Below are 55,303 nucleotides of genomic sequence, written 5' to 3' on the forward strand. Positions count from 1 at the left end.
GCGCGCCGACGATCTACCAGTCCCTGCTCAACGCGCCCGGTCGCACCGACCGTGACCTGTCCTCGCTCCGGCTCGCCGTCACCGGCGCCGCGGTCATCCCCGTGGTCCTCGTCGAGCGGATGCGGCAGCCGGCGCCCGAGGGGCTCGGCATCGACCAGGTCGTCACCGCGTTCGGGATGACCGAGGCCGTCGTGGTGACGATGTGCCGCGAGGGGGACCCTGCCGACCTGGTGGCCAGCACCTGCGGACGCGCGATCCCCGGCATGGAGACGCGCATCGACGCCCCGCACGGCGAGGCGGGCGAGCTGCTGGTCCGCGGTGAGTACGTCATGCTCGGCTACCTCGACGACGAGGCGGCGACCGCCGAGGCGATCGACGCCGACGGCTGGCTGCACACCGGCGACGTCGGCACGCTCGACGAGGCCGGGAACCTGCGCATCACCGACCGGCTCAAGGACATGTACATCTGCGGCGGCTTCAACGTCTACCCCGCGGAGGTGGAGCAGACCCTGAGCCGGCTCGACGGCGTGGCCGACGTCGCGGTCGTCGGCGTCCGCGACGAGCGGATGGGCGAGGTCGGAGCGGCGTACGTCGTGCGCGCGGCCGGCCCCGCGGGTGAGGCGCTCACTGCCGACGACGTCACGGCGTACTGCAAGGAGCGGCTCGCCAACTTCAAGGTCCCGCGGCGCGTGGAGTTCCTCGACGCGCTGCCGCGGAACCTGTCCGGCAAGGTGCTCAAGACCCAGCTCAGGAGCGAGTGAGAGATGGACCTGTCCCTGTCCGAGTCGGAGCTGGCCTTCCAGGCCGAGGCCCGCGCCTGGCTGGCGGCGAACGTGCCGTCCGAGCCGCTCCCGTCCATGGACACCGCCGAGGGCTGGGAGGCCCACCGGGCGTGGGAGGCGAGGCTGGCCGAGGCGCGCTGGTCGGTCGTCTCCTGGCCCCGGGACTACCACGGCCGCGAGGCCTCGCTGGTGGAGTGGGTGGTCTTCGAGGAGGAGTACTACCGCGCCGGCGCTCCCGGCCGCGTCTCGCAGAACGGCATCTTCCTGCTCGCGCCGATCATCTTCGACCACGGCACCCGCGAGCAGCAGGACCGCTTCCTGCCGGGGATGGCGACCGGGGAGCAGGTCTGGGCGCAGTGCTGGTCGGAGCCCGAGGCCGGCTCCGACCTCGCCTCGCTGCGGTCGACCGCCCGCCGAGACGAGGGCCGTGGGGGCTGGGTCCTCAACGGGCAGAAGACGTGGTCCTCGCGGGCGACCTTCGCCCACTGGGGCTTCGGGCTGTTCCGCTCCGACCCCGACGCGCAGCGCCACGCGGGCCTCACCTACTTCCTCTTCCCGCTCGACGCCGAGGGCGTCACGGTCCGGCCCATCGCCCAGCTCGACGGCGAGGCGGGCTTCGCGGAGGTCTTCTTCGAGGACGTCTTCGTCCCCGACTCCGACGTCCTCGGGGCGCCGGGTGACGGATGGCGGGTGGCGATGTCCACCGCCGGGAACGAGCGGGGCCTCTCCCTGCGCTCCCCCGGCCGGTTCTGCGCCGCCGCGGACCGGCTCCTCGACCTGTACGCCGAGCGCCGCGACGGGCTCGTGGAGCCCGTCGAGACGGCGTCGGCCCGAGTGGTCGACGCCTGGCTGCAGGCCCAGTCCTACCGGCTCTACACCTGGGGCACGGTGACCCGGCTCGCCGCCGGCGGCGAGATGGGCGCCGCGGGGTCGGTCAACAAGGTCTTCTGGTCCGAGCTCGACATCGCCCTGCACGAGACGGCGCTCGACCTGCTCGGCGCCGAGGCCGAGCTGCCGTCGCGGTGGCTGGACGGCTACATCTTCTCGCTCTCCGGGCCCATCTACGCGGGCACCAACGAGATCCAGCGCAACATCGTCGCCGAGCGGATCCTCGGCCTGCCCCGCGAACCGAAGGGGAGCCGACAGCAGAGCGAACCGAAGGGGAGCCGACAGCAGAGCGAACCGAAGGGGGCCGCCCGATGAGGTTCGTCCTGACCGAGGACCAGCGCGACTTCGGCGCGTCCCTCGACGCGCTCCTGGCCGCCGGCGACCCGGTGGGCGCTGCCCGCGCGTGGGCCGCCGGCGACACCGGCCCGGGGCTCGGCCTCTGGAAGCGCCTGGCCGACCAGGGCGTCACCGCGCTGCTGGTCCCCGAGGAGCACGGCGGGGTCGGCGCCGGCCCGGTGGAGATGGTCGTCGCCCTCGAGGCCATCGGCCGGCACGGCCTGCCCGGGCCGTGGGTGGAGTCGGTGGCCCACCTCCCGCTGGCGCTCGCCGACGGCGACCACCTCGCCGCGCTCGCGGGCGGGGCGGTCGGGACCGTGGCCGCGCCCCCGGAGGCGCCGTACGCGCTCGACGCGGACACCGCCGACCTGGTCCTGGTCGCGGACGGCTCCGCGATCTCCACCGCGACCGTCGGCGAGGTCCGGCAGTCGGTGGACCGGACGCGGCGGCTGGCCACCGTGCGCGCCGATGCCCCCGCCGCCGCGGCCGACCTGGTCACCGCCCGCGAGTCCGCGGTCCTCGCGACGTCCGCCCAGCTCCTCGGCTGCGGGGAGCGGATCCTCGCCGACGCGGTGACCTACGTGAAGCAGCGGCGCCAGTTCGGCCGGGAGATCGGGTCCTACCAGGCGGTCAAGCACGCCCTCGCCGACGTGCGCATCGCCCTCGACTTCGCCCGCCCGCTGGTCCACGGCGCGGCGCTCGGGGAGGTACCGGCGGCGGCGGCCAAGGTGGCGTGCGCCGACGCGGCGTACCTCGCCTCCCGCACGGGCCTGCAGGTGCACGGCGCGATCGGCTACACCGAGGAGTTCGACCTCAGCATCTGGCTGACCAAGGTGCGTGCGCTGGTCACCGCCTGGGGCACGCCGACGCAGCACCGCGCCGCGCTGCTCGGGACGCTGCTCGAGGGGCGGGCCGGCTGATGGAGGTGGCGCTCAGCGAGGAGCAGCAGCAGCTGTCCGACACGGTCCGGTCGCTGCTGGAGAAGCGGGGCGACGCCCGCGTCGAGCGGTACGACGAGCAGCTGTGGCGCACGCTGTGCGACCAGATCGGCGTCGCGGCGCTCGCGGTCCCCGAGGAGCTGGGCGGCGCCGGCTTCAGCCTGGTCGAGTCGTTCGTCGTCCTCGAGGAGGTGGGGCGGGCGCTCGTGCCCTCGCCGCTGCTGGCCTCGCTGGTGACGGCCGAGGCCCTCCTCGCCGGGGCCGACGAGGAGGGCCGCGAGCGACTGCTGCCCCGCCTGGCCGCCGGGGAGGTCGGAGCGTTCGTCGACGCGACCGGGGCTGGGACGGAGGGCGGTGCCAGCGTGGAGCGGGTGCTCGAGGGCGACCACGCCACCGTGCTCGTCGCCGCCACCGACGACGGCCTGTGGGAGCTCGACCCCGACGCCACGGACCGCCAGTGGACGCCGTCCATGGACCAGACCCTGCGGCTGGCGACCGTCACGGTCGACACCTCGCGCGCCACTCGCCTCGCCGCCGCTGCGACGGCCGCGGTCGACCGTGCCCGGCTCGTCGGCACGGCGGGCACCGCGGCCCTCCAGACCGGGTGCGCGGCGCGCGCGCTCGACATGACGGTCGGCTACAGCAAGGAGCGGGTCCAGTTCGGCCGTCCGATCGGCTCCTTCCAGGCGCTCAAGCACCGGATGGCGGACATGCTCGTGCTCGTGGAGATGTGCCGGTCGGCCTCGTGGGCGGCGGCGCACGCCGTGTCCGCCGGCGGGCCGGGCGCCTGGCGCCCGGTCCACGTCGCGAAGGCCTACTGCTCCGAGGCGCTCCTCGCCGTGGCCGCCGAGACGGTGCAGCTGCACGGCGGCATCGCCATCACCTGGGAGCACGACGCCCACCTGGTGCTCAAGCGCGCCCAGGCGCTGGGCCAGCTCCTCGGCTCCGCCCGCGAGCACCGGGCGTCGATCTCCCTCTGATACCCGGTTTCGGGGTGCGGCCAACCGGTGAGGGATCTCACCTCGCCACAACCCGCTCACCGGTCTCCCCCGGCCTTCCATCCCGCTGCCGCTCGGCTAGGTTCACCCCATGACCAGCGAGAACGACGCCCAGCAGAGCTACGAGCAGACCGAGTCCGCCGTCGGCCAGGACGCCGACTTCCCGGTGGGCATGGTCGCGAACCCCGTCCGCACCCGTATCTGAGGCCGGCGCCGTCCGCGGCGCGGGTCCATGAGGCCACCGATACCTGCACCGGCGGGATTGTCGGTGGCCTCTGGTGTGTTCTACCGACGATGACCCGCACCCATGCCGACCGCCTCCTCGACGTCCGCACGATCTTCCACGAGCGCGACGTGGCGTCGTACGCGCGCGGCGCCGAGATCCTCGCCCGGTTCCCCGACGCCGAGCGCGTGGAGGTCCTCTCGCACCAGGCGATCCCCGGCCTCTACGGCAACGAGGGGAACGTCGAGGACTGGGTGCGCAACAAGCGCGAGGTGCTGGTCCTCGGTGTGAAGAAGTCGCTGTCGGCGCGGCCGAACGGTCGCAGCTCCGACTTCATCGCGCCGTCGACGTCCAACGGGTGCGCGATGGCCTGCTCGTACTGCTACGTCCCGCGCCGCAAGGGCTTCGCCAACCCGATCACCGCCTTCGTCAACATCGAGCGGATCCTCGGCTACCTCGAGCGGCACGCCGGCCGCCAGGGTCCGAAGGCCGTCCCCAACCAGTGCGACCCCGTCGACTGGGTCTACGACCTCGGGGAGAACGGCGACTGCTCGGTCGACGCGCTCTTCAGCGACAACGTGCGGGACCTGGTCGACCTCTACGCCCGGCTCGACGGCGCCAAGGCGAGCTTCGCGACCAAGTTCGTCAACCGCGACCTGCTCGAGTGGGACCCTCGGGGCGGCACCCGCGTGCGGTTCTCGCTGATGCCGGCCGAGATGTCGAAGCGGATCGACCTGCGCACCTCCCGCATCTCCGAGCGGATCGCCGCGATCGACGACTTCGTTGAGGCCGGCTACGAGGTGCACCTCAACTTCAGCCCGGTGGTGGTGCACGAGGGCTGGAAGGCCGAGTGGGCGGAGCTGCTCGAGCAGGTGGCCGACGGCATCGGCGAGAAGGCCAAGGCCCAGCTCGCCTGCGAGATCATCTTCCTCACCCACAACGAACAGCTCCACGAGGTGAACCTGGGCTGGCACCCCCGCGGTGAGGAGCAGCTGTGGCGCCCCGACCTCCAGCAGCGCAAGCGCAGCGAGAGCGGGCAATGGAACGTGCGCTACAAGTCGGCCTGGAAGGGCCGGTGGGTCGCCGAGCTGCGGGAGATGGTGGAGCAGACGCTCCCCACCTGCCGGATCCGCTACGCCTTCTGAGCGCTCGTCACGGGCGCGGGTGCGGGTCGTGGCGGTGGCCGGGGTCCGCGGCGAGGGCGCGCTCGAGGATGTCGTAGACCAGCGCGGCCTTGCGGTTGTTGTAGGCCATCACGTCGGTGAACGACTCCTCGACCGCCAGGCGCTGCTTGAGCGCGCCGTAGGCGGCACGGTCGTCGGGGTGGCGGCGCAGCCAGTCGCGGAAGAGCAGGTGGCGCTGGGGCTCGCGGGCGCCCGGGCCGAAGACGTGCAGGTTCGTCCGCGGCCGCTCGCCGTGGAACATGCGGTGCTGCTCCCACTGCGGCTCGCGGACACGGAGCACGAAGCCCGCCGCCTCGAGGGCGGGCAGGTAGGCGTCCTCGTCGGCCGGGTCGGTGACCACGAGGTCGACGTCGATCACCGGCTTGGCAGCCAGCCCGGGCACCGCCGTCGAACCCACGTGCTCGACGGCGAGCGCCCGCTCGCCCAGGGCGGCGCGCACCCGCTCCTCGACCAGGGCGTACGCCGCGGGCCAGGCCGGGTCGGGAGGCGCGACCACGACGGGGGCGGTCGGGCGGGGACCGACGCGGACCGACGCGACCTCGGCGAGGTCCGCGAGCTCGAAGGGCCGCCAGAGCGGATGGGTCGCGGTCACAGCCGCCGGACGCTACCGGCCGGGGCGGGTGGTGCGGTACTGGCCGCGGTAGAACAGCAGCGGGTCCTCGCCGTCGGAGCCGTCGGTCTCGAGGCTCAGCACGCGGCCGATGACGACCCAGTGGTCCCCGGCCTCGTGCACGGCGTGGACGGCGCAGTCGACGTGGGCGAGGGTGCCCTCGAGCACCGGCGAGCCCGTGCTGTCCGACGGGTGCCAGGCCACACCCGCGAACTTGTCCGCGCCGCGGCTGGCCATCTGGTTCGAGAGCTCGGCCTGGTCGGCCTCGAGGAAGTTGACGCAGAAGCGGCCGGCGCGCTGGATGAGCGGCCACGCCCGGGAGGTCTTCGCCGGGACGAAGAGCACGAGCGGCGGGTCGAGGGAGACGCTGGAGAACGACTGGCACGTCATCCCGACCGGCTCGCCGCCGCTCATCGTCGTCACCACGGTCACCCCGGAGGCGAACCGGCCGAGGACGTCGCGGAAGTGGCGGGCCGCCGACTGGGCCGCCGGGTCGTCCGCCGGCACGGGGGCGCCCTCGGCGGGGCCGAGCGGCTCCACGTCGTACGCCGCGTCGCCGAGCCAGGACTCGATCAGCTCGGGGCTCGGCCAGGTCTCACGGGCGTTGGGGTTCATGCCCTCCGGGACGTCCGGAGCGGCCTCCGAGTGGCGGGACACGGCGTCCACGCTAGCCACTACTGGCCACCGCCGAAGTCGTGGCCCCAGTACGACACCGCCGTGGACTCCCGCGCGACCCACTTCCCGTCGTCGACCTGGAGCCCGTCGGTGCCGAACTCGACGTCGAAGCCGCCGGGCGACTTGACGTAGAAGGAGACCATCTCGTCGTTCATGTGCCGCCCGAGGGTGGCCGACAGCGGCGCCTTGTACTTGCGGACCCGCTCCAGGGCCCGCCCGACGTGGTCGAGCTCGTCCACCTCGAGCATGATGTGGACGCACTTGGCCGGGTTGGGCATCGGCAGGAACGCCAGCGAGTGGTGGCGCGGGTTCACGCCGAGGAAGCGCAGCCAGACCTTGCTGCCCGGCTCCTTGCCCACGAACTCCCCCGGCATGCTCATCGAGTCGCGCAGCCGGAAGCCGAGGACGTCGGTGTAGAACCGCAGCGCCTCCACGTCGTCGAGCACGGGGATGACGATGTGGCCCATCCCCTGGTCGCCCGTGACGAAGTTCGCGGCGTACGGCGTGACCACCGGTCGGGCCTCGTAGGTGATGCCGTGGAAGAGCTCGAAGACGTTGTCCCACGGGTCGCGGAACCGGATCAGCTCCTGCACGCGGCGCTCGTCGAGCTCCTCCCTGGTGCCCTCCTCGACCTCCACCCCCGCTTTCTGCAGGTGCTCGCGCGCGTCCTGCAGCGCCCGGTGGTCGGCCAGCTCCCAGCCGGTCGCCTCGAGCCGGTCGACGTCGGCCGGGACGACGACGAGCCGGGCGGAGACCTGGTCGATCCGCCAGTACTGGTGGTCGGGGTGCGGGCCCCTCCCCTCGGCGAGGCCCAAGACCTTGCCGGCGAAGACCTTCCACTGCTCCAGGTCGGTGCTGGCCACGCGCACGTAGCCCATGCTCTTGATCTCGATCGTCACGCGGGGGCCTCCGATCGGCGCGGTCGTTCGACGTGTCGGGAGAGGAACGCCGTGGTGATCTCGGCGAACTCCTCGGCCGCCTCGATCTGTGCCCAGTGCCCGCAGTTGGGGAAGACGTGCAGCTGGGCCTTGGGGATGAGCTTGAGCGCGACCATCGCCCCGTCGAGCGGGTTGACCCGGTCCTCCCGGCCCCAGGTGAGCAGCGTGTGCTTGCGCAGGCGGTGCGCCTCACGCCAGAGCATGCCGTCCTCGGCCGTCTCGGGGTTCCAGAACGACATGCCCATCGAGCGCATCGCCTCCTGCGCGCCCGGCGCGGTGGCGTCGCGGAACCGCTCCTCGACGAGCTCGTCGGTGACCAGCGACTGGTCGACCACCATGGTGGAGATGAACGCCCGCAGCTTCTCCCGGGTGGGGTCGGCGCCGAAGTCCATCAGCCGCTGCACCCCCTCGGTGGGGTCGGCGTGGAAGAGGTTGAGCGAGAGGCCACCGGGCCCCATCAGCACCAGCCGGCCGACCCGGTCGGGGTGCTCGAGGGCCAGCCGCATCGCCGTACCGCCACCGAGGCTGTTGCCGAGCAGGTGGACCCGCTCGATGCCGAGCTCGTCGAGGAGCGCGACGACGTGGTCGGCGGCGAACCGGTAGTAGTTCCCGACGACCGGAGGCTTGTCGGACCCGCCGAAGCCCGGCTGGTCGACCAGCAGGGTCCGGAACGTGCCGGCGAAGTGCGGGAGCGCCGGGCCGAAGTTGCTCCACGCGGACGCGCCGGGGCCGCCGCCGTGCAGCATGAGCAGCGGCAGGCCGCCGCCCACCTCCGCACCGCCGTCGGTCGAGCCCGTCGAGGCCTCGGGTCCCGCCTCGTAGTAGTTGAGCGTCAGGTCGCCGGCCTTGGCCGAGCGACGGACGTCGTCCTGGGCGAGCTCCACGTCAGTACATCCCCGGGTCGACCTTGTGGCCGAACTCGTGGGCGCCGAACATCTGCAGGGCCCGCTCGGGGTCGTTCGCCGCGTGCACCCGACCGGCGTGGGCGTCGCGCCACGCGCGCTGGAGGTAGGTGCCCTCGGCGAGCGCCCGGCCACCGGACGCCTCGAACAGCGCGTCGATCGCGTCGATCGCCCGCTGGCTGCCGAGCACCTGGTCGCGCCGGACCCGCAGGCGCAGGCCGAGCGGGATGGGCTCGCCCTTGGCGACGTGGTCCATCTCCTCACGGATGTTGTTGACCAGGAGCGCCCAGGCGGCGTCGATCTCGCTGCTGGCCCGCGCGATGCGCACCGCCGCGAAGGGGTCCAGCGACGCCTTCTCGCCGAGGTAGGCCGCACGCGTCCGCTTCTGCTGCATCTCGACGTGCTCGGCGTACGCCCCGCGCGCCATGCCGATGATCGGCGTCGTGATGGTGCCGGTGAAGACCGAGTGGAAGGGCAGCTTGTAGAGGTCGGCGGTGTTCTGCTCCTGGCCGGGGCCCTTGCACTGGCCGGTCTGGCTCATCGAGAGGGTGAACGCCTCGGGGATGAACACGTCCTCCACGACGATGTCGTTGGAGCCGGTGCCGCGCAGTCCGACCATGTGCCAGACGTCGACGATCGTGTACTTGTCGCGCGGCACCATGAAGGTCTTGAAGTCGACGACCTGCCCCTCGTCGTTGAAGACGAGCCCACCGAGGAGCACCCAGCTGCAGTGGTCGCAGCCGGAGGAGAAGCTCCACTTGCCGGAGAGGACGTAGCCGCCGTCGGCGACGGTCGCCTTGCCGGTCGGCGCGTAGGAGGAGCTCAGCCGCGTGGTGGTGTCCTCGCCCCAGACCGCCTGCTGCGCCTCGTCGGCGAAGAGCGCCACCTGCCACGGGTGGACGCCGACGACGCTGGAGACCCAGCCGGTCGAGCCACAGGCCGAGGCGATGTCGCGCACGGCGGTGTAGAAGGTGACCGGGTCGGCCTCGTAGCCGTCGAAGCGCCGGGGCTGCAGGAGCCGGAAGAAGCCGACCTCCTCGAGCTCCTTGATGCTGGCCTCCGGGACCACCCGCAGACGCTCGGCCTCGTCGGCCCGCTCGCGGAAGGTGGGCAGCAGGTCACGAACGCCGTCGAGAACAGCCTGGGACATCGCGTACTCCTGTCGTGGTGGGACCACCACAGACTAGAACACGTTCTTGTTTTGGAGAAGTCACCCCGAGGGCGGGTTTGTGTGACGGCGCGCTCACTACTCCGCCGCAGAGGGCCGGTACGGCGTGAGGACGCAGAACTCGTTGCCCTCGGGGTCGGCCAGCACCGCCCAGCCCCGGTCGCCGTCGCGCAGGTCGTCGACCAGCGTCGCGCCGAGCGCGAGCACCCGCTCGACCTCCTCGTCGCGGCTCCGGTCGGTCGGCCGCAGGCACAGGTGCATCCGGTTCTTCACCGTCTTCGGCTCGGGCACCTCGAGGAACAGCAGGAACCGGTCGTCCGGCCCGACGAGCCCGCACTCCTCGGCGCCGGGCTCGTTCTCGTCGTCGCCCTCGGGCAGGCGGAAGTCCTCGAGGACCTGCGCCCACCACAGGGCCTCCGCACACGCCCGCCGGTTGAGGAGGGCCGCCAGGCCCGTCTCGAGACCCGCCTGCTCCGCCGGCTTCCGCGCACGCGAGTGAGGCGTGGTCTCGACAGGCTCGACCACCGAGAGGCCTGCCCGACCACCGAGAGGCCGTGGTCTCGACAGGCTCGACCACCGAACCGGCCGTGGTCTCGACAGGCTCGACCACCGAGGTCTCGACAGGCTCGACCACCGAGAGGCCCGCTCGACCAGCGACGACGGGCTCAGGCGTTGGCGGCCTCCTTGTCCGCCTCCGCCTTGAGCATCAGCGCGATGTCGATCAGCTGGTCCTCCTGGCCACCGATGAGCTTGCGTCGACCCGCCTCGAGCAGGATCTTCGCGCCCGAGACGCCGTACCGCTCCGCGGCGTTCCCGGCGTGCTTGAGGAAGCTGGAGTAGACCCCGGCGTACCCCATCATCAGCGTCATCCGGTCCAGGCGGCACTCCTCCGGCATCGCCGGGCGGATGACGTCCTCGGAGGCGTCGACGACCTGCAGGAAGTCCACACCGGTGCGCCAGCCGAGCTTGTCGCAGACGCCGATGAACGCCTCGAGCGGCGTGTTCCCGGCGCCGGCGCCGAACCGGCGCACCGAGCCGTCGATCTGCGTGGCGCCCGCGCGGGCGGCGATGACGGTGTTGGCGACGCCCAGACCGAGGTTCTCGTGGCCGTGGAAGCCGACGTCGGCCTGGTCGCCGATCTCGGCGACGACCGCCGAGACCCGGTCGGCCGTCTGCTCCATCACGAGCGCGCCCGCGGAGTCGACCACGTAGACGCACTGGCAGCCGGCGTCGACCATGATCCGCGCCTGCTTGGCCAGCACCTCCGGCGGCTGGGTGTGCGACATCATCAGGAACCCGACGGTCTCCAGGCCCAGCTCCCGGGCCAGGCCGAAGTGCTGGATCGAGGTGTCGGCCTCGGTGCAGTGGGTCGCGATCCGACAGATCTGGCCGCCGTTGTCCTGGGCGGCACGGATGTCGTCCTTCGTCCCGACGCCCGGCAGCATCAGGAACGCGATCCTCGCTCGCGCCGCGGTCTCCGCGGCGATCCGGATCAGCTCCTGCTCGGGGGTGCGCGAGAAGCCGTAGTTGAACGACGATCCCCCCAGCCCGTCGCCGTGCGTCACCTCGATCACCGGGATGCCGCTGGCGTCGAGCGCACCCACGATGTCGCGCACCTCGTCCGCGGTGAACTGGTGCCGCTTGTGGTGCGACCCGTCCCGCAGGCAGGTGTCGGTCAGCCGCAGGTCGAGCTCGCCCCACGGCTCGGTGCCGTGGGTGCCGGACCAGGTGCGCTGCAGCGTGTCGAGGTCGGTCATCGTGACTCCTTCGGTCGTGGTTTCGAGACGGCGCTGACGCGCCTCCTCAACCACCGGTGGCGAGGATCGAGCGGGCGATGTTGTCACCGACGCGGGCCGCGGCGGCGGTCATGATGTCGAGGTTGCCGGAGTACGGCGGCAGGTAGTCCCCCGCGCCCTCGACCTCCACGAACACCGACACCTTCAGCTGGCCGCGGGTCGCCGGCGAGGGGTCGTCGACCTGCGGCTCCTGCAGCAGCCGGTAGCCGGGCACGTACTCCTGCACCGCCCGCTCCATCTCGAAGACCGAGGCCACGATCGCGTCGCGGTCGGCATCGGGGTCCACGGCGCAGAAGATGGTGTCGCGCATGATCATCGGCGGCTCGGCCGGGTTCAGGATGATGATCGCCTTGCCCTCGGCCGCCCCGCCGATGCCCGTCACGCCGGCCGCCGTGGTCCGGGTGAACTCGTCGATGTTGGCTCGGGTGCCCGGCCCCGCCGACACGCTCGCGACCGAGGCGACGATCTCGGCGTACGACACGCCGCCGGACCCCGCCGCGCCGCGGGTGACCGCGGCGACCATCGGGATCGTCGCCTGGCCGCCGCAGGTGATCATGTTGACGTTCCACTCCCCCACGTGGGCCTCGCCGTTGACCGGCGGGATGACCGCCGGGCCGACCGCCGCCGGGGTGAGGTCGACGGCACGGATGCCCGCCTCCTGGTAGCGGGGCGCGTACTCGCGGTGCACGTAGGCGGAGGTCGCCTCGAAGATGATGTCCGGCAGCTCGTCCTGCTTCAGCAGCCAGTCGACCCCCTCGTGGGAGGCCTCGAGACCCTCCTCAGCCGCGAGCCGCAGGCCCTCGGAGGACGGGTCGACGCCGATCATCCAGCGCGGCTCCACACTCCCCCCGTCCCGGGCGGAGCGCAGCAGCTTGTACATCAGGTCGGTCCCGATGTTGCCGGGACCGACGATCGCTGCGGTGAGCTTGCGCCCGCTGGTTGAGCCTGTCGAAACCATTCTCACTCCTCGAAGTGGGCGACGAGCGGGGCGAACCCGCTGATGGATGCCTCGACCCGGTCGCCCGGGGCGAACGGCACGAACGGGCCGAGGGCCCCGGAGAGGACCAGGTGACCCTTGCGCAGCGGGTCGCCGAAGCGAGCGGCCTGCACCGCGAGCCACCGGAGGGCCTCGAGCGGGTCGCCGAGGCAGGCAGCGCCGGCGCCGCTGGAGCGCACCTCGCCGTTGATCGACAGGGTCATGTCGACCTCCCTGGGCTCGACGCGGGTGAGCGGGAGGGCGTCGTCCCCCACGACGTAGAGCCCGCTCGAGGCGCAGTCGGCCACGGTGTCGGTGAAGCCGATGTCCCAGCCGGCGATCCGGCTGTCGACGATCTCCAGGGCGGGCAGGGCCACCTCGACCGCGTCGCGCACGCCGTCGAGGGTGATCTCCTCCTCGTCGACGTCCCGGGAGAGGACGAAGGCGACCTCCGCCTCCACGCGCGGCTGGAGCAACGCCGCCATGGAGACCGAGGCGCGCCCCGAGACGTCCATGACGTCGAGGAGGTAGCCGAAGTCGGGCTGGTCCACGCCGAGCTGGCGCTGCACCGCCTCGGACGTCGCCCCGATCTTGCGCCCCACGACCCGGGCGCCCTCACGGAGCCGGCGCTCGACGACGAGCCGCTGCACGGCGTACGCCGCGTCGAGGTCCTCGGTGCCGATGAGGTCGCGGACCGGTGGGCACGGCCGGCGGGCCTCCTGGGCGGCGAGGAGGCGCTCCGCGGCCGCGCGGATCGCCTCCGGTCCGGCGGGAGCTCCGGCAGGTGGTCCGGCGGGGGGATCGGTGTCGGGATCGAGCACACGGCGATAGTAGAACCTGTTACAGTTTTGCGCCATGACGGGGTCTCGAACGACTGGACCGAACGACGACGCTGCCCTGCCGGCAGAGGTCGATGTCGTCGTGGTGGGCGCAGGTGCCGCGGGGATGACAGCGGCACTGGCCGCCGCCGACCGGGGCCTCGACACGGTGCTGCTGGAGAAGAGCGAGTGGTTCGGTGGCTCCACCGCCCGCAGCGGCGGCGGAGTCTGGATCCCGGGCAACTACGCCCTGCGGGAGGCCGGGGAGGCCGACGACCCCGAGCTGTCCAAGACCTACCTCGACTCGATCGTCGGCGACGTCGTCCCCAAGGTCCGCCGCGACACCTACATCGACCGCGGTCCCGAGGTGCTCGACTTCCTTCGCGACCACACGCCGCTGCGGTTCACCTGGGTGCCGGAGTACGCCGACTACCACCCCGAGGCGCCGGGCGGCCGTCCCCGGGGCCGCTCCTGCGAGCCGGTCCCCCTGGACGCCCGCTGCATCGGCGACGAGCTGGACCGGCTGCACCCGCAGTACACCAAGGCGCCGGCCAACATGATCGTCACCCAGGCCGACTTCCGGAAGATCAGCCTGGGCCTCCGCACGCTCCGCGGGCCGGTGACCATGGTGAAGGTCGCCGTGCGCCGGATCATCAGCGGGCTGCTCGGGCGCAAGATGTTCGCGATGGGCAACGCGATCGCCATCGGGCTGCGCAAGGGGCTCATCGACGCCGGGGTGCCGGTGCACTACGGCGCCGACCTGCAGGACCTCCTGGTGGAGGACGGGCGCGTCGTCGGCGTCACCGTCGTCCGGGACGGGGCCACCCACGCGGTGCGCGCGCGACGCGGCGTGGTCCTCGGCAGCGGGGGCTTCGAACGCAACCTCGCGCTGCGCGAGGAGCACCAGCCCCGACCGACCTCGACGGAGTGGACGACCGGCTCCGAGAACAACACCGGCGGCGGCATCCTCGCCGGTGTGGCGGCGGGCGCCGCCACCGACCTCATGGACGACTCCTGGTGGGGACCGACCATCCCGCTGCCCCGCGGGCCGTGGTTCTGCCTCGCCGAGCGGAACCTGCCGGGGTCGATCATCGTGAACCAGGGCGGTGAGCGCTTCATGAACGAGGCGCTCCCCTACGTCGAGGCGGTGCACGAGATCTACCGCGGCCAGGCCACCGGGGTCGGTCACGTCCCCTCCTGGATGATCATCGACCAGCGCTACCGCAACCGGTACCTCTTCGCCGGGCTCGGCCCTCGCCAGCCCTTCCCGGGCCGGTGGTACAAGCACGGCGCGGTGCGGAAGGCGGCGACGATCGAGGCCCTGGCCGCCGAGATCGACGTGCCGCCCCACGCCCTGCGGGCGACCGTCGACCGCTTCAACGGCTTCGCCCGCAGCGGCGTCGACGAGGACTTCCACCGAGGCGAGAGCGCCTACGACCAGTACTACTCCGACCCCACGGTCAAGCCGAACCCGTCACTGCACGCGATCGACCAGGGCCCCTTCTACGCCGTGAAGATCGTGCCGGGAGACCTCGGCACGAAGGGCGGGCTGCTCACCGACGAGCGGGCGCGGGTGCTCCGCGCCGACGGCACGCCCATCACCGGCCTCTACGCCGCCGGGAACGTCTCGGCGGCCGTCATGGGACGCACCTACGCCGGCCCCGGGGCCACCATCGGCCCCGCCCTGACCTTCGGCTACCTCGCCGTCGAGGACATCGCGGCAGCCGCCGACCGGCCGATCGCCGAGAAGGAGACCGCCTGATGCCCATCGACCCGTCCGTGGCCGTCGGGGCCGACCTCGGCTCCCGGGAGTTCGCCTGGACCGAGAGCGACGTCCTGCTCTACCACCTCGCCATCGGCGCCGGCTCCCGGCCCGGCGACCACCTGACCCCGGGCGCCTTGCGCTACACGCTGGACGGGCCCGGCCTGCAGGTGCTGCCGTCGTTCGGCGTCGTCGCGCCGACCTTCCACGAGACCGACCCGCCCCCGCTCGACCTCCCGGGCTGCGAGATCGACCTCGCCCAGGTCGTCCACGGCTCCCAGGCGGTCACCCTGACCGGTGGGCCGCTGCCCACCGCCGGCCGGGCGACCGTGCGCACCACGCTCACGGATGTCTGGGACAAGGGCAAGGCGGCGGTCATCTGGCAGGACTCCGTGGCCACCGCGCCCACGGGCGAGGAGCTGTGGCGGACCCGTTCGTCGATCTTCGTCCGCGGCGAGGGCGGCTGGGGCGGCGACCGCGGCTCGTCGGAGCCGGTGACGCTGCCCGACCGGGCGCCCGACGCCGACGCGACGTACGCCGTCACCCCGCAGCAGGCGCTGCTCTACCGGCTCTGCGGCGACCGCAACCCGCTGCACGCCGACCCCGACTTCGCCAAGGCCGCCGGGTTCCCCTCACCGATCCTGCACGGGCTCTGCTCCTACGGCATCGTGCTGCGCACGTTGACCGACGAGCTGCTCGACGGCGACGCCACGCAGGTGGCCGGCTTCGCCGCGAAGTTCGCCGGCGTCGTCTTCCCCGGGGAGACCATCCGCACCCGCGGCTGGCGCGAGGACGGCCGGGTCGTGGCCTCGGCCACCATCGCCGGCGGCGACCGGGACGGCGCCCCCGTGCTCGGCGACGTGGCGCTCGACCTGGCCTGACCGGCCGGCGCGGGCCCGACCGTCCGCCCGCCCCGAGGCCGACTCAGGTCCGGTGCGCCAGCAGGTAGAGCCGTTCGGTCGTCTCGCCCCGGGCCGCGACCGGCCCCCGCCGGTACCACTCGACGTCGCCGAGCCCGGCCGCCTCGACGGCCGCGCCGACCTCGGCGACGTCGTGGCTCACGAAGTCCAGCGAGACCCGGTGCCCGTGCCACTCCTCGATGCGCCGCACCCGCTGCGCCGCACCGGTCTGCATCGCCAGCAGCAGGCAGCCGCCCGGGGCGAGCGGCCGCGCCAGCGCCGCGACGGCGTCGGGCAGCTCCGCCGGCGAGAGGTGGATGAGCGAGTACCACGCCAGCACCGCGCCCCAGCCGTCCGCGAGCGGCGGCCGCATCAGGTGGCGCAGGTCGCCGACCTCGTACGTCACGTCGGGGAAGCGTGCCCGCGCCTGCGCGACCATCTCCGGGGCCAGGTCGAGCCCGGTGGCGTCGGCCCCGGCCGCGGCGAGGTACGCCGTGACGTGGCCCGGGCCGCTGCCGACCTCGACCACGGGGCGCCCGGCGGCGATCGCGTCCGCGGCCACCCGGTCGAGCAGCCACCGCTCGAAGGGCTGGTCGGCCAGCTCGTCGACGAAGGTGTCGGCGTAGTCCGCGGCCACCGCACCGTAGACGGCCCGCACCCGGTCGTCGCGGTCCGCCGGGAGCGGCACCGCCCCGTCGGCGTCGCTGGCCACCGGCCCCTCCTCGGGGGCCGCTCCGAGGAGGTGCCGCCAGCGGGCGTCGCGATCACCACGCCGCTTCGGCAGCTCCTCCACCAGGCCGCGACCGGCCATCCCCTGCAGGCACGCCTCGGCGGCCTCACGGTCGGCGAAGCGGTGCAGCCGCTCGGTGCGGGTGCGCAGCTCGCCCGGTGCCTGCGGGCCGCGGAGCAGCAGGACGGTCAGGAGCGCCCGCTCGTCGGTGCCCAGGGCGAGCACCTCGTCGAGCACTTGGTGGTACTTCAGCGTGCGGCGGCCGGTGTCGGACCAGACGATCCGGACCAGCCCGCGCTCCTTCAACCGTCGGCCGACCTGCTCGACCCGCTGCTCGTCGTACTCCACGACCGGCTCGCGGCTGCTGCTCTGGTTGCACGCGCCACGCAGCGCGTTCAGCGTCAGCGGGTAGGAGGCCGGCACGGTCACCTGCTTCTCCAGCAGCGCCCCGAGCACCCGCTGCTCCTCTGCGGTCAACGGCGTGTCCAGCGGTGCCTCCCTCGCGGGGCCGAGCGGGCGGGCCGACGTGGGCTGCGTCTCGGTCACGCGGGCGACGATAGGGCAACGGCCCGCACCGGCCCGTTGTTGCACCAGGTGATGCCACGTCCCTGGGTTCCCTCGCACGTCCTCGTCACCGCCGCCGCCCGCGAGCAGCCGCACGCGGCGGAGATGCTGCGCCGCATCGAGGCGGCCGGCGTCGAGGACATCCGGCTGCTCGAGGGCAACCGGCTCACCGGCCTGGCCGACGGCTCCGAGCGCGAGGTCTACGCCCGCGCCAAGGCCACCCTCGCCCTGGTCGTCGCGCCCCCGAGCGTGACCAAGCCGCAGCCCATCCCGCCGAGCGCCGACTGGCGCATCGACCTGGCCCGGGGCTGCCCGGCGCACTGCCAGTACTGCTACCTCGCCGGCTCGCTCGCGGGCCCACCGATCACCCGCGCCTACGCGAATCTCGACGACGTCCTCGCCGGTATCGGCACCCACGCCGGACGCGGCGCCGTCACGAGCGGCACGGCCGCCCGCGGCCACGAGGGCACGACGTACGAGCTGTCCTGCTACACCGACCCGCTCGGCATCGAGCACCTCACCGGCTCGCTGGCCGAGGCGGTCCGGCGGGTCGGCACCGGTCACTACGGCGACGACGTGTCGCTCCGGTTCACCACGAAGTTCGGGGCCGTGGACGACCTGCTCGTGCTGCCCCACGGGCGGCGGACCCGGATGCGTGCCTCGGTCAACGCCGAGGAGGTGGCCAGCCGCTTCGAGGGCGGCACCGCCCCCGTGCCGGAGCGGCTCGCGGCCCTGCGCCGGGCGGCGCTCGCCGGCTACCGGGTGGGCCTGACCATTGCGCCGGTCATGCCGGTCGAGGGCTGGCGGGACCAGTACGCCGCGCTCCTCGACGCAGTCGCCGGCTCGTTGGCCGACGTGCCCGACCTGGACCTGACCATCGAGGTCATCACCCACCGGTTCACCCCGGGCAGCAAGGAGACCCTGCTGGGCTGGTACCCGCGCACCCGGCTCGAGATGGACGAGACCAGCCGCACGGCCAAGCGGAACAAGTTCGGCGGGGTCAAGCACGTCTACCCGCGGGAGACGATGGCGGCGATGCGCCACTGGTTCACCGACGCCCTCGAGGCGCGGCTGCCTGGCGCGCCGATGCTCTACTGGACCTGACCGCGCCGCGAGGACGGGCTTTCCGCGCCCGACCCTGCTACGGTCGTCATGTTGAAGGGGGTTCTCCCCACCTGGTGGCCGATCCGGCCTCCGCGCTCATCGCTTGTCCTTGGTTCGCACGTCGGTATCAGGCGCCTGGCTTTGTCTTCAGCCCCGCAGCGGGCAACAAGTCGCCCGCCGCTACCGACACGAAGGAACGATCAGCATGACCAATGGCACCGTGAAGTGGTTCAGCGACGAGAAGGGCTTCGGCTTCATCGCCCAGGAGGGTGGCGGCGCGGACGTCTTCGTCCACCACACCAACATCCAGGGCAACGGCTACAAGTCCCTCAAGGACGACCAGTCCGTCGCGTTCGACATCGTCGCCGGCCCCAAGGGCCCGCAGGCGGAGAACGTCCGCGCTCTCTGAGCCCACGCTCGCTTCGTCCAACGGCGGCTCCCGGTCACGCACCGGGGCCGCCGTTCGGCGTTTCTCGGGCGGGAGTGCGCCACCGCCGCCGCCCGCCCGCTGCCATGATCCGCGGATGAGCGACGTGCTGCGGACCCCCGACGAGTGCTTCGCGGGGCTGCCCGGCTACCCGTTCGAGCCGCACTACGTGGCCGTGGAGGCCGACGGCTTCCCGCCGCTGCGGATGCACCACCTCGACGAGGGCCCGGCCGACGGACCCGTGGTCCTGCTGCTGCACGGGCAGCCGACCTGGTCCTACCTCTACCGCTCCGTCGTCCCGGTGCTCGTCGAGGCAGGGCTGCGCGTCGTCGCGCCCGACAACGTGGGCTTCGGCCGTTCCGACAAGCCGGCCCGCACGACCGACCACACCTTCGCCCGCCACGTCGCGTGGCTCCGCTCGTTCGTGACGTGCCTGGACCTGCGGGACGTGACGCTCGTGGCCCAGGACTGGGGCGGCCCCCTCGGCTTCAGCGTGCTCGCCGCGGAGCCGGACCGATTCGCGCGCGTGGTGGCGGCCAACACCATCCTGCACACGGTGGACCCGGCGCTCGAAGGGCGGCTGACCTGGGCCGTCCACGGCACCGGCGACGGGCGGGTGGTGCTCGAGGAGGCGCTGGTCGACTACCTGCTCCTCACCCAGCGCACGGCCGACCTCCGGGCCAGCGACTTCGTCGGTGCCGCCACCTCGCGTGCCCTGTCGCCCGAGGAGCTGTCCGGCTACGACGCGCCGTTCCCCGAGGAGCGCCTCACCGCCGGCCTGCGTCAGATGACCGCCCTGCTGCCGCTCACGCGGAACGACCCCGGCGCCCGGATCGGGCGGCGCACCATGCGGGCGCTCGAGGAGTTCGACCGTCCCTTCGTCACCTGCTACTCCGACGGCGACCCGGCCACCCGCGGCTGGGCGGAGGTCTTCCAGGAGCGGGTGCCGGGCGCGCGCGGACGCGAGCACGTGACGGTCAGCGGCGCCGGGCACTTCCTCCAGGAGGACGCGGGTCCCGAGCTCGCCCGTGCCGTCGCGCGGGTCGTCTCGGAGACCTGACCGCTCCTGCTCCTTGCCGCTCACCAACCGGCGACGGTGGTGACCTGCCCGCGGTCGGGGTCCCACCGGCGCAGCCGGGTGAACCGGAGGACGACGTCCTCGTGGCCGAGGACGTCGACCGCCTGCTGCGCCTGCTCCCGCGGCAGCCGGCGCGCCAGCGTGACGTGCGGCAGCCACCCGAGGTGCGCGCGGTCGGGCACCTGGACCCGGACGGCGAGCACGCGGCGCACCACGTCGTCGTCGATGTCGAAGGCCCGGGCCACCGTCAGCCGATCACCGCCGAGCAGCAGCAGCCCCGCCGATCGGGCCTCGAACGGCAGCAGGGAGCCCAACCGGGTCGCGGCCACGTCGAGGGCGGGGTCGGGCAGCTCGGGCGCGGAGACCACCGTCAGGTGGGGAGCGTTGGTCGGGCCCGTGTGGTCGAGCTGGGACGGGAGCCCGGCGTCGGACAGGCGCTGCCAGTCGTGACGGACCGCCTCCGTCCCGGCCTCGTCGGGCACCAGCTCCAGTGCGTGCAGGGCCATCGTCGTCATGTCCCTTCCTGCGGCACGGCGAGAGCGATCCACGAGGTCATGGGAGGGCCGGTGCCGCACAGTGGCGACGCGCAAACCCCTCCGGGACCGCCGTCGGTAGGTTGCCGGCGTGGACAGCGCCCGCCAGCTCGAGAACCTGCTGCACCTCTACGCCGAGCGGATCGACGCCGGCGACCTCGACGGGGTCGCCGCGCTCTTCCGCCACGGATCGGTGATGGGACAGCGGGGGCCGGAGGCGGTCCGGGCGCTCTACGCCGCCACCACCCGCATCCACGAGGCCACCGGCACGCCACGGACCCACCACGTCACCACGAACGCCATCATCGACGTCGACGAGGCCGCCGGGACGGCGACCTGCCGCTCGCGGTTCACGGTGCTGCAGGCGACCGAGTCCCTGCCGTTGCAGGCCGTCGTGGCGGGCCGGTACGAGGACACCTTCCACCGGCTCGAGGGGCGGTGGTGGTTCGCGACGCGGACCATGCACGTCGACCTGACCGGTGACCTCAGCCAGCACTTGCTCCTGTGAGGTCCGACCGGGTGCGGCCCGGCCGGCTCCTTCAGACCGAGAGCACCAGGCCGCTGGTCGGCACACCCGTGCCGGCGGTCACCAGCACGTGCTCGGCCCCGTCGACCTGGTTGACCGACGTGCCGCGGAGCTGCCGCACCCCCTCGGCGATGCCGTTCATGCCGTGGATGTAGGCCTCGCCGAGCTGGCCGCCGTGGGTGTTGACCGGCAGCCGGCCGCCGATCTCGATGGCGCCGTCGGCGACGAACGCCGGCGCCTCGCCGCGCCCGCAGAAGCCGAGCTCCTCGAGCTGCATGAGCACGTACGGCGTGAAGTGGTCGTAGAGGACCGCCACCGGCATGTCCTCGGGCCGCAGGCCGGACTGGCGCCACAGCTCCCGGCCGACGACGCCCATCTCCGGGATGCCGATGTCGTCGCGGTAGTACGACGTCATCACGAACTGGTCCTTGCCGCTGCCCTGCGCCGCCGCCGCGACGTACGCCGGCGGCTGCGGGAGGTCCTTCGCCCGTTCCGCGGAGACCACCACGAGGGCGACCGCCCCGTCGGACTCCTGGCAGCAGTCGAGCAGGTGCAGCGGGTCGGCGATCAGCCGCGAGGCCTGGTGGTCCTCGAGGGTGATCGGCCGCTCGAAGAAGAAGGCCTCCGGGTTGGTCGCCGCGTGCCGCCGGTCGGCGACCGCGACCGCCCCGAAGTCGGCCGACGTGGCGCCGTACTCGTGCATGTAGCGGCGCGCCTGCATCGCCACGGTGGCCGCGGGCGTGCCGAGCCCCATGGGGTAGGTCCAGGCGTTGTCGAGCCCGTTGGTGTTGACCTGGGTCGCCGCCGCGACCGAGAACTGGCCGAAGCGGCTGCCGGATCGCTCGTTGAAGCCGCGGTAGCACACGACGACGTCCGCGACCCCCGTCGCGACCGCCATCGCGGCCTGCTGCACGGTGGCGCACGCGGCGCCGCCGCCGTAGTTGATCCGGGAGAAGAAGCGCAGCTCCGGGACGCCGAGCTCCCGGGCGACGGCGATCTCGGAGGAGGTGTCCATCGTGAACGTCGTGAGCCCGTCGACGTCGGCCGGCGTCAGCCCGCAGTCGGCGAGCGCCGCGAGCACCGCCTCGACCGAGAGCTGCAGCTCCGAGCGGCCCGACTCCTTGGAGAACTCGGTGGCGCCGATGCCGACGATCGCCGCCTCGCGCGAGAAGCCCGCCATCAGACGCCCTCGGTGGTCGAGCTCGTCGAGACCTTCACGGTCCCGATGACGTGGTCGCCGAGGGAGACGGCGCCGGTGACCTTGAGGGTGGCGATGCCGTCCTCGACCGACTCCACGGAGCCGGTGAAGGTGAGCGTGTCGTAGGGGTACGCCGGCGCGCCGAGGCGGATGGCGATGCCTCGGACGTCGGCCCGGTGGCCCGCCCAGTCGGTGACGTACCGCTCGACCAGCGCGGTCGAGGTCAGGATGTTCAGGAAGATGTCCTTCGACCCGGCCGCCTGGGCGACGTCGCGGTCGTGGTGGACGTCCTGGAAGTCGCGGGTCGCGATCGCGGTGCTGACCACGAGGGTCGGCGTGATCGGCAGCTCCCACGCGGGGATGGTGTCGCCGGCGGTCAGGGTGGTCATGCACGTCTCCCTTCGACGGGCTCAGGACGGCGCCAGACCGGGAGGGTCAGCTCGTCGTCGATGCGGTGGAAGTCGACCCGCAGCCGCATGCCGATCTCGATCTCGTCCCCCGCCACGTCGACCACCTCGCCGACCATCCGGACCCCCTCGTCGAGGTCGATGAGGGCGATCACGATCGGCAGCTCCTTGCCGGGCACGGGCGGGTGCCGGTGCACGACGTAGGAGAAGACCGTGCCGGTCCCGGCGGCGACGACGTAGGACTGGTCGAAGGAGTGGCACCGTGGGCACGAGGGCCCCGGCGGGAACCGCAGCGCCTCGCAGTCGCGGCACTGCTGGACGCGCAGCTCGCGGGCGGCGGTGCCCTCCCAGAAGAACTCCGTGTCCCGGCCGCGCATCGGCCGGATGACACCCGCGGTCACGGCTGCTTCCCCTCGGAGGAGCCCCTGGGGACGAACTTGAGGACGCGGAAGAGCATCGTGGCCACGACCTCGCTCCGGCCCGCGTCGTCGTCGACGTACCAGGTGTTGCGGGAGGTGACGAAGTAGCCCTCCCCCATGGCCGTCCGCTTCGGGCCGACCACGGACTCGAGGGCGGTGGTGACCCGCACCTGCTCGCCGACGCGGAGCGTGCGGCGGTACTCCTGCTCGCAGTTGGTGCCGAGCACGGCGGTGAACCCCTCGGCGGTGAGCACCTTCATCATCCCGTGCAGGGGGTCGTCCTCCGGCGGCCTGCCGCCGAGGCCGTACATCGTCCAGACCTGGGCCATCGAGGGCGGCGCCTCCCCCGCCTGCCACCGCGGGTTGGTGTTGCCCATCGCCTCGACCCAGTTGTTGATCGTCGGCTGGTTGACCGGGTCGCGGCCCTCGCGCTCGGCCGCCTCGCCGAGCGCCTTGATCCGCTCGGCCTCGGCCATGATCCGCGCGTGGCGCGCCTCGCCGGTCGAGCCTGTCGAGACCCCGCTCGCCGTGCGCAGATTCATCGCGGCACCCGCGGCAGCCCGAGGCCGAACATCGCGATCAGCTCGCGCTGCACCTCCTGCACGCCGCCGCCGAAGGTCAGCACGAGGTTCCGCTTGGCCTGGGCGTCGAGGTACTCCACCAGGTGGCGGGTGTCGGCCTCCGACGGGTCGCCGTACCGGTGGACGATGCGGGTGAGGTCGTCGGCGAGGTGCTGGACCTGGTCGGCGGCGAAGACCTTGGAGCTCGAGGCGTCGCCCACGGAGACCTCACCGGTGGCGGCCGCCCGCGCGACCTCCCAGTTGAGCAGCTCGTTCACGCGGAACACCGCCGTCACCCGGCCCATCACCTCCCGGACGTCGGGGCGGTCGGCCACGCCCGCCTTGGTCGCCCAGTCGAGCACCCGGTCGCGGAGTCCCTCGATCCTCCCGGCGGGGCCGAGCATGACCCGCTCGTGGTTCAGCTGGGTGGTGATCAGCTTCCAGCCCTGGTTCTCCTCCCCCACCAGCATGTCGACCGGCACCCGCACGTCGTTGTAGTACGTCGCGTTGACGTGGTGGCTCCCGTCGGCGGTGATGATCGGCGTGAAGGAGTAGCCCGGGTCGGTGGTGTCGACGATGAGGATCGAGATGCCGCGGTGCTTGGGCGCGTCGGAATCGGTGCGCACCGCGAGCCAGACGTAGTCGGCCTGGTGGCCACCGGTCGTCCACAGCTTCTGGCCGTTGACGACGTAGTGGTCGCCGTCGCGCCGGGCCGTGGTCCGCAGCGACGCGAGGTCGGTACCGGCGTCGGGCTCGGAGTAGCCGATCGCGAAGTGGACGTCGCCCTCGAGGATCCGCGCCAGGAACAGGTCCTTCTGCTTCTGCGTGCCGTAGCGGATCAGCGTGGGGCCGACCGTCTGCAGCGTCACCGCGGGCAGGTGCACGTCGGCGCGCTGGGCCTCGTTGGCGAAGATGGTCTGCTCGACCTCGCCGAGGCCGTGGCCGCCGTACTCCTGCGGCCAGCCGACACCCATCCAGCCGTCGGCACCCATCTGCCGCACCACCCGCTGGTAGGTCGCCCCGTGCCGGTCCTTGCCCATGTCGAGGTGCTGGTCCTGGGAGGCGAGATTCGTGAAGTACGCGCGCAGCTCGGCCTTGAGGGCGCGCTGCTCGCTGCTGAGCTCGAGGTTCTTCGTGGTCGGGTCCTCGACCAGCACGTCCTCCGGGCGGGTGTCGAGAGCGTGGACGATGTCGGTGACCCAGGAGAAGTAGTGGTGCATGGGGTAGGTCTCGTCGACACCCACGCCCCCGTGCAGGTGGTGGCAGGTGCGCAACGCCCGCGGCGCCTCCGAGCAGGTCCAGTACGCCGCCACGGCGAGGTCGTCGGTGACGTCGAGGCCCTGCTCCAGGCGCCAGGCGGCGTTGGCCGCGGCCAGGTCGACGAGCCGGGAGGTGATGTAGACGTCGGCGACCTGCATGGCGACCGCCTGGAACTGCGCCAGGGTGCGACCGAACTGGGTGCGCTCCTTGACGTAGCCGGCGGTGAGGTCGCGGGCGCCGGCCACGACACCCGCACCGGTGAGCAGCAGGCCCGTGATCGCGTGCTCCCGGAGCGCCCGGGCCGCGTCCGCGCCCCCGAGCAGCTCGGCGGGGGCACGCTCGAGCACCACGGTGTGCTCGACCAGCCGGGCCGACGACGGGGACTCGACCAGCTCCACCCCCGGCCCCCGCGGGTCGACCAGCACCACGACCGGGCCGTCGGCGGAGGAGGCGTGGACGAGGAGCCGGCCGGCGCTCTCGGCGTACGTGACGCCGACCTTGCGGCCGGTGACCACGCCGTCCGCGTACGTCGTCGCGGGGGTCGCCGGGAGCCCGGCGCCGACCTCGCGCAGCGCCGGCGTCAGCAGCAACCGCCCGGCCGCCAGGTCCGGGAGCAGCGCCTCCTGCTGCTCGGGCGACCCGTGGCCGGCGACCACGAGCGCGCCGCAGCACAGCGCCTCCCACAGCGGCAGGTGCCGCGCACGCAGGCCCGCCTCCCGCAGGAGCACGCCGACCTCCGCCAGGCCGAGACCCTCCCCGCCATGGGCCTCGGGAACCGGCAGCGCCAGCAGCCCGTTCTCCGCCAGCGCAGCCCAGTCCTCCTGCCAGCGGCCGGTCGGCCCGGCGCCGCTGCGCCCCAGGACGTCGGTGATGACCGAGCGGACGGCCGCCAGGGACTCTGCCCGTTCGGCGTCCAGCTCGCTGTACCCGTCGGAACCCACGTCACGTCTCCTCTGGCCTGCCGGTCGTCAGCAAAACTGTAACGTGTTCTACCACCGCTCCGCGACGAGGTCGACCCGGTGGTCCCGTCATCCAGGGCCTGTCCCCGCCCGCGACTAGGGTCCGCCTCATGCCCGACACCTCCCGACCCGGTCGTCGCGCCTCGGTGGCCCCGCCGCGGATCGACCCGCTGACGCTCACCGGCCTCGACCCGGGCGAGCCTGGGGACCTCGTCCGTGCCGCCGACCTGGAGTCGGCCCGGTACGACGACCTCCGACTGCCGCTGCTCGACCTCGGCGACGCGCGGGCCGACCGGGTGCTGCTCGCGGGGCTGCGGGCCGATGAGACCGACCTCCGTGGCACCCGCCTGTCCGAGGTCGTGCTGGACCACGTCGACCTCCCGGTCGTGCGCACGACCCGCGGCCAGTGGCGCGACGTCACGGTGACCGGCCGACTCGGATCGGTCGAGGCGTACGACGCTCGCTGGAGCTCGGTGCACTTCGTCGGCTGCAAGCTCGGCTACCTCAACCTCCGCGGGGCCGAGCTCACCGATGTCGCGTTCACCGACTGCGTGATCGAGGAGCTCGACCTGCTGCACACGACCGTGCGGCGCGTCGGCTTCCGGCAGAGCCGGACCGGCCACCTCGCCGTCCGCGAGAGCCGCCTGCACGACTTCGACCTGCGCGGCACCACGCTGGAGTCGATCGAGGGCGTGCTGGAGCTGCGCGGCACCACGGTGGGCCGTGAGCAGCTCGACCTGCTCGCACCCCTGCTGGCCGACGGCCTCGGCCTCGACGTCCGCGACTGACGGTGATCAGGTGGGCGAGCCCCGCAGCGCGCGCCGTCAGGACCCCGTCGACACGGCCGCCCGCAACCTCGCCAGCTCGGCGGGGAACCGCCCCACGAGACCGTGGACGTCCGGCACCGACTCCCGGCACGCGATCACCCCGACGTGCAGCTGACCGGCGTTCGACAGCACCGTGATGTTGAGGCCGGCACCGTGGAAGACCGGCCCCAACGGGTAGAGGCCGACGACCTGCGCGCCGCACAGGTAGAGCGGCACCGGCGGGCCCGGGACGTTCGAGATGACCAGGTTGTGGACGACCGGGTGCCGCTCGGCGAGCCGCAGCCCGGCGTAGGTCCGCACGGCCAGCCCGAACGTCCTCGGCGCGGCGAACTCGGCCCAGTCCTGCAACGCGTCCGCGCTGATCGCGTGGTGGTGGTCCTTCGCGTTGCGGTTGCGCCGGGCCATCTCCTGCAAGCGGACGAGCGGGTCCGGCTCGTCGGTGCCGAGCTTGGCGAACAGGGCGGACACCTTGTTGGCGCCGCCGGCGCGCCTCGACGACCCGTGGACCGACACGGGCACCGTGGCCAGCAGCGACTCGCGCGGCAGGTCACCCCGCTCCTCGAGGTAGGACCGGAGGGCACCCCCCGCGACGGTGAGGACGACGTCGTTCACGGTCGTCCCCGTCGCGCTCTTGAGGGCACGGACCTCCTCGAGCTCCAGGTCCGCCAGACCGATCGTGCGGTGTCCGGTGATCGTGCCGTTGAACGACGTCCGCGGCGCCGTCAGCGGTGCGGCCATCGCCGTGCCCGCCCGGGCGCGGCCGATCGTGCGGGTGACCAGCTGGGCCGACGGCTTGAGCAGCCGGGCGGCATGCACCGGCTTGACGGCGTTGGCCAGGAGCGCCCGCGCGAAGAGCTCCAGTTGCTCCGGGTCCCGTCCGGCCGGGCGCTGGTCGGCCGGCGACAGCGGATCGGCGTCCGGCTCCAGGCTGCACAGGTGGGAGAGCAGGTTGGCGCCCGAGACGCCGTCGACCGTGGCGTGGTGCATCTTGGTGAACACCACGACCAGGTCGTGCCCCAGCCCGCCGTCGTACCCCTCGACCACCCACATCTCCCACAGCGGCCGGGACCGGTCGAGCGGTTGCCCGGCGAGGTGCGAGACGAGCTCGGTCAGCTCCCGGTAGCCGCCCGGGCTCGGCAGGGCGAGGCGGTGCACGTGCCGCTCGATGTCGAACTGCCGGTCGCGCACCCAGACCGGGTGGTCCAGGCCCATCGGGACCCGGCGGAGCTTGCGGTTGAAGGCCGCGCTGTCGCGCACGCGCTCCTCGATCGCCGACCGGAGCCCCTCGAAGGAGTACCGCTCCGGCATCGTCTCGGGGTCGAGCACGATGACGCCGCAGACGTGCATCAGCTGCGCCGGCGTCTCGAGGTAGAGGAAGCTCGCGTCGAGCCCGGAGAGACGGTCCACAGTCACCACCTTGTTCTGGAACGTGTTCCACTTCCTAACGGAGCGGCGCGCACATCGATACGCTCCTCCTCCACCGGACGGTCGTCGGCGGGCGCCTGAGACCGGGTACTAGGGTCGGCGGCATGTCGTTCCTGCGTCGACAGGTCGTCACGGCCGCACTGACTGCCAACGCGATCCGCCCGCTGCCCGGCTTCCGCAGCGGCATCCCGTCCTTCTTCGCCGGCTGGCTCGTGGGCGAGCTCGCCCCGCACGTCCTCGCCCTCACGGTCGCGGACGCCGCCGCCCACACCCCGAGGCGCCGCCGCGACCCCCGGGGACTGGCCCTCGCAGCGGCGAGCGCCGTCGGCCTCGGCTACCTGCTGGTGCAGGCGCGGCAGGTCCAGCAGCGAGCCGAGGACTGCCTGGTCGAGGGCCTGGGCGCCGACTACCTCGAGCAGCTCGACCCGAAGCCGACACCGGCGGACCTCGCCGTGCCCTGGCGGCGCCTGGTCTACCCGTTCCGCATGCGCACCGCCGAGGTGCGCGTCGAGAAGGACATCGCCTACGACCCGGACATCGGCCGACGGGGCCTGCTCGACGTCTACTCCCCCGCCGCCGGGGTGCCCGACGGCGGGGCGCCCGTCCTCCTCCAGGTGCACGGCGGCGGCTGGACGATCGGCAACAAGGACCAGCAGGGCATCCCGCTGATGCAGCACCTCGCCGCCAAGGGCTGGGTCTGCGTCGCGATCAACTACCGGCTCGCACCCCGCTCCGCGTTCCCAGCACACGTCATCGACGTGAAGAAGGCGATCGCGTGGATCCGCGAGCACATCGCCGAGCACGGCGGCGACCCCGACTACATCGCCATCACCGGCGGTTCGGCGGGTGGGCACCTCGTCGCGCTGGCCGCGCTCACCCCGGGCGACCCGGCGTACCAGCCGGGGTTCGAGGAGGCCGACACCTCGGTCCAGGTCGCGGTCCCGCACTACGGCGTCTACGACTTCGCCGGCTCCACCGGGCTGCGCAGCGCCGAGCTGCTCCGGGACAGGTTCCTGGGACCGAGGGTGCTCAGGAAGCGGTGGACCGAGGACCCGGAGGCGTTCGAGGACGCCTCACCGATCCTGCGGATCACCCCCGAGGCCCCGGACTTCTTCGTGCTCCACGGCGCCTACGACACCCTCGTGCCCGTCGAGCAGGCGCGGCTCTTCGTCGAACGGCTGCGCCAGGTCTCCAAGCGCTCGGTCGTGTACGCCGAGCTCCCCGGCGCGCAGCACGCCTTCGACGTCTTCCCGTCGATCCGCAGCGCGCACGTCGTCCGGGCCATCGACCGCTACCTGCACTGGCACTGGCACCAGTACCGCCGCGAGCGCGGCCGCGTCACGGGCTGAGTGTCAGGGAAGGCGGGGAGGCGTCAGGATCCCAAGTAAACCTGGGATCCTGACGCTTCCCGGCCATCGCAACACCCGCGGAGCGTCAGGAAAGGCCGATGAGTGGCCGGTCCGAGCGCGGCCCGGTCAGGCGGTGATGGCGGACGCGGGGTGCGCCTCGCCGAGGAGCGAGTCCCGGCGGTCGACCAGGGCGGCCACGGCGTCGAGGAAGCGGCCAGTGCTCTCCCCCACCTGGACGTCGTCGAAGTAGTGGTGCCGCATGGCGACGCGGGCCAGGTGGTGCTCGTCGTGCTCGAGGCGGGCAGCCAGCAGCGCGGCGAGGGCCGGCACCTCCACGTCCTCGATGACGTCGGCGCACCGGCTCACCGGGACCTCGCGGCGCAGGCGCTCGGCGTCGTGGTGCCGGTCGGTGATGAAGATCGGCTTCTCGGTGCGCAGGTAGAGCCAGTCGAGCCCCACCGAGGAGACGTCGGTGACCATCGCGTCGCAGTCGGGCATGAGGGCGAGGATGTCGCCGGAGACGATCGCCTCGTGACCGGCGTCCGGCTCCCGAGCGGCGGCCTCCTCGACCAGCGTGAGGATGGCGCGGTGCCCCCGGCGGACGGCGGGCGTGAGGCTGGTGGCGATCTTGGGGTGCGGCTTGTAGAGCAGGCGGACGTCCGGCACCGCCAGCACCGCGCGGACGAGGTCCGGACCGATCGTGTCCACGGAGGTGTAGTCGTTGTACTCCGCGTCGCCCTCCCACGTCGGGGCGTACAGCACGGTACGCCGGTCGCTCGGCGCCACCAGCCGGTCCCGCCGCAGGTCCAGCTGAGGTCTACCGATCCGGACCAGCCGGCCGGTGTCGAACTCCAGCAGGCCGGCCCGGTGGCGCTGCACCGCGGCCTCACCGGCCACGAAGACCCGGTCGTAGGCCTTGGCGTTGTTGCTGGCCATGCTCTGCTTGTCGCTCTCCCCGTGGTTGATGTGGACGTGGAGCGCCCGGCCGTGCAGGAGCGACTGGAAGTTGAGCATCGAGTTGTTGCAGTACAGCACGACCTTCGGGTCGACTCCCGCGTAGAGCTCCGTCAGGTCCGGGAACGACGCCGCGAGGGTCACCGGCAGCCAGGTGTGCGACCGCAGGACGGCGGCTGCCGCGTCGTCGCGCGCGACCACACCGACCCGGTGCTGGTCGTGCAGCTGCTCGAGGACGGGCAGCCACTGGAGGAGCTGGTAGGTCCGACTGCTGTCGTCGGCGAAGTAGGCGATCACGGAGGCCTCGAGCACCGGAGGATCGTAGGGCCGGGCTCGGGTCGTCCCACCATCGCCGGGACCGGGCCGCGGACCCTTCTCGGGCCGGCTAGCGGGGCAGGCCCAGGATCCGCTCGCCGGCGACGTTGCGCAGCACCTGGGTGGTGCCGCCGGCGATCGAGAGACAGCGGGTGTTGAGCATCTCCCACACGTCGCCGCGGACGTCCTCGGCACCGGTCAGCACCCGGTCGCCGTGGAGGCTCACCACCAGCTCCGAGCCGTCCTGCCGGTTGCGGACGCCCAGCAGCTTGGCCACGCTCGACTCCGGCCCCGGCCCCTGGCCGGCGAGCGAGCGCAGCGTCGAGCGCACCCCGAGCAGCGAGCAGACGGTCGACAGCGCGACCGCCCGGCCGACCCGCGCTTCCTGGGTCGCCGAGAGCCCGGCGGCCGCCAGCTCCACCGCCCGCTCGGTGCTCTTCGACAACCGGCTGCTCGCCATCGCGACCCGCTCGTTGGCCAAGGTGGTGCGGGCCAACCGCCAGCCGTCTCCCGGCTGGGCGACCAGCATGTCGTCGGGCACGAAGACGTCGTCGAGGAAGACCTCGTTGAAGAGCGCCTCGCCGGTGATCTCGCGCAGCGGCCGGACGTCGATCCCCTCGGAGCGCATGTCGACGAGGAAGTAGGAGATGCCCCGGTGCTGCGGCGCGTCCGGGTCGGTCCGCGCCAGGCAGATGCCCCAGTCGGCGCGGTCGGCCACCGAGGTCCAGACCTTCTGCCCGCTCAGCCGCCAGCCGCCGTCCACCTTGACGGCACGGGTCCGCAGCGACGCCAGGTCGGAGCCGGAGCCGGGCTCGGAGAAGAGCTGGCACCACACCAGCTCGCCGAGGAGGGAGGGCCGCACGAACCGCTCCCGTTGGGCGTCGGTACCGTGCTCGAGGATCGTCGGCAGCGCCCAGCCGGCGATGACGATGTCGGGGCGCTCGACCCCCGCGCGCGCCAGCTCCTGGTCGATGACGACCTGGGTGACCGCGTCCGCACCGAGCCCGTGGGGCGCCGGCCAGTGCGGCGTGAGGTAGCCGGTGTCCACCAGCGCGGCGCGACGCCGGTCCGCCGGTGTCGCGGCGATCCGCTCGACCGTCGCCCGGACCTCGTCGCGGACCGCGGTGTCCCGGCCGTCCAGGTCGACGTCGACCCGACGACGGGTGCCGGCGGTCGCCCGGGACGCCAGCGACCTGGCCGCCTCGTCGGTGTCCCCCACCAGGCTCCGCAGGGCCACCGCCCGCCGCAGGTAGAGGTGGGCGTCGTGCTCGAAGGTGAAGCCGATGCCGCCCAGGACCTGGATGCAGGTCTTGGCGACCTCCACCGCGCCGTCGAAGCAGGTCACCGCCGCGACGTCGGCCGCGAAGGCCCACTGACCGTCGTCCTCGCCGGCCAGTCCCTGCTGCGCGGCCGACGCGACGTCCCAGGCCGCGCCGGTGACGGCCTCGGCGGTCTCCAGCATCTGCGCGCAGAGGTGCTTCACTGCCTGGAAGGCGCCGATCTTCTGGCCGAACTGCTCGCGTACCTTGGCGTATTCGACGGCCGTCTCCAGGCACCACCGGGCGAGGCCGGCGGCCTCGGCCGCGGCGAAGGTCACCGCCGTACGGCGCAGCAGGTCGGCCGTCACGTGGGGGACGGCCACGCCGGCCACGGCAGCACCCGTCCCGGCGTCGGCGTCGACGTCCCCCACCGTGACCGTGCCGTACCGGCGGCTCAGGTCGAGCCCGACCTCGCTGGTGGCGGTGACGGCGTCGACGGGCAGCAGGCGCCACCCCGTCCCGGGGTCGACCAGGACATGGGTCGCCGACGGCGCGTCCCACACCACGCCGGACAGGCCGACCGCGACGACCGCGTCGGGCTCGAGCGGGGGGCGCGCCGCGGACCCGCTGCCCAGCACCGCGTGAGCGACGACCGGCCCGAGGAGCGGGCCGGGCACGAGGGCGTGCGCACAGGCCTCGAGCGCGACGGCCTGGTCCAGGAACGTGCCGCCGCCACCACCCGCCGACTCGGGCACGGCGATCGTCGCGACGCCCATCTCGACCACCGCCCGCCAGGTGGCGTCGAAGGACTCCTCGGCCCGTTCCTCGGAAGCCCGGGCCACGGCCGGGCCCTCGAGCGTGCCGGCCCACTTCCGCAGACTCGCCGCCAGGTCGACGTGCTCGTCGGAGATGCCGATCGACATGTGCGTCCTCTCACCGGGCCAGAACTAGAACGTGTTACAACCCTACTAGTCTGGCGCCGTGACGGACATCCCTGCCGCAGCCACCGAGACCACCGGAGACGGCTGGCTCGCCCATGCCCTCGCCGCCAAGGGCTTCATGCCCGAGGACGAGGGGATGCTGCTCCATCGCGTGGCCCTCGAGCGTCTCCCGCACGGGCCCGCGCTGGAGGTCGGCACCTACTGCGGCAAGTCCGCCATCTACCTGGCCGCGGCCGCCCGCGCGGTCGGCGGTCCCCAGGCCGTGGTGTTCACCGTGGACCACCACCGGGGGTCGGAGGAGAACCAGGCGGGCTGGGAGCACCACGACCCCACGCTCGTCGACGAGGAGTTCGGCCAGATGGACACCCTGCCGGTCTTCCGCAAGACGCTGCGCCGCGCGGCCCTCGAGGACGTCGTGGTCGCGGTCGTCGGCCGCAGCACCACGGTCAGCAGGCACTGGCGCACCCCGCTGTCGATGCTGTTCATCGACGGCGGGCACGCCGAGGAGCACGCACAGAACGACTACACGGGCTGGGCCCCGTGGCTGGTGCCCGGCGGACTGCTGGTCATCCACGACGTCTTCCCGGATCCCGCGGACGGCGGGCAGCCGCCGTACCACGTCTTCCTGCGGGCGCTCGAGTCCGGCGCCTTCGAGGAGGTCGAGGCGCTCGGCTCGATGCGGGTGCTACGTCGTACGGCGGGCGAGGCGGGCGACCGCCTGCCCTGACCCTCCAGGTGAGACGTCAGGTGGCACGTGCGGTGACCGGGCACTCGCACTCGAGGGCCAGCTCGGTGAAGTGCGGGGCCAGCGAGGTGCCGCGCATGATGCCGGAGCCGGCGGTGGCGTGACCGGCCACCTCGCCGAGCGCGTCGACGGCGAGGATGACGGCCGCCGCCGTGTAGGTCGTCCACTCGTGCGGCCAGTACACGTCGTCGCCGTAGACCCAGCCGGTCCAGTACTTCCCGTCCTCGCCGCGCAGGTGCTGCATGTCGGAGAGCAGCTGCAGGGCGCGCCGGTGGTCGCCGATGGCGTCGAGCGCCATCACCAGCTCGCAGGTCTCCGCGCCGGTCACCCACGGGTTGGTGTCGACGCAGTGGATCCCGAGGCCGGGGACGACGAAGTCCTCCCACCGGGTCGCCAGCAGCGCCCGGCCGGCGTCACCGCGGACGGCGCCACCGAGGACGGGGTAGTACCAGTCCATCGAGTACGTCGCCTTGTCCAGGAACTGGTCGCGGTGCTCGCGCAGGGCGTGGCCGAGCCGCCCGCCGGTCAGCTCCCACTCGGGCTGCGGGTCGTCGAGCAGGTCGGCGAGCGCCACACCGGCGCGCAGCGACTGGTAGATGCTCGAGGAGCCGGCCAGGAGGGCGCCCTCCTCCGTGGGGGTCCAGCGGATGCCGCCGAACGGCAGCTGCTGGCTGACCACCCAGTCCAGCCCGGCCCGGACGCTCGGCCAGAAGCGCTGCACGAAGGCGGCGTCGCGCCGGACCAGCCAGTGGTGCCAGAGACCGACGGCGAAGTACGCCGACATGTTGACCTCGCCGCGGCCGTCCTCGACCTCGCCGCCGACGATCTTCATCGGCCAGGAGCCGTCGGCGCGCTGGAGGGTGGGCACCCAGGCGTAGGCGCGCTCGGCGGCCTCGACCTGGCCGCCCACCAGCATCGCCATGGCCGCCTCGACGTGGTTCCAGATGTCCACGTGCTCGCCGGTCGTCCACGGGATCGCCCCACACGGCTCCTGCATGGCCGCGATCGAGGCGGCCGTCTCGGCGACCTGCGAGGCGGTCAGGACGCCGTCGACGTACGGCAGCCGGGCCAGGTCGACGTCGGACCGCTCAGTCATCGGCGCCCACGGTCTCGGGCTTGCGGAAGTAGAGCACCATGCTCTTGCCGATCAGCGGGTCGAGCACCTTGCCCGCGAGCTTGAGCGCGGTCGGCTGCTTCATGATCTCCCACACGAGCAGCTTGTGGTAGGCCTTCGCAAGCGGGTGGTCGTCGTTGTCGACGCCGACGGCGCACTTGATCCACCAGTACGGCGCGTGCAGGCCGTGTGCGTAGTCCTTGCCCTCGAAGATCATCGCGTCGCCGGGCCCACCGTCGTTGGGGCGGCCGGCCTTGGTCACCTTGTCGATCAGCTCGTGGTCGGTGTAGATCCGGATGTGGCCGCCCTGGGCGTTGTGGTAGTCGTCCGACAGCTTCCAGTTGATGACCTCGGGCAGCCACCGCGGCACCGAGATCGCCAGCGTGCCGCCGGGCCGCAGCACCCGGACCAGCTCCTTGATCGCGTCGACGTCGGCCCAGATGTGCTCGAGCACCTCGGCGGCGACGATGCGGTCGAACTCGCCGTCGGCGAACGGCAGCGACAGCGCGTCGCCCTCCTTCACGTCCGCCTCGGCACCGTCGGGGACCTCACCGGCCTCCTTCATCGCGAGGAAGAGCTCGCGGACTCCGGCCAGCTCCTCGGCATCCATGTCGAAGGCGATGACGTCGCCACCGCGGCGGTACATCTCGAAGGCGTGCCGCCCGGCGCCACAACCCATGTCGAGCACGCGGTCGCCCGGGCGCAGGCCCAGGCGGTCGAAGTCAACGGTGAGCACGGTCGTTCCTCTCCTCCGACGGACCGGCCGCACGTTCGCGGCGGTAGTCCTCGATCACTTCCTCGTACGCAGCGGCGACCTTGGTGGCCACGGCACGCCAGCTGAACATCTCCTCGACCCGGCGGCGCCCCGCCGCGCCCATCCGCGCCCGCCGCTCCGGGTCGTCGAGCAGCGCGCCCAGCGCGGCGTACAGCTCGCCGACGTCGCCGGGGGTGACCAGGTCGGCGGCCTCGCCGTCGGGCCCCGTCACCTCGGGGATGGCCCCGGCGCGCGAGACCACCAGCGGGGTCGCGCAGGCCATCAGCTCGGCGGTCGGCAGGGAGAAGCCCTCGTAGAGCGACGGCACGCACGCGACCTCCGCCGAGCCCATGAGCTCGACCAGCTCGGCGTCGCTGATGCCGCTGACGAACCGCACGTGCTGGCCGATCGAGAGCCTGTCGATGAGCCGCTCGGTGGTGCCGCCCGGCCGGGGCTTGGTGACGAGCACCAGCTCCACGTCGCGCTCGGTGCGGAGCTTGGCGAAGGCCTCGAGCAACGTCGCGATGCCCTTCATCGGCGCGTCGGCGCTCGCCATCGCCAGGATCCGGCCCGGCACCCGCGGCTTGGTCGGCGGGCGGAAGGTGTCCTCGACGCCCAGCAGGATCACCTGCATCCGAGCGGGGTCGACGCCGAAGTCGTGGGCGATGTCGCGCTTGGAGGCCTCGGACGGGGTGAGGATCTTCCGGGCGGCGCGCGCCACCTTGGCCTGCATGCGCAGGAAGCCGTACCACCGCCGCAGGGTCAGCTTGCGCCACGGGTTCCTGGTCTGGCTGAGGTCGATCCGCCGGTCGAAGGTGATCGGGTGGTGCAGCGTCGTGATGAGCGGCAGCCCCAGCTTCTCGATCTCGAGCATGCCGTAGCCGAGCACCTGGTTGTCGTGGACGATGTCGAAGTCGTCCACCCGGTCGCGCAGGACACGGACGATCCGCGAGCTGAAGGTCTTCGGCTCCGGGAAGCCGGCCGCGCACATCGTGAGGAACTCCTCGACGTCGATGCGGTCGCGGAACTCGCGCAGCTTCGGCACCCGGAAGGGGTCGGGCTGGCGGTAGAGGTCGAGGCTGGGCACCTCGGTCAGCCGTACGTCGGGGTGGTCCAGCTCGGGGTAGGGCTGCCCGGAGAAGACCTCCACCTCGTGCCCGAGGTTGGCCAGCTCGCGGCTGAGGTGGCGGAGGTAGACCCCCTGCCCGCCGGTGTGGGGATGGCTGCGGTAGGACAGCATCGCAATCCGCATACGTCGCGAACCCTTCTTCTTCGACGCCTCTCGGCGTCCTCGAGGCGGTGACCGCGGTCACCGGCATCCGGACACTCGCCGGGCTGAGGACACGCCGGGCCGGACGAAGTAGAACAAGTTCCTATCACGTTCCACCAGGCGCTAGCCTAGGCCACATACCGGCGGTCTCGTCCGGGACCCGCATCGGATCAGTGAGGTGGGTCACTGGTCCCGCGCCACCCCGAACGACGAGCGGCCCGCGGGCCGCGGACATGGGAGCATCCATCCCGATGAGCGCCACCAACTCCCTCGGAATCGAGGACCTCGGCTCCGCCGCCCAGCGCGACCGCCGCAAGCGGATCCTCGACGCCACCATCGACCTCGCGTCCAAGGGCGGGTTCGACGCCGTGCAGATGCGCGCCGTCGCCGACCAGGCCGACGTCGCCCTCGGGACCCTCTACCGGTACTTCCCCTCGAAGATCCACCTGCTGGTCTCGGCGCTGGGCCGCGAGTTCGAGCGCACCGAGGCCGCGCGGCGCGACGACGAGATCCCGGGCGACACCGCCTCCGAGCGGGTCATCCACGTGCTCAAGGGGACCACGCGCGGCCTGCAGGGCAGCCCGCACCTGACCGAGGCGCTCACCCGCGCGTTCATGTTCGCCGACGCCTCGGTCCAGGCCGAGATCCACACCGTCGGCATGCTGTTGACCTCGATGCTGACCCGGGCGATGCACCCCGAGCAGCCCGAGCCCACCGACGACGACGTGACCGTCGCGCGCGTCATCGGCGACGTGTGGCTGGCGGCGCTCGTCGGTTGGGTGACCGGCCGGATGACCGCGGCCGAGACCGGCGAGCAGATCGAGCGCGCCGTCCACCTCATCCTGCGGGACTGACCGGCGCCTCGACACCGCCGACACCGGCTGGTTGAGGAAGGCGCGCAGCGCCTGTCTCGAAACCCGCCCACCCCCAGCCACTCGGTCTCGAGACGCTTGCTGCGCAAACTCCTCGACCAACCGGGGCCAGCCAGCCACCACACCCGGGGCCAGCACTGGGAGATTCCACAGACGCGGCCAGGGGTCTGGAGTCGATCCTGCCGGCAGCCGATCGTCGGGAGACATGGCATGGACCTACATCGTGGAGTGCGCCGACGGAAGCTACTACGTCGGCAGCCCCACCGACGTAGGCGCCGAATCTGAGAACACAACCACGCCGAGCACGGCGCTGCCGCGCGCACCAGGCAGCGGCGGCCGGTGACGCTGGTCTGGTCGGCCGAGGTCGAGCGCGTGACCGAGGCCTACGCGTTCGAGAAGCAAGTGCAGGGATGGGGACGGCGGAAGCGGGAGGCGCTGATCAGAGGTGAGCTCGGCGCCTTGCCCGCGCTCGCCAGCAGGGCCTGGCCGAACCGGGGCGGGTAGCCGTCGATCGGGTGGGTTTCGAGACGGCCGCTGCGCGGCCTCCTCAACCGACCGGGCACACCAGCTGCATCAGTCCAGGAACTCCGCGGTCGTGCCGCCCAGGTCCATGGGGTCCATGCCCAGCTTGCGGTGGTCCCAGCTACGCACCCGGTCGACGTCGAGACGCACGACCACCCGGTTCCTCGCCATCACCTCGACGAAGGGCCGCAGCTCCTCGGTGTACGGCGCGTTGTAGCGCTCGAAGACGTTGACGCACACGTCCCAGACCACGTCCGGGTCCTCGACGACGACACCGCTGCCCTCCAGGGAGACGCCGCGCAGCTGGTCGTAGGTGTGCCCGGCCTCCACGAGGAAGCTCATCCGCGGGTCCCGCCGCAGGTTGACGACCTTCTGCGACTTCGCCTTCGTCTCCAGCCACACGTGGCCGTCCATCCAGGCGTACCACATCGCCACGAGGTGGACCTGGCCCTGCGGACCGATGGTCGCCACCGTCGAGCTGCGCTGCTGGGTGAGGAAGGTGTCGACCTCGTCCTCGGACATCACGACCTGGGACCGCTGGTTCGCCATGGCCGGGACCCTAGCGGTTCGCCACGGCTCAGCCGCCGAAGGCGTGGGTCGAGGTCACACCACCGTCGATGGCGATCTCGGCGCCGTTGACGTACGCCGACTCGTCGGACGCGAGGTAGACGTAGAGCGGCGCGATGTCCTCGGGCTGGCCCACGCGCCGCAACGGCACCTTGGCGGCGCCGTACTCCATGGCGGCGTCGCCCCCGTGGACCCGGGTCATCGGGGTGTCGATCATCCCGGGGTGCACGGAGTTGACCCGGATGCCGTGGGGACCGAGTTCCATCGCGGCGCACTTGGTCATCCCCCGGATCGCCCACTTCGTCGCGGCGTACGCCGTGCAACCGGCCATGCCCGCCAGGCCCTCGACCGAGGAGGCGTTGATGATGGAGCCCCGCCCGCGCCGGCGCATGGTGCCCGTGACGGCCTGCATGCCGAGGAAGCACCCGAGCTGGTTGACCCGGAAGAGCAGCTCCGCCTCGTCCTGCGGCATGGTCTCGATCTCACCGAACCGCAGCAGGCCGGCGTTGTTGGCCAGCACGTCGACCGGCCCGAACCGCTGCTCGACGTCCTCGACGAGGCTCGCCCACGAGGCGGCGTCGCTGACGTCGTGGTGGGCGAAGTGCGCTCTGCCCCCGGACCCGTCGGCGAGCTCGTCGGCCAGCGCCTGGCCCTGCTCCTTGGCGATGTCGGCCACGACCACCGCGGCGCCCTCGGCAGCGAACGCGCGGCTGATCGCCGCACCCTGCCCCATCGCACCACCGGTGACGATGGCGACCTTGCCTGCGAGACGTCCCATGAGCGTTCCTCCTTCAGACCGTGAGCTGCATGATCGAGTCGGCGGCGAACCCCTGTGCGGGGTCCCGGCCCTCGAAGTGGCCACCGACCTGCACGGCGAGGTCCGCCAGGTCCCAGGTCGCGCCGGAGGCGTCGAAGCGCTGCTCCACAACCGGCGCCGCCAGGAGCGCCACCATCCCGCCGTACACCACGAAGACCTGGCCGGTGATCGCGTCGGCGGCCGGCGAGGCGAGGTAGGCCACCAACGGCGCGACGTGCTCGGGCGAGTACGGGTCGATCTCCTTGCCGGAGGTGTCCTCCCCGAAGACCTGCGCGGTCATCGCGGTGCGCGCGCGCGGGCAGATCGCGTTCGCCCGGACACCGATCCGCCCGAGCCCGCGCGCGGTGGAGAGCGTGAGCGCGGTGATGCCCGCCTTGGCGGCCGCGTAGTTCGGCTGACCGGGAGAACCGCCGAGGAACGCCTCGCTGGCGGTGTTGACGACGCGTCCGTAGACCGGCGCACCGGTCTCCTTGGCCCTCCCCCGCCAGTACGCCGCGGCGTTGCGCGAGAGCAGGAAGTGGCCGCGCAGGTGGACGCGGATCACGGCGTCCCACTCCTCGTCGGACATGTTGAACAGCATCCGGTCGCGGGTCATCCCGGCGTTGTTCACCACGACGTCCAGGGAGCCGAACCCGTCGACCGCGGCCGCCACCATCGCGTCGGCGGTGGCGCGCTCCGACACGTCGCCCTCGACGACCGTGGCCTCGCCGCCCCGCGTCCGGATCTCGTCGGCGGCCTCGTCGGCGGCGCCCGGGAGGTCGTTGAGGACCACCCGCGCACCGGCTGCCGCCAGAGCGAGCGCCTCGGCGCGACCCAGGCCGGCGCCGGCGCCCGTGACGACGGCGACCTTGCCGTCCAGCGACAGCTCGGGGCTGTGGTTGCTCACGCTCATCCTTCCAGCGAGATCGCCGCGCGCGGGCAGGCAGCCACGGCGCGCTTGACGTTCTCCTCGTTCTCGGGGGTGGTCTCGTCGGTCTTGAGCTGGAGGTAGTCGTCGTCGTCGAGCTCGAAGACCTCCGGCGCCATCGCCTCGCACAGCGCGTTGGACTCGCAGAGGTCGAAGTCGACCTTGATCTTGCTCATGACTCAGCTCCCTTCACTGGAATGGCCGGGGAAGACCTTGGCGGTCGGGTCGATCGCCACGGTGGCGTTGTTGACGGCGGTCGCGGCCTCGCCGAAGCCGACGGCGATCAGCCGGACCTTGCCGGGGTGCTCCGTGATGTCGCCGGCGGCGAAGACCCGCGGCAGGTTGGTGCGCATCGCCGCGTCGACGACGACGTGGCGCTTGTGGACCTCGATGCCCCACTGCTGCAGCGGGCCGAGGTCGGCGATGAAGCCCAGCGCCGCGACGACGGCCTGGGCCGGGCACGACGTCGTCTCGCCGTCGACGACCAGCTCGACGGCCTCCAGACCGTTCTCGCCGCGCAGGGCGGCGACCTCGGCCCGGGTGACGATGCGGACCGAGGAGTCGCGGACCTGCTGGACGGTCCGCTCGTGCGCACGGAAGGCGTCGCGGCGGTGCACCAGGGTGATGGAGCGGGCGATCGGCTCGAGGTGCAGCGCCCAGTCGAAGGCGCTGTCGCCACCGCCCACGATGACGACGTCCTTGCCGGCGTACGGCTCGAAGCGGGGGACGAAGAACTCCAGCCCCCTGCCCACCCAGCCCTCGCCCGCGGGCAGCGGACGCGGGCGGAACGTGCCGATCCCCGCGGTGACCACCACGGCTCCCGCCACCACCTCGGTCCCGTCGTCGAGGCAGACGGTGACGCCGTCCTCGCGGTGGTCCAGGGTCATGGCGGTCCGGCCGAGGAGGTACGTCGGGTCCGCGGTGGCCGCCTGCTCGACCAGACCCGCGACCAGGTCGCGTCCCTTCACCGACGGGAACCCGGCGACGTCGAGGATCTGCTTCTCGGGGTACATCGCGGTGATCTGGCCGCCCAGCTCGGGGAGCGAGTCGACGACCGCGACCCGGTGGCCGCGGAAGCCGGCGTAGTAGGTCGCGAAGAGGCCGGTCGGGCCGGCGCCCACGACGAGCAGGTCGGTCTCGACCCGGGTGGGGGCTGGGGCGGCGGGGGTCTCGGTCACGGCGGTGATCCTGCTCCTCCCGCCCGGAGTGGTCTACTAGAACGTGTTCTAGATCTGGTCGGGACAGTTCTATCAGAGCGCGTCGAGGTCCGTCACGACCCAGGCCCCCGCGTCGCGGTGGAGAGTCACCACGACCCGGTTCAGGTCCGCTCGCGGCTGCCTGCTGTTCTTGCCGGTCGTCGACTGGTTGACGAACAGCAGCGCCTTGACGTCGTGCTCGCTCGCCGAGATCGCGGACGCCGCGACCACCGTCGCCTCGACCGTGGAACAGCGTGGTGAAGACCCGCTTCGTGATCTCGACCCCACAACGACCGTGCCCACCGGCGTACCGCACGGTCCCCCGTCGGCCGGCCGAGCCGTCCTAGGATGCAGCGGTGGCCACCCCGCCGACACCCGCCGCGACGCCGGCCTCGACTCCCGCGTCGACCAGGTCCCGGCACAGCCGGGAGCAGGTGCGCGGGGTCCTCGGCCGGCACCCCTCCGCGGTGCTCCTGGCCGTCCAGCTCGTCGTGGTGCTGGTCCACCCGTTCCTGCAGGACACCGCGGTCGGGCGTGCCTTCATCGGGGTGGCGCAGATCAGCGTGGTGTCGATCGCGGTGTGGGCGGTGCGGCGCACCCCGGCGCTCAACTGGGCGGGCGCACTGCTCGGCGGCCCCGCCGTGGTCTTCACGGTCCTGGAGGCGGTCTCCCCCGACACGGGCTGGATCGTGCTCGTCTCCGCCCTCCTGCACGCGCCGTTCTACTTCTACGTCTCCTACGCGCTGATCCGGTACCTGTTCCACGACGACCAGGTGACGACCGACGAGCTGTACGCGACCGGCGCCGCCTTCACCGTCGTCGCCTGGGGCTTCGCCTACCTGTACGCCGCGGTGCAGGTCCTCGTGCCGGGCTCGTTCCTCGGCACGTCCGAGGGCGAGGCCCGCACCTGGTTCGAGCTGCTCTACATGTCGTTCTCGGTCCTCACCAGTGTCGGACTCTCGGACGTGGTCCCGATCGAGGCGAACGCCCGCTCGCTGGTGATGGTCGAGATGGTCGCCGGGGTGCTCTACGTGGCGCTGGTGGTGTCGCGGCTGGTGGGCCTCGTCGTGTCCCGCCAGGCCGTGAAGGAGACCCAGGCGGCGGCCGGCGACGACCAGCCCTGACGGTGAGCAGGGGGCCGCGCGGCTGGGCGGTCCCGCCGGCTCAACCAGACGCGGGCGGCTCGAACGCGTAGCCCACGCCGCCGACCGTGCGGATCCAGTCCCGCGCGCCACCCCCCGCCTTGCGCAGCTTGCGCCGGAGGTTCGCGACGTGCACGTCGACGAGGAAGTCGGACTCGATGAACTCGCCCTGCCACACCTCGCGCACCAGGTCGCCACGCTCCCAGGTCCGCCCCGGAGCCGCCGCCAGGGACGTGAGGAGCGCCAGCTCCGCCGGGGTGAGCGGCAGCGGCTCGCCGTCGAGGAGAGCGAGGTGGTCGACCGGCACGAGCACCAGCCCGCCGCCGGCGTGCACCTCCGGCTCGGCCGGACGCCTCGGCGTCTCCGCGCTCCCCGGCACCGACTCCTCGGCGCCCCCAGCGCCCGGCGCGGACTCCGCCACCCGCGGCCGGCGCAGCAGCGCGGCCGCACGGGCACGGAGCTCCCGGGGCGAGAAGGGCTTGGCGAGGTAGTCGTCGGCACCCATCTCCAGGCCGACCAGGCGATCGATCTCGGAGTCCCGACCAGTGATCATGATGACGTAGGCGTCGCTGAAGGTCCGGATGCTCCGGCACACCTCCGTGCCGTCCATGTCGGGCAGCGTGAGGTCGAGGGTGATCAGGTCGGGGGGCTCCCGCCGCGCACTCGCCACGGCCTCCGCGCCGCTCGACGCCGTCGTCACCTCGATGCCGGCGCCGGCCAGGACGGTCACGATCAGCTCGCAGATGTCGGGGTCGTCGTCCACGACAAGTGCGCGGTGCGGCGCCCCGGCCACCGTGTCAGCCACCGTGTGGCCCCTTTCGTCCTCGACGGGCCCCCGTCCCCTGACAGGATAGGTCCCCGGGAGTCGGGCGAACCGACGAGTGGGCACCGGCCCAGGCGACGACGCACCCGACGACGAGGACAGGAGACCGAGACGTGACGACGACCGCCCGCTCGTCGGAGCCCGCCGAGGAGCAGCGGCGCCAGCGCGCGGTCGAGGGCCTGCCGGTCGGGCCGGGCGGGCGACACGAGAGCCTCGACCGGATCACCCGACTGGCCCGCACCGCGCTCGGCGTGCCGATGGCGGCGGTGGCGATCCTCGACCGTGACCGTGCGTGGTTCCCGAGCAGCCAGGGCCTCCCCGCCGGCGCGGTCATCCGCGAGGAGACCTTCTGCACGGTGACGGCGTCCGGCGCCGAGACCTTGGTGCTCTGCGACGCCGCCGACGAGCCGCTCCTCGCCCATCTCGAGCTGGTCGTCGGGGGCGCGGTGCGGTTCTACGCCGGCGAGCCGCTGCGCGACGGCGCCGGCAACGTGCTCGGCACGCTGTGCGTCTTCGACGCCACGCCGCGGCAGCTCGACGAGGAGCAGCTCGGCACGCTGCGCGACCTCGCTGCTTGGGCCGAGCACGAGCTGGTCGCCTCCGTGGAGATGCTCCAGGCAGGGCGGGTCCAGGCCTCCCTGCTGCCGTCCGCGCCGATGCGCGTGGACGGCTGGGACGTCGCGGGCCTCTGCCTGCCGGCCCTCGCGGTGGGCGGCGACTTCTTCGACTACGACGTCACCCGGCGCACGCTCCACCTCGCGCTCGGCGACGTGATGGGCAAGGGCACCGGCGCCGCCCTTCTCAGCGCCGGCGTACGCACCGCCCTGCGCGGCACCAACGACGCGGTCGCCGCCGGGGTCGACCTGGGCATCGTGGTGACCCAGGTCGCCCGCGGGCTGCTGGCCGACTTCGAGAGCGCGGAGTCCTTCGCCACGCTCATGGAGGTCGCGATCGACCTCGACGACGGAGAGCTCCGGTACGTCGACGCCGGGTCCGGGCTGGGCCTGCTGGTGGGTGCGGACGGTTCGGTGACCCGCCTGGGCGGCGAGGACCGCCCCCTCGGCGTGCTCCCCGATGACCACTGGACCGAGCACCTGACGGAGATCGAGCCCGGCGGCCGGCTGCTGGTCTTCAGCGACGGCCTCCTCGACCTGGTCGAGGACCCGGTGCGGTGGTGGGAGCCGATCGGGGCACTGGTGGCCGACGCCGTTGACGTACCGGCCCTGCTGACCGCCGTCGCGCGGCTGGCGCACGCGCAGACGGCGCTCGACGACATCACCGTCGTGGCGGTGTTCCGCTCGGACGGTGAGCGATGACCCGCCGGCTCGCGCTGATCCGCGTGGTCGTCGTCATCACCGCCCTCCTCGGCCTGAACTACGTGACCTGGCGCTGGCTGTTCTCGGTGAACTGGTCCGCCTGGTGGATCGGCGTGCCGCTCGTGGTCGCCGAGACCTACAGCCTGGTCGACTCCCTGCTCTTCGGCCTCGGCGTGTGGCGGCTCAAGGAGCGTGGCGACCCGCCGCCTGCGCCGCCGGACCGGACCGTCGACGTCTTCATCGCCACCTACGACGAGCCGGTCGAGCTCGTGATGGCCACCGCCCGCGCCGCCAAGGCGATCCGCTACCCGCACCGGACCTGGATCCTCGACGACGGCAACCGTCCCGAGCTGCGGGCAGCGGCCGAGGCGGAGGACATCGGCTGGTTGACCCGGTCGGCGGACTGGGCCGGCATGCCGCGGCACGCCAAGGCAGGCAACCTGAACAACGCCCTGCTGCAGACCGACGGCGAGTTCATGCTCGTCCTCGACGCCGACCAGGTCCCGCTGCCGGAGATCCTCGACCGGACGCTCGGCTACTTCGAGGACGAGCAGATGGCGCTCGTCCAGACGCCCCAGTGGTTCGTCAACGTGCCCGAGCATGACCCGCTGGGGAGCCAGGCGCCGCTCTTCTACGGGCCGATCCAGCAGGGCAAGGACGGCTGGAACGCCGCGTACTTCTGCGGGTCCAACGCCGTGATCCGGCGCGAGGCCCTCATGCAGCTGGGTGTCTCCCGCTACGTCGGCGAGGTCGAGGAAGGGGTGCGGCGCGCCCTGCGCACGTCTCGCTCGGTCATCCGCCAGGCCCGCAAGCAGCTGACCAAGGACGACGTCGCCGTCCGCGAGGCGCTCGACGCGATCGCCGTCGACATCGGCAAGGCGCGTCGCGCGCTGGACCGGGGCGAGGCGCTCTTCGACGTGACGTTCCGGTTCCAGCAGCGGGTCGCGCAGGTCCGTCGCTCGCTGGTCGAGAGCGACCTGCGGGCCCTGCAGGCGGACCTCGACATCATCGCCAGCCTCGAGGGCATCGCCGAGAGCCCGGACGGCGGACTCGCCACGATCGACCTCGCCGCACTCGACCAGATGGCCGACCGCGAGTGGTCGCCCCTCGGCGCGGTCGAGACGGTCGAGGCGCTCGTCAACGCCGTCGACGTCGGCCGCGGCGGCGAGGCGCAGCCGATCATGCCCCTCGCGACCATCTCGGTCACCGAGGACATGGCGACGTGCATGCGGCTGCACGCGCTCGGCTGGCGCACGGCGTACCACGACGAGGTGCTGGCCCACGGGCTGGCACCGGAGGACCTGCAGGCGATGCTCGTGCAGCGCCTGCGCTGGGCGCAGGGCACCGTGCAGGTGATGTTCCGGGAGAACCCGCTCGTGCAGAAGGGGCTCAGCCTCGCCCAGCGGCTCATGTACTTCTCCACCATGTGGAGCTACCTGTCCGGCTTCGCGGCGATCGTCTACATCGCCGCGCCGGTCGTCTACCTGACGACCGGGGTGCTGCCCGTGCAGGCGTTGAGCGCCGACTTCTTCATCCGGCTCGTGCCGTTCCTCGTCATCAACCAGCTGCTCTTCTTCATCGTGGCCCACGGGCGGCCCACCTGGCGCGGACAGCAGTACTCCCTGGCGCTGTTCCCGATCTGGATCAGGTCCTTCACGTCCGCCTTCGGCAACGTGTTCCTGGGCCGCAGCCTCGACTTCGCCGTCACGCCGAAGACCCGGCGCGAGGACTCCGGCCCGGCCTGGCACCTGGTGAAGCCCCAGCTGTGGGCCATGGCCCTGCTGGTCGCCGCCGCGGTGATCGGCGTGGTCCGCATCGTGCTGGGCGAGGCTGAGCCGCCCGGGACCGTCTTCAACCTCGTGTGGGTCGCCTTCGACCTGGCGATCTTCTCCGTCATCATCCGAGCCGTCCGCTATCGCGGATTCGAACCGGATGCCGTCCCGACCGGCGCCGGACCGGGCGCCGGACCGACCCCAGGAGTGCCTGCATGATCGAGATCGACGTCCGGACCCGGCCCGACGGGGTCGGTGTGGTGGTGCCACGCGGGCGGCTGAACATGGTGTCGGCCCGCCAGCTCAAGGAGCTCCTCAGCGACCTGGTCGGCCAGGGGACCACCCGGATCGTGGTCGACATGGCCGAGACGACGTTCCTGGACTCCTCCGGCCTCGGGGCGCTCATCGGCGGGCTGAAGTCGGCGCGGCAGGCCGGCGGGGACCTCCGGATCGCCCGACCGACCCCGGCCGTGCAGACCGTCTTCGAGCTGACCAACCTCGACCGCGTGCTGCGCGCCCGCGACGGCGTGGACACGGCCTTCGATGACTGACGACCGGCTCGTCCTCTCGGCTCCGGCGGTCCCGGAGTCGCTGGAGGTGGTCCACGCGATGCTCGCCCAGCTGTGGGCGAGCGCCGGCGAGGTCGCCGACCGGGACCGGATGCGCTTCGAGATGGCGGTCATCGAGATCGTGGCGAACGTCGTCGAGCACGCCTACGCACGCGACGCCTCGACCGGCCGGCGCTTCGAGATCTCACTGGTCGCCGACGAGGAGCGGCTCGTCGCGACCCTGGGCGACAACGGTCTGCCGATGGAGCTCGACATGAGTGCGGTCACCATGCCGGACGACGAGCTCGCCGAGTCCGGGCGTGGTCTGGCCCTCGCCACGGCCGCCCTCGACGACCTCCGGTACGAGCGCGTCGAGGGTCGCAACCGGTGGACGCTGGTGTGCCTCCGGCAGCCCGCCTGACCCGTCCTCGCGGGGCAGCCCGCTCTCAGTCCGCGGCGGAGGAGGCCGCGAGCTGTGCCCGGGGGGTGCGCCGGCGGGCGAGCCGCCGCAACCGGTAGACCTGGCTTGCTCCCACGCCCCAGAGCAGGAACTGGGTGGCCATCGCCCAGCGGAAGGCGTCCGCGGTGTAGTCCCCACCCGGCGCGGTCCGCCAGTCGAGGACCAGGCCGATCATCACCACGAGGACCAGCGTGGCGAGGAAGCCGCCCTGGTTGATGAGGCCACTCGCGCTGGCGAGGCGCGAGCTGGGGTTCGAGGTCCGGCCGAGGTCGAAGCCGATCATCGACGCGGGTCCACCCACCCCGACGACGACGGCGAGCAGGACCAGCACCCCCAGTGGGGCCTCGCCGGGCCACGACAGCACGACGGCCCACATCGCCGCGACGGCGGCGACGATGGTCAGCACCATCGAGGACCGGTGCCACGGGTGCGCCGCGACGAGCCATCCGAGCACCGGCCCGGCCGCCATCACCGACACGACGACCACGGTGAGCAGGGTGCTGGCCAGGGTCGGCGAGAGTCCCTCGCCGACCACGAAGTACGGGTAGCCCCAGAGCAGGCCGAGGACGTTGCCGCTGAAGGGGGTCGAGAAGTGCATCCAGAAGCCCAGCCGCGTCCCCGGCTCGGACCAGGAGGCGCCGAGGCTGGCGCGCACGGCCGCCAGCGACATGGTCTCCCCGCGGAGGTTCCGCTGCGTCGGGGTGTCTCGCATCACGACCGCGAGCGCGACGAGGAGCACCGGGCCGAGCGCTGCCGCGAGGAGGTACGCCGTGGTCCAGCCGAGGTCGCGCAACGCCCAGGTCATCGGCACCGCGGAGATGACCGCGCCGAGCTGGCCCAGCGTCCCGGTCAGCTGGCTGAACAGCGGGATCCGCCGGAGCGGGAACCAGCTGCTGACCAGGCGGAGCACGCAGATGAAGGTGAGCGCGTCGCCGACGCCGACCAGCGCGCGGGCCGCCAACGCCGCCGGGTACGTCGAGGCGAGCGCGAAGCCGGCCTGCGCGACGGTCATGACCACCAGCCCCGTGAGCAGCACGCTGCGGGACCCGAACCGGTCGACGAGCAGGCCGACCGGCACCTGCATGCCGGCGTAGACGAGCAGCTGGAGCATGGTGAACGTGGCCAGCTGGGAGGCGGAGATGTCGAACCGCTCGGTGGCGATCAGGCCCGCCACGGCCAGCGACGAGCGGTGGAAGACGGCCAGCAGGTAGACGAGGAGCCCGACGCCCCACACCAGGAGAGCCGTGCGGAGAGGCGGCTCGGTCGTGGCGATCACCGGAGCATTCTCACCGCCACCGGGCTACTTCGTTGCTTCCATCATCTGGCGCAGCTCCTTCTTCAGCTCGGAGATCTCGTCGCGGAGCCGGGCGGCGACCTCGAACTGGAGCTCGGCGGCGGCGCTGCGCATCTGGTCGGTGAGGTCCTGGATCAGCTGGGCGAGGTCGGTGCTCGGCATGCCCGCGAGGTCGGCGGCGTGCTTGCCGGCGTCTTTCTTGCCGAGCGCGGGGACCGGCTGCTTGGCCTTCGCGCCGCCCGCGCGGCCCTTGGCCTCGGTGTTGGCCCAGGTCTCCAGGAGCGCCTGGGTGCTCTCGTCCTCGCGGGCCAGCATCTCGGTGATGTCGGCGATCTTCTTGCGCAGCGGGGTGGGGTTGATGCCGTGCGCCTCGTTGTAGGCGACCTGCTTGGCCCGGCGCCGGTTGGTCTCGTCGATGGCGTTCTCCATCGACGGGGTGATCTTGTCGGCGTACATGTGCACCTGGCCGGACACGTTGCGCGCCGCGCGCCCGATGGTCTGGATCAGCGACTTGTCCGAGCGGAGGAAGCCCTCCTTGTCGGCGTCGAGGATGGCGACCAGCGAGACCTCCGGGAGGTCGAGGCCCTCCCGGAGCAGGTTGATGCCGACGAGGACGTCGTACTCCCCCAGCCGCAGGTCGCGCAGCAGCTCGATCCGCTTGAGCGTGTCGACCTCGGAGTGCAGGTAGCGGGTGCGGATGCCCGCGTCGAGCAGGTAGTCGGTGAGGTCCTCGGACATCTTCTTGGTCAGCGTCGTGACCAGCACCCGCTCGTCGCGCTCCACGCGGAGCCGGATCTCGTGGATCAGGTCGTCGATCTGGCCCTTGGTCGGCTTGACCACCACCTCGGGATCGACGAGCCCGGTCGGTCGGATGATCTGCTCCACGACGTCGCCGCCGACCTTGTCGAGCTCGTAGTCGCCCGGCGTGGCGGAGAGGTAGATGCTCTGGCCGATCCGGTCGAGGAACTCCTCCCAGCGCAGGGGGCGGTTGTCCATCGCGCTGGGCAGCCGGAACCCGTGCTCGACGAGGTTCCGCTTGCGCGACATGTCGCCCTCGTACATGCCGCCGATCTGCGGGACGGCGACGTGGGACTCGTCGACCACGAGCAGGAAGTCCTCGGGGAAGTAGTCGAGCAGGCAGTTCGGCGCCGAACCCCGCTGGCGGCCGTCGATGTGCATCGAGTAGTTCTCGATCCCGGAGCAGGAGCCGACCTGCCGCATCATCTCGATGTCGTAGGTCGTGCGCATCCGCAGGCGCTGGGCCTCGAGGAGCTTGCCCTCGCGCTCGAACCTCGCCAGCTGGTCCTCCAGCTCCAGCTCGATGCCCTTGATCGCCCGCTCCATCCGCTCCGGGCCGGCGACGTAGTGGGTCGCCGGGAAGACGTAGAGCTCCTCGTCCTCGGTGATCACCTCGCCGGTCACCGCGTGCAGCGTCATCAGCCGCTCGATCTCGTCGCCGAAGAACTCGATGCGCACGGCGTGCTCCTCGTAGACCGGGAAGATCTCGAGGGTGTCGCCGCGGACCCGGAAGGTGCCCCGGGTGAACGACATGTCGTTGCGGGTGTACTGGATCTCGACGAGGCGGCGCAGGATCGAGTCCCGGTCGTGCTCCTCGCCGACGCGCAGCCGGATCATCCGGTCGACGTACTCCTGCGGCGTGCCCAGGCCGTAGATGCAGGAGACCGTGCTGACCACGATGACGTCGCGCCGGGTCAGCAGGCTGTTGGTCGCGGAGTGGCGCAGCCGCTCGACCTCCTCGTTGATCGAGGAGTCCTTCTCGATGTAGGTGTCGGTCTGCGGGACGTAGGCCTCGGGCTGGTAGTAGTCGTAGTAGGAGACGAAGTACTCGACGGCGTTGTCGGGGAAGAGCTGGCGCAGCTCGTTGGCGAACTGCGCAGCGAGCGTCTTGTTCGGCTGCATGACCAGCAGCGGTCGCTGCACCTGCTCGGCGACCCAGGCGACCGTGGCCGTCTTGCCGGTGCCGGTGGCACCGAGGAGCACGACGTCCTCCTCGCCGGCCTGGATGCGGCGGGTGATCTCCTTGATGGCCGTGGGCTGGTCACCGGACGGCTGGTAGTCGGAGACCACCTTGAACGGGGCCACGCGGCGCTCGAGATCGGTCACTGGACGCATGTCTTCGAGCGTAGTCGGCGGCGCCGACAGTGCCCCCGCTACAGCCCTCGCTACATTGTGGCCCGTGAGTCCCCGCCGACCGTCTGCCGCCGAGCGGGCCCTGCGGCTGCTCAACCGGACGCTGCTCACCGTCTTCGGCATCCAGCTCGCCATCGCGATCGGGATGTCGCTCGTGGACTCCTACCGCCGCCGGGGGAAGAGGCCGAAGCCGTTCCCGGTGACCCCGCCGCGGACGGTCCCGGTCGGTGACGGCGAGGTGACGACGTACACCTTCGGCAAGGACCTCTACGAGGACATGATCGCCGCGATCGAGGGCGCGCGGCGGCAGGTCCTCTTCGAGACCTACATCTGGAAGGGCGACGCCGTCGGCGAGCGCTTCAAGCAGGCGCTGGTCGACGCCGCGGACCGGGGCGTGGAGGTCTACTGCATCTACGACGGGTTCGCGAACCTCGTCGTCTCCCCGCGGTTCAAGCAGTTCCCGCCGTCGCTGAAGGTGCTGCGCTACCCGGTGTACGCCGCCGGCTGGCGCTTCTTCGACCTCACCCGCTACGGGCGCGACCACCGCAAGATCCTCGTCGTCGACGACACCGTCGGCTTCGTCGGCGGCTACAACGTCGGCACGGCCTACGAGACCGAGTGGCGCGACACCCACGTGCGGCTGACCGGACCGGCGGTGTGGGACCTCAAGCGCACCTTCGCCGACTTCTGGAACCTCAACCGGCGCCGGCTGATCGCGCACAGCGCGCGGCCGCTGCTGCTCGAGACGGCGTCGAGCTGGGAGCCGAGCATCCGGTTCCAGCGCAACGTCCCGCGACTGTGGATGTTCCCCATCCGCGGGATGTACCTGGAGGCGATCAACCGCGCCAACCGCAACATCTGGATCACCCAGGCCTACTTCCTGCCCGACCAGGACCTCGTCGACGCGCTCAAGGCTGCGGCCGGCCGCGGGGTCGACGTACGGCTGCTGGTGCCGCTGAAGTCCAACCACATCGTGGCCGACTGGATCTCGCGCGGTTACTTCTCCCAGCTCCTCGACGCCGGGGTGCGGATCTTCCGCTACCGCGACGCGATGGTCCACGCGAAGACGGCGACCGCCGACGGGACGTGGTCGACGGTCGGCACGGCGAACATCGACCGGCTGAGCCTCCAGGGGAACTACGAGATCAACATGGAGGTCATCGACGAGCGGCTGGCCGCCACGCTCGAGGAGATCTGGCGCCGCGACGAGTCGAACAGCATCGAGCTGACCAGCTCCGAGTGGGAGGCGCGCGACCTCCACCGGCGCTTCACCGAGTCGTTCCTGCGTCCCCTGCGCCCGCTGCTCTGAGTTGTGGGGCGTGGGGCGTGGGGCGCCCGGCCGTTCCCTCAGGCGCTCGGGAAGCGGATGACCGACGCCAGCTGCAGCGCCTTCGCCCGGTCGCCCTTGACCTTCAGCCGCCCCTTCATCACGCCGGCGACGGCACCCAGGTGACCGGTGGCCAGGCGGAGGAAGTCGTGGGCGTCGCAGAGGATGGTGGCGTCCCGCTCCCCCGCCGGGACCTCGGAGCCCGCGCCGTCCTCGCGGGTGACGGTGGCCGCGCCACGGTGGAGCCGGACGACGTACCGGTCCGGATCGCCGTCGGCGCCTGCGAGCCGGAAGCCGACCACCAGCTGCAGCTTGGCGGCCTTCCGCTCGTCCACGAACGACGGCAGCCGGCGGAAGACCTCCTCCAGCACGACGGGTCGGAAGCCGCCGGCCATCACCCGCTGCAGGTGGTCGACCGGGGCCTGACCGACGGCGCGGGCGACGTCGTCCGGATCGAGGGCGGTCGGGTCGACCGCCACCTCCTCCCGACCGGGGATGCGGAAGACCGCGCCCACCCCCAGGGCGAGCATCGCGTCGCCCTCGATGTCGAGGGCGCCGGAGAGGTACTCCAGGCCGGCGTTGCACTCACCCGACACCAGGCGCACGAAGCACAGGATGCTCGTGCGCAGGATGACGTCGGCGTCCGCAGCCTCCGTCGGGTCCTCGACCATCCGGACGTCGCCCCCGCGCAGCGAGATCGCGTGGCTCTCCAGGACCGCGCCGCGGCGCACCAGGTCGAAGCGGACGACGCCGTCGACCGCCGCCAGCCGATCGCGGTCGGCGTACTCGTCGAGGCGGCGCAAGATGCCCGGGACGGCCGCGCCGCGCACCTCGTCGCGGCCGATGAGCTCCAGCAGCGCCTCGTCGTCGGTCCGGGTCACGGCGGCGACGAGCTCCTCGGCCGGCGCCTGCGCGAAGAAGGCCTCCGCCGCGGCGGCGTCGGCGGTGCGGAGCTGGTCGAGCGACACCTCAGTCACCCGGCAAGACAACCACGTGATGGCGGGGCGTGCCGGTGCCGCCCCGTGGGTAGCGGGTCCCCATGGACGCCCCGCGCATCGCCCCCGGCGGCCCCCGGGAGGTCGGCCTGGTCACCTGGGCCCTGGCGCACGCCTTCGGGCGTCGCAGCGGCACCCGCCCGCCGGCGGTCTTCCTGACCATCGGCCGGCACCGGCGCCTCTTCCGCGGCTGGCTGCACTTCGCCGGTCGGCTGATGCCCGGCGGCCGGCTCCCGCGCCCCGAGAGCGAGCTGGTGATCCTGCGTGTGGCGCACCTGACCGGCAGCGAGTACGAGGCCACGCAGCACCGCGGCCTGGCCCGCCGGGCCGGCCTGAGCGCCGCCGAGGTGGAGCGGGTGCCGCTGGGCCCCGACGCCCCCGGGTGGACCGAGCGGCAGCGGCTGCTCCTGCGGACCACCGACGAGCTCCACGCCGACCGGGACCTCTCGGACCTGAGCTGGACCGAGCTCCGCTCGGAGCTGGACGAGGAGACCTGCCTCGAGCTGGTGATGCTCGTCGGGCACTACGAGCTGCTGGCGACCACGCTGCGGGTGCTCCGCGTGCCGCCCGACCCGCCCCGCTGAGCATCCCGGCCGACGCCGGGGGTGACCCTGCCGGCTGCGACGAGGCGGAGGAGCACGGCGACGGACACCGCCTGGGCGGCCAGCAGGGCGACGAGCACGAGCACCTGCGCCGAGGCCGCCTCGACCGGCGAGCCGCCCGCGAGGAGCACGCCGACGAAGGCGCCCGGGAGCGCGACCAGCCCGACGGTCCGGGTCTGGTCCAACCCCGGCACGAGCGCCTCCCGCGCGGTCGGCTCGAGGACCAGGTGCGTCGCCTCCTGCCGGCTCAGCCCCAGCGCGAGCGCCGCCTCCAGCTCGCCGTGCCGCGCGACCAGCTCCTGCGCGGCACGGCGACCGGAGAGGGTGGCCGCGGTCATGGCGCCTCCGACCACGATGCCGGCCATCGGGATCAGGCCCCGCTCGTCCAGGCGCACCACGCCGGACAGGCCGGCGAGGGCGACGACCGGGACGGCCCCGGCGGCGAGCGCGAGCCCCAGCCAGGGCAGCTGCCGGTCGGGCACGGCGACGCGACGACCGCTGGTGGCCGTGGCGACCAGGAACATCAGCGCGACGAAGGCGAGCGACCACCCGGTCGACGCCAGCACCGCGACGATCACCAGCGCCACCACCGCCAGCTGGGCCACGGCGCGCAGCGCGGCGGTCACCTGCTGCCGGGCCACCCCCAGCCCGGTCAGCCGGGAGGTGCCGGCGGCGAGGAGGACGAGTGCGACCAGAGCACCGGCCAGCCGCCAGGGCACCTCGTCGGCCGGGAGCGTGGCGAGGTGGCCCGTCACCACGTGTCGACCGGCCGCCCGCTGCCGCGGAGCCGACCGTCGCGCGCTGCCGCGTCGAGGAGCCGGGCGACCACCTGCCGGGTCTCGGCGGGGTCGATGACGTCGTCGATCTCGAAGTGCCGGGCGACGTTGAGCGCACTCGAGTGCTCCTGCGCCCAGGCGGTCAGCTCGCGCACGGTCCGCTCCCGCTCCTCCGGGTCCTCGATCGCCTCGAGCTCGCGGCGCATGGACAGCCGCACCGCCCCCTCCAGGCCCATCGCCCCGAGGTGCGCCCCCGGCCAGGCCAGCGTCATGAGCGGCTCGTGCGTCGACCCCCCGAGCATGGCCTGCGCGCCGAGCCCGTAGCCGCGCCGGAGCACCACGCCGACGAGCGGCACGCCCAGCTGGGCGCCCGCGACCAGCAGGCGCGAGGTGTGCCGCACCAGGCCGGTGCGCTCGGCGTCGGGGCCGACCATCATCCCCGGCGTGTCCACGAACGAGAGGACCGGGAAGCCGAAGGAGTCGCAGAGCTGGAGGAAGCGGGCGGCCTTGTCGCCGGCCGCGGCGGTGATGGCGCCGGCCATGTGGCGGGTGTCGTTCGCGACGACCCCCACGGTCCGGCCCTCGACGCGGCCGAGCGCGGTGAG

At 72.5% G+C, this 55,303-nt stretch carries 57 protein-coding genes (2 of these 57 only partly in view); 23 read left to right on the forward strand and 34 right to left on the reverse strand.

Annotated elements, in window-relative coordinates; translation table 11 throughout:
* The 5 genes from ACSMHG_RS00295 to ACSMHG_RS00315 all read left to right on the forward strand — a co-directional run.
* Nucleotides 1-761, forward strand: partial view of a FadD3 family acyl-CoA ligase gene (locus ACSMHG_RS00295; protein ID WP_435741319.1) — the 3' portion only. It extends 763 nt beyond the left edge of the window; the window shows 761 of its 1,524 coding nt (coding positions 764-1,524); its start codon lies beyond the left edge, outside the window; the stop codon is at nt 759-761.
* A 3-nt stretch (nt 762-764) separates the two neighbouring features.
* Nucleotides 765-1,985: an acyl-CoA dehydrogenase family protein gene (locus ACSMHG_RS00300; RefSeq protein WP_435741320.1), complete on the forward strand. Its 1,221-nt coding sequence runs from the start codon at nt 765-767 to the stop codon at nt 1,983-1,985.
* Nucleotides 1,982-2,926, forward strand: a complete 945-nt coding sequence (locus ACSMHG_RS00305) for an acyl-CoA dehydrogenase family protein (RefSeq protein WP_435741321.1) — start codon at nt 1,982-1,984, stop codon at nt 2,924-2,926. Before ACSMHG_RS00300 ends, ACSMHG_RS00305 begins: the two co-directional genes overlap by 4 nt.
* A complete protein-coding gene (locus ACSMHG_RS00310) occupies nt 2,926-3,924 on the forward strand; it encodes an acyl-CoA dehydrogenase family protein (RefSeq protein WP_435741322.1) in 999 nt (332 codons plus the stop codon). Before ACSMHG_RS00305 ends, ACSMHG_RS00310 begins: the two co-directional genes overlap by 1 nt.
* 312 nt (nt 3,925-4,236) lie before the next feature.
* Complete coding sequence (locus tag ACSMHG_RS00315) at nt 4,237-5,310, forward strand: spore photoproduct lyase family protein (RefSeq protein WP_435741323.1); 1,074 nt, start codon at nt 4,237-4,239, stop codon at nt 5,308-5,310.
* 7 nt (nt 5,311-5,317) lie between these two features.
* On the opposite strand, the gene ACSMHG_RS00320 is transcribed toward ACSMHG_RS00315, so the two are convergent.
* From ACSMHG_RS00320 to ACSMHG_RS00360, 9 genes are all read right to left on the reverse strand, one after another.
* Nucleotides 5,318-5,941: a GrpB family protein gene (locus tag ACSMHG_RS00320; protein WP_435741324.1), complete on the reverse strand. Its 624-nt coding sequence runs from the start codon at nt 5,939-5,941 to the stop codon at nt 5,318-5,320.
* A 12-nt stretch (nt 5,942-5,953) separates the two neighbouring features.
* Nucleotides 5,954-6,616 carry a flavin reductase family protein gene (locus ACSMHG_RS00325; RefSeq protein ID WP_435741325.1) on the reverse strand — a complete coding sequence of 221 codons (663 nt, stop codon included), beginning with the start codon at nt 6,614-6,616 and terminating at the stop codon, nt 5,954-5,956.
* Nucleotides 6,617-6,633: 17 nt separating this feature from the next.
* Nucleotides 6,634-7,533, reverse strand: coding sequence for an iron-dependent extradiol dioxygenase HsaC (hsaC, locus tag ACSMHG_RS00330; protein ID WP_435741326.1), 900 nt, complete (start codon nt 7,531-7,533; stop codon nt 6,634-6,636).
* Nucleotides 7,530-8,456 carry a 4,5:9,10-diseco-3-hydroxy-5,9,17-trioxoandrosta-1(10),2-diene-4-oate hydrolase gene (gene hsaD / locus ACSMHG_RS00335; protein ID WP_435741327.1) on the reverse strand — a complete coding sequence of 309 codons (927 nt, stop codon included), beginning with the start codon at nt 8,454-8,456 and terminating at the stop codon, nt 7,530-7,532. The genes hsaC and hsaD overlap by 4 nt, the downstream gene beginning before the upstream one ends.
* Before the next feature lies 1 nt (nt 8,457).
* Entirely contained in the window at nt 8,458-9,624 is a 1,167-nt protein-coding gene (hsaA, locus tag ACSMHG_RS00340) for a 3-hydroxy-9,10-secoandrosta-1,3,5(10)-triene-9,17-dione monooxygenase oxygenase subunit (protein WP_435741328.1), read from the reverse strand.
* A gap of 96 nt (nt 9,625-9,720) precedes the next feature.
* Nucleotides 9,721-10,167, reverse strand: a complete 447-nt coding sequence (locus tag ACSMHG_RS00345; RefSeq protein WP_435741329.1) for a VOC family protein — start codon at nt 10,165-10,167, stop codon at nt 9,721-9,723.
* Nucleotides 10,168-10,307: 140 nt separating this feature from the next.
* Nucleotides 10,308-11,399 carry a 4-hydroxy-2-oxovalerate aldolase gene (gene dmpG / locus ACSMHG_RS00350; protein ID WP_435741330.1) on the reverse strand — a complete coding sequence of 364 codons (1,092 nt, stop codon included), beginning with the start codon at nt 11,397-11,399 and terminating at the stop codon, nt 10,308-10,310.
* Nucleotides 11,400-11,445: 46 nt separating this feature from the next.
* A complete protein-coding gene (locus ACSMHG_RS00355; RefSeq protein WP_435741331.1) occupies nt 11,446-12,396 on the reverse strand; it encodes an acetaldehyde dehydrogenase (acetylating) in 951 nt (316 codons plus the stop codon).
* A gap of 2 nt (nt 12,397-12,398) precedes the next feature.
* Nucleotides 12,399-13,235, reverse strand: coding sequence for a 2-keto-4-pentenoate hydratase (locus ACSMHG_RS00360; protein ID WP_435741332.1), 837 nt, complete (start codon nt 13,233-13,235; stop codon nt 12,399-12,401).
* 34 nt (nt 13,236-13,269) lie between these two features.
* On the opposite strand from ACSMHG_RS00360, the gene kstD reads away from it, so the two are divergent.
* Together kstD and ACSMHG_RS00370 are read left to right on the forward strand one after the other, a co-directional pair.
* Nucleotides 13,270-14,994: a 3-oxosteroid 1-dehydrogenase gene (gene kstD / locus ACSMHG_RS00365; RefSeq protein WP_435741333.1), complete on the forward strand. Its 1,725-nt coding sequence runs from the start codon at nt 13,270-13,272 to the stop codon at nt 14,992-14,994.
* The gene (locus ACSMHG_RS00370) at nt 14,994-15,875 is read left to right on the forward strand and encodes a MaoC family dehydratase (protein ID WP_435741334.1); all 882 of its coding nucleotides are present in this window, start codon (nt 14,994-14,996) and stop codon (nt 15,873-15,875) included. The genes kstD and ACSMHG_RS00370 overlap by 1 nt, the downstream gene beginning before the upstream one ends.
* Nucleotides 15,876-15,918: 43 nt before the next feature.
* Here ACSMHG_RS00370 and ACSMHG_RS00375 read toward each other — a convergent pair whose 3' ends face one another.
* On the reverse strand, nt 15,919-17,169 hold the full coding sequence (locus tag ACSMHG_RS00375) for a DUF480 domain-containing protein (protein WP_435741335.1): 1,251 nt from the start codon (nt 17,167-17,169) through the stop codon (nt 15,919-15,921).
* Nucleotides 17,170-17,220: 51 nt separating this feature from the next.
* On the opposite strand from ACSMHG_RS00375, the gene ACSMHG_RS00380 reads away from it, so the two are divergent.
* From ACSMHG_RS00380 to ACSMHG_RS00390, 3 genes are all read left to right on the forward strand, one after another.
* Nucleotides 17,221-18,291 (forward strand): SPL family radical SAM protein, encoded by a 1,071-nt coding sequence (locus tag ACSMHG_RS00380; RefSeq protein WP_435741336.1) that lies wholly within the window; start codon nt 17,221-17,223, stop codon nt 18,289-18,291.
* A 205-nt stretch (nt 18,292-18,496) separates the two neighbouring features.
* Nucleotides 18,497-18,700, forward strand: coding sequence for a cold-shock protein (locus ACSMHG_RS00385; RefSeq protein WP_435741337.1), 204 nt, complete (start codon nt 18,497-18,499; stop codon nt 18,698-18,700).
* A gap of 115 nt (nt 18,701-18,815) precedes the next feature.
* Nucleotides 18,816-19,778, forward strand: a complete 963-nt coding sequence (locus ACSMHG_RS00390; RefSeq protein ID WP_435741338.1) for a haloalkane dehalogenase — start codon at nt 18,816-18,818, stop codon at nt 19,776-19,778.
* 20 nt (nt 19,779-19,798) lie between these two features.
* On the opposite strand, the gene ACSMHG_RS00395 is transcribed toward ACSMHG_RS00390, so the two are convergent.
* Entirely contained in the window at nt 19,799-20,311 is a 513-nt protein-coding gene (locus ACSMHG_RS00395; RefSeq protein ID WP_435741339.1) for a hypothetical protein, read from the reverse strand.
* A gap of 109 nt (nt 20,312-20,420) precedes the next feature.
* Between ACSMHG_RS00395 and ACSMHG_RS00400 the strand changes: the two genes are divergently transcribed.
* Entirely contained in the window at nt 20,421-20,837 is a 417-nt protein-coding gene (locus ACSMHG_RS00400) for a nuclear transport factor 2 family protein (RefSeq protein ID WP_435741340.1), read from the forward strand.
* 31 nt (nt 20,838-20,868) lie between these two features.
* Here the strand turns inward: ACSMHG_RS00400 and ACSMHG_RS00405 are convergent, their stop codons facing one another.
* From ACSMHG_RS00405 to ACSMHG_RS00425, 5 genes are read right to left on the reverse strand one after another with little or no spacing between them, the layout of a single operon-like run.
* The gene (locus tag ACSMHG_RS00405; RefSeq protein WP_435741341.1) at nt 20,869-22,035 is read right to left on the reverse strand and encodes a lipid-transfer protein; all 1,167 of its coding nucleotides are present in this window, start codon (nt 22,033-22,035) and stop codon (nt 20,869-20,871) included.
* On the reverse strand, nt 22,035-22,442 hold the full coding sequence (locus ACSMHG_RS00410) for a MaoC family dehydratase (protein ID WP_435741342.1): 408 nt from the start codon (nt 22,440-22,442) through the stop codon (nt 22,035-22,037). The genes ACSMHG_RS00405 and ACSMHG_RS00410 overlap by 1 nt, the downstream gene beginning before the upstream one ends.
* Nucleotides 22,439-22,861, reverse strand: a complete 423-nt coding sequence (locus tag ACSMHG_RS00415; protein ID WP_435741343.1) for a Zn-ribbon domain-containing OB-fold protein — start codon at nt 22,859-22,861, stop codon at nt 22,439-22,441. Before ACSMHG_RS00415 ends, ACSMHG_RS00410 begins: the two co-directional genes overlap by 4 nt.
* Nucleotides 22,858-23,421 (reverse strand): FAS1-like dehydratase domain-containing protein, encoded by a 564-nt coding sequence (locus ACSMHG_RS00420; RefSeq protein ID WP_435741344.1) that lies wholly within the window; start codon nt 23,419-23,421, stop codon nt 22,858-22,860. Before ACSMHG_RS00420 ends, ACSMHG_RS00415 begins: the two co-directional genes overlap by 4 nt.
* Nucleotides 23,418-25,640 (reverse strand): acyl-CoA dehydrogenase family protein, encoded by a 2,223-nt coding sequence (locus ACSMHG_RS00425; RefSeq protein ID WP_435741345.1) that lies wholly within the window; start codon nt 25,638-25,640, stop codon nt 23,418-23,420. The genes ACSMHG_RS00420 and ACSMHG_RS00425 overlap by 4 nt, the downstream gene beginning before the upstream one ends.
* Nucleotides 25,641-25,768: 128 nt before the next feature.
* Between ACSMHG_RS00425 and ACSMHG_RS00430 the strand changes: the two genes are divergently transcribed.
* Nucleotides 25,769-26,446: a hypothetical protein gene (locus tag ACSMHG_RS00430; protein ID WP_435741346.1), complete on the forward strand. Its 678-nt coding sequence runs from the start codon at nt 25,769-25,771 to the stop codon at nt 26,444-26,446.
* 36 nt (nt 26,447-26,482) lie between these two features.
* Here the strand turns inward: ACSMHG_RS00430 and ACSMHG_RS00435 are convergent, their stop codons facing one another.
* Nucleotides 26,483-27,892 carry a WS/DGAT/MGAT family O-acyltransferase gene (locus ACSMHG_RS00435; protein ID WP_435741347.1) on the reverse strand — a complete coding sequence of 470 codons (1,410 nt, stop codon included), beginning with the start codon at nt 27,890-27,892 and terminating at the stop codon, nt 26,483-26,485.
* A gap of 122 nt (nt 27,893-28,014) precedes the next feature.
* Here ACSMHG_RS00435 and ACSMHG_RS00440 point away from each other — a divergent pair, with 122 nt between their 5' ends.
* Complete coding sequence (locus ACSMHG_RS00440) at nt 28,015-29,259, forward strand: alpha/beta hydrolase fold domain-containing protein (protein ID WP_435741348.1); 1,245 nt, start codon at nt 28,015-28,017, stop codon at nt 29,257-29,259.
* A gap of 126 nt (nt 29,260-29,385) precedes the next feature.
* Here ACSMHG_RS00440 and ACSMHG_RS00445 read toward each other — a convergent pair whose 3' ends face one another.
* Both ACSMHG_RS00445 and ACSMHG_RS00450 read right to left on the reverse strand, forming a co-directional pair.
* Complete coding sequence (locus ACSMHG_RS00445; protein WP_435741349.1) at nt 29,386-30,525, reverse strand: CDP-glycerol glycerophosphotransferase family protein; 1,140 nt, start codon at nt 30,523-30,525, stop codon at nt 29,386-29,388.
* 73 nt (nt 30,526-30,598) lie between these two features.
* Nucleotides 30,599-32,710 carry an acyl-CoA dehydrogenase family protein gene (locus ACSMHG_RS00450; protein ID WP_435741350.1) on the reverse strand — a complete coding sequence of 704 codons (2,112 nt, stop codon included), beginning with the start codon at nt 32,708-32,710 and terminating at the stop codon, nt 30,599-30,601.
* 58 nt (nt 32,711-32,768) lie between these two features.
* Here ACSMHG_RS00450 and ACSMHG_RS00455 point away from each other — a divergent pair, with 58 nt between their 5' ends.
* Complete coding sequence (locus ACSMHG_RS00455; protein ID WP_435741351.1) at nt 32,769-33,455, forward strand: class I SAM-dependent methyltransferase; 687 nt, start codon at nt 32,769-32,771, stop codon at nt 33,453-33,455.
* Nucleotides 33,456-33,471: 16 nt separating this feature from the next.
* On the opposite strand, the gene ACSMHG_RS00460 is transcribed toward ACSMHG_RS00455, so the two are convergent.
* From ACSMHG_RS00460 to ACSMHG_RS00470, 3 genes are read right to left on the reverse strand one after another with little or no spacing between them, the layout of a single operon-like run.
* Nucleotides 33,472-34,569, reverse strand: coding sequence for a prenyltransferase/squalene oxidase repeat-containing protein (locus tag ACSMHG_RS00460; RefSeq protein ID WP_435741352.1), 1,098 nt, complete (start codon nt 34,567-34,569; stop codon nt 33,472-33,474).
* On the reverse strand, nt 34,562-35,323 hold the full coding sequence (locus ACSMHG_RS00465) for a class I SAM-dependent methyltransferase (protein ID WP_435741353.1): 762 nt from the start codon (nt 35,321-35,323) through the stop codon (nt 34,562-34,564). The genes ACSMHG_RS00460 and ACSMHG_RS00465 overlap by 8 nt, the downstream gene beginning before the upstream one ends.
* Complete coding sequence (locus ACSMHG_RS00470; protein ID WP_435741354.1) at nt 35,310-36,593, reverse strand: glycosyltransferase family 4 protein; 1,284 nt, start codon at nt 36,591-36,593, stop codon at nt 35,310-35,312. The genes ACSMHG_RS00465 and ACSMHG_RS00470 overlap by 14 nt, the downstream gene beginning before the upstream one ends.
* Before the next feature lie 269 nt (nt 36,594-36,862).
* Between ACSMHG_RS00470 and ACSMHG_RS00475 the strand changes: the two genes are divergently transcribed.
* A complete protein-coding gene (locus ACSMHG_RS00475) occupies nt 36,863-37,465 on the forward strand; it encodes a TetR family transcriptional regulator (protein ID WP_435741355.1) in 603 nt (200 codons plus the stop codon).
* 357 nt (nt 37,466-37,822) lie between these two features.
* Complete coding sequence (locus ACSMHG_RS00480; RefSeq protein ID WP_435741356.1) at nt 37,823-37,987, forward strand: hypothetical protein; 165 nt, start codon at nt 37,823-37,825, stop codon at nt 37,985-37,987.
* A gap of 69 nt (nt 37,988-38,056) precedes the next feature.
* On the opposite strand, the gene ACSMHG_RS00485 is transcribed toward ACSMHG_RS00480, so the two are convergent.
* The 6 genes from ACSMHG_RS00485 to ACSMHG_RS00510 form a co-directional block, all read right to left on the reverse strand.
* Nucleotides 38,057-38,554, reverse strand: coding sequence for a TIGR03618 family F420-dependent PPOX class oxidoreductase (locus ACSMHG_RS00485; RefSeq protein WP_435741357.1), 498 nt, complete (start codon nt 38,552-38,554; stop codon nt 38,057-38,059).
* 28 nt (nt 38,555-38,582) lie between these two features.
* Nucleotides 38,583-39,350: an SDR family NAD(P)-dependent oxidoreductase gene (locus tag ACSMHG_RS00490; RefSeq protein ID WP_435741358.1), complete on the reverse strand. Its 768-nt coding sequence runs from the start codon at nt 39,348-39,350 to the stop codon at nt 38,583-38,585.
* A 13-nt stretch (nt 39,351-39,363) separates the two neighbouring features.
* Nucleotides 39,364-40,275, reverse strand: coding sequence for a 3-oxoacyl-ACP reductase (locus ACSMHG_RS00495; protein ID WP_435741359.1), 912 nt, complete (start codon nt 40,273-40,275; stop codon nt 39,364-39,366).
* Between the two features lie 2 nt (nt 40,276-40,277).
* On the reverse strand, nt 40,278-40,472 hold the full coding sequence (locus ACSMHG_RS00500; protein ID WP_435741360.1) for a ferredoxin: 195 nt from the start codon (nt 40,470-40,472) through the stop codon (nt 40,278-40,280).
* A gap of 3 nt (nt 40,473-40,475) precedes the next feature.
* Nucleotides 40,476-41,474, reverse strand: a complete 999-nt coding sequence (locus ACSMHG_RS00505) for an NAD(P)/FAD-dependent oxidoreductase (RefSeq protein ID WP_435741361.1) — start codon at nt 41,472-41,474, stop codon at nt 40,476-40,478.
* A gap of 72 nt (nt 41,475-41,546) precedes the next feature.
* Nucleotides 41,547-41,723: a hypothetical protein gene (locus tag ACSMHG_RS00510; protein WP_435741362.1), complete on the reverse strand. Its 177-nt coding sequence runs from the start codon at nt 41,721-41,723 to the stop codon at nt 41,547-41,549.
* A gap of 125 nt (nt 41,724-41,848) precedes the next feature.
* On the opposite strand from ACSMHG_RS00510, the gene ACSMHG_RS00515 reads away from it, so the two are divergent.
* Nucleotides 41,849-42,616 (forward strand): potassium channel family protein, encoded by a 768-nt coding sequence (locus tag ACSMHG_RS00515; RefSeq protein WP_435741363.1) that lies wholly within the window; start codon nt 41,849-41,851, stop codon nt 42,614-42,616.
* Nucleotides 42,617-42,656: 40 nt separating this feature from the next.
* Here ACSMHG_RS00515 and ACSMHG_RS00520 read toward each other — a convergent pair whose 3' ends face one another.
* Nucleotides 42,657-43,439, reverse strand: a complete 783-nt coding sequence (locus ACSMHG_RS00520; RefSeq protein ID WP_435741364.1) for a response regulator transcription factor — start codon at nt 43,437-43,439, stop codon at nt 42,657-42,659.
* 131 nt (nt 43,440-43,570) lie between these two features.
* On the opposite strand from ACSMHG_RS00520, the gene ACSMHG_RS00525 reads away from it, so the two are divergent.
* The 4 genes from ACSMHG_RS00525 to ACSMHG_RS00540 are packed head-to-tail and all read left to right on the forward strand — an operon-like array spanning nt 43,571 to nt 47,514.
* The gene (locus ACSMHG_RS00525) at nt 43,571-44,773 is read left to right on the forward strand and encodes a PP2C family protein-serine/threonine phosphatase (RefSeq protein ID WP_435741365.1); all 1,203 of its coding nucleotides are present in this window, start codon (nt 43,571-43,573) and stop codon (nt 44,771-44,773) included.
* Nucleotides 44,770-46,764: a glycosyltransferase family 2 protein gene (locus ACSMHG_RS00530; protein ID WP_435741366.1), complete on the forward strand. Its 1,995-nt coding sequence runs from the start codon at nt 44,770-44,772 to the stop codon at nt 46,762-46,764. Before ACSMHG_RS00525 ends, ACSMHG_RS00530 begins: the two co-directional genes overlap by 4 nt.
* Nucleotides 46,761-47,096 carry an STAS domain-containing protein gene (locus ACSMHG_RS00535; RefSeq protein WP_435741367.1) on the forward strand — a complete coding sequence of 112 codons (336 nt, stop codon included), beginning with the start codon at nt 46,761-46,763 and terminating at the stop codon, nt 47,094-47,096. The genes ACSMHG_RS00530 and ACSMHG_RS00535 overlap by 4 nt, the downstream gene beginning before the upstream one ends.
* On the forward strand, nt 47,089-47,514 hold the full coding sequence (locus tag ACSMHG_RS00540; RefSeq protein WP_435741368.1) for an ATP-binding protein: 426 nt from the start codon (nt 47,089-47,091) through the stop codon (nt 47,512-47,514). The genes ACSMHG_RS00535 and ACSMHG_RS00540 overlap by 8 nt, the downstream gene beginning before the upstream one ends.
* Nucleotides 47,515-47,539: 25 nt before the next feature.
* On the opposite strand, the gene ACSMHG_RS00545 is transcribed toward ACSMHG_RS00540, so the two are convergent.
* Together ACSMHG_RS00545 and uvrB are read right to left on the reverse strand one after the other, a co-directional pair.
* Complete coding sequence (locus tag ACSMHG_RS00545; protein WP_435741369.1) at nt 47,540-48,829, reverse strand: MFS transporter; 1,290 nt, start codon at nt 48,827-48,829, stop codon at nt 47,540-47,542.
* Between the two features lie 24 nt (nt 48,830-48,853).
* Nucleotides 48,854-50,980: an excinuclease ABC subunit UvrB gene (gene uvrB / locus ACSMHG_RS00550; RefSeq protein ID WP_435741370.1), complete on the reverse strand. Its 2,127-nt coding sequence runs from the start codon at nt 50,978-50,980 to the stop codon at nt 48,854-48,856.
* A 64-nt stretch (nt 50,981-51,044) separates the two neighbouring features.
* Here uvrB and ACSMHG_RS00555 point away from each other — a divergent pair, with 64 nt between their 5' ends.
* Entirely contained in the window at nt 51,045-52,307 is a 1,263-nt protein-coding gene (locus ACSMHG_RS00555) for a phospholipase D-like domain-containing protein (protein ID WP_435741371.1), read from the forward strand.
* A 38-nt stretch (nt 52,308-52,345) separates the two neighbouring features.
* On the opposite strand, the gene ACSMHG_RS00560 is transcribed toward ACSMHG_RS00555, so the two are convergent.
* A complete protein-coding gene (locus ACSMHG_RS00560; RefSeq protein WP_435741372.1) occupies nt 52,346-53,302 on the reverse strand; it encodes an SCP2 sterol-binding domain-containing protein in 957 nt (318 codons plus the stop codon).
* 62 nt (nt 53,303-53,364) lie between these two features.
* Between ACSMHG_RS00560 and ACSMHG_RS00565 the strand changes: the two genes are divergently transcribed.
* Nucleotides 53,365-53,904 (forward strand): carboxymuconolactone decarboxylase family protein, encoded by a 540-nt coding sequence (locus tag ACSMHG_RS00565; RefSeq protein ID WP_435741373.1) that lies wholly within the window; start codon nt 53,365-53,367, stop codon nt 53,902-53,904.
* Here ACSMHG_RS00565 and ACSMHG_RS00570 read toward each other — a convergent pair.
* Nucleotides 53,844-54,677 (reverse strand): ABC transporter permease, encoded by an 834-nt coding sequence (locus tag ACSMHG_RS00570; RefSeq protein ID WP_435741374.1) that lies wholly within the window; start codon nt 54,675-54,677, stop codon nt 53,844-53,846. The two genes, ACSMHG_RS00565 and ACSMHG_RS00570, sit on opposite strands and share 61 nt — an antisense overlap.
* A protein-coding gene (locus ACSMHG_RS00575) for an acyl-CoA carboxylase subunit beta (RefSeq protein ID WP_435741375.1) crosses the window boundary here: on the reverse strand, nt 54,674-55,303 show its 3' portion. It continues 906 nt past the right edge of the window; the window shows 630 of its 1,536 coding nt (coding positions 907-1,536); the start codon falls outside the window, past its right edge; its stop codon occupies nt 54,674-54,676. Before ACSMHG_RS00575 ends, ACSMHG_RS00570 begins: the two co-directional genes overlap by 4 nt.

The sequence above is a fragment of the Nocardioides ureilyticus genome, assembly GCF_051280745.1.
GTDB lineage: Bacteria > Actinomycetota > Actinomycetes > Propionibacteriales > Nocardioidaceae > Nocardioides.

What these genes read in the sequence shown, in the direction of transcription:
- ACSMHG_RS00300 (WP_435741320.1), top strand. Translation starts at nt 765, where the DNA reads ATGGACCTGTCCCTGTCCGAGTCGGAGCTGGCCTTCCAGGCCGAGGCC.
- ACSMHG_RS00305 (WP_435741321.1), top strand. Translation starts at nt 1,982, where the DNA reads ATGAGGTTCGTCCTGACCGAGGACCAGCGCGACTTCGGCGCGTCCCTC.
- ACSMHG_RS00310 (WP_435741322.1), top strand. Translation starts at nt 2,926, where the DNA reads ATGGAGGTGGCGCTCAGCGAGGAGCAGCAGCAGCTGTCCGACACGGTC.
- ACSMHG_RS00315 (WP_435741323.1), top strand. Translation starts at nt 4,237, where the DNA reads ATGACCCGCACCCATGCCGACCGCCTCCTCGACGTCCGCACGATCTTC.
- hsaA (WP_435741328.1), bottom strand. Translation starts at nt 9,624, where the DNA reads ATGTCCCAGGCTGTTCTCGACGGCGTTCGTGACCTGCTGCCCACCTTC.
- dmpG (WP_435741330.1), bottom strand. Translation starts at nt 11,399, where the DNA reads ATGACCGACCTCGACACGCTGCAGCGCACCTGGTCCGGCACCCACGGC.
- ACSMHG_RS00355 (WP_435741331.1), bottom strand. Translation starts at nt 12,396, where the DNA reads ATGGTTTCGACAGGCTCAACCAGCGGGCGCAAGCTCACCGCAGCGATC.
- kstD (WP_435741333.1), top strand. Translation starts at nt 13,270, where the DNA reads ATGACGGGGTCTCGAACGACTGGACCGAACGACGACGCTGCCCTGCCG.
- ACSMHG_RS00370 (WP_435741334.1), top strand. Translation starts at nt 14,994, where the DNA reads ATGCCCATCGACCCGTCCGTGGCCGTCGGGGCCGACCTCGGCTCCCGG.
- ACSMHG_RS00380 (WP_435741336.1), top strand. Translation starts at nt 17,221, where the DNA reads ATGCCACGTCCCTGGGTTCCCTCGCACGTCCTCGTCACCGCCGCCGCC.
- ACSMHG_RS00385 (WP_435741337.1), top strand. Translation starts at nt 18,497, where the DNA reads ATGACCAATGGCACCGTGAAGTGGTTCAGCGACGAGAAGGGCTTCGGC.
- ACSMHG_RS00390 (WP_435741338.1), top strand. Translation starts at nt 18,816, where the DNA reads ATGAGCGACGTGCTGCGGACCCCCGACGAGTGCTTCGCGGGGCTGCCC.
- ACSMHG_RS00395 (WP_435741339.1), bottom strand. Translation starts at nt 20,311, where the DNA reads ATGACGACGATGGCCCTGCACGCACTGGAGCTGGTGCCCGACGAGGCC.
- ACSMHG_RS00405 (WP_435741341.1), bottom strand. Translation starts at nt 22,035, where the DNA reads ATGGCGGGCTTCTCGCGCGAGGCGGCGATCGTCGGCATCGGCGCCACC.
- ACSMHG_RS00410 (WP_435741342.1), bottom strand. Translation starts at nt 22,442, where the DNA reads ATGACCACCCTGACCGCCGGCGACACCATCCCCGCGTGGGAGCTGCCG.
- ACSMHG_RS00420 (WP_435741344.1), bottom strand. Translation starts at nt 23,421, where the DNA reads ATGAATCTGCGCACGGCGAGCGGGGTCTCGACAGGCTCGACCGGCGAG.
- ACSMHG_RS00430 (WP_435741346.1), top strand. Translation starts at nt 25,769, where the DNA reads ATGCCCGACACCTCCCGACCCGGTCGTCGCGCCTCGGTGGCCCCGCCG.
- ACSMHG_RS00440 (WP_435741348.1), top strand. Translation starts at nt 28,015, where the DNA reads ATGTCGTTCCTGCGTCGACAGGTCGTCACGGCCGCACTGACTGCCAAC.
- ACSMHG_RS00450 (WP_435741350.1), bottom strand. Translation starts at nt 32,710, where the DNA reads ATGTCGATCGGCATCTCCGACGAGCACGTCGACCTGGCGGCGAGTCTG.
- ACSMHG_RS00460 (WP_435741352.1), bottom strand. Translation starts at nt 34,569, where the DNA reads ATGACTGAGCGGTCCGACGTCGACCTGGCCCGGCTGCCGTACGTCGAC.
- ACSMHG_RS00470 (WP_435741354.1), bottom strand. Translation starts at nt 36,593, where the DNA reads ATGCGGATTGCGATGCTGTCCTACCGCAGCCATCCCCACACCGGCGGG.
- ACSMHG_RS00475 (WP_435741355.1), top strand. Translation starts at nt 36,863, where the DNA reads ATGAGCGCCACCAACTCCCTCGGAATCGAGGACCTCGGCTCCGCCGCC.
- ACSMHG_RS00485 (WP_435741357.1), bottom strand. Translation starts at nt 38,554, where the DNA reads ATGGCGAACCAGCGGTCCCAGGTCGTGATGTCCGAGGACGAGGTCGAC.
- ACSMHG_RS00490 (WP_435741358.1), bottom strand. Translation starts at nt 39,350, where the DNA reads ATGGGACGTCTCGCAGGCAAGGTCGCCATCGTCACCGGTGGTGCGATG.
- ACSMHG_RS00500 (WP_435741360.1), bottom strand. Translation starts at nt 40,472, where the DNA reads ATGAGCAAGATCAAGGTCGACTTCGACCTCTGCGAGTCCAACGCGCTG.
- ACSMHG_RS00530 (WP_435741366.1), top strand. Translation starts at nt 44,770, where the DNA reads ATGACCCGCCGGCTCGCGCTGATCCGCGTGGTCGTCGTCATCACCGCC.
- ACSMHG_RS00535 (WP_435741367.1), top strand. Translation starts at nt 46,761, where the DNA reads ATGATCGAGATCGACGTCCGGACCCGGCCCGACGGGGTCGGTGTGGTG.
- ACSMHG_RS00540 (WP_435741368.1), top strand. Translation starts at nt 47,089, where the DNA reads ATGACTGACGACCGGCTCGTCCTCTCGGCTCCGGCGGTCCCGGAGTCG.
- uvrB (WP_435741370.1), bottom strand. Translation starts at nt 50,980, where the DNA reads ATGCGTCCAGTGACCGATCTCGAGCGCCGCGTGGCCCCGTTCAAGGTG.
- ACSMHG_RS00565 (WP_435741373.1), top strand. Translation starts at nt 53,365, where the DNA reads ATGGACGCCCCGCGCATCGCCCCCGGCGGCCCCCGGGAGGTCGGCCTG.